The organism is Cryobacterium sp. Hh7, assembly GCF_004403155.1.
Taxonomy (GTDB): Bacteria; Actinomycetota; Actinomycetes; order Actinomycetales; family Microbacteriaceae; genus Cryobacterium; species Cryobacterium levicorallinum.
This window is the reverse complement of sequence record NZ_SOHG01000049.1, coordinates 1-41,680: the sequence shown is the minus strand read 5'-3', so window position 1 is coordinate 41,680 and position 41,680 is coordinate 1. Positions and strand designations below refer to the sequence as shown.

General features: G+C 62.3%; 37 protein-coding genes, 3 tRNA genes and 2 pseudogenes. 20 read left to right on the top strand and 22 right to left on the bottom strand.

Features of this window, described 5'->3' with window-relative positions; all coding sequences use genetic code 11:
- Positions 1-541 precede the first annotated feature (541 nt).
- The 8 genes from dnaN (at position 542) to E3T43_RS13850 (ending at position 8,961) form a co-directional block, all read left to right on the top strand.
- Entirely contained in the window at positions 542-1,690 is a 1,149-nt protein-coding gene (gene dnaN, locus E3T43_RS13885; RefSeq protein ID WP_134472866.1) for a DNA polymerase III subunit beta, read from the top strand.
- Between the two features lie 5 nt (positions 1,691-1,695).
- Positions 1,696-2,865 carry a DNA replication/repair protein RecF gene (recF, locus tag E3T43_RS13880; protein WP_134472865.1) on the top strand — a complete coding sequence of 390 codons (1,170 nt, stop codon included), beginning with the start codon at positions 1,696-1,698 and terminating at the stop codon, positions 2,863-2,865.
- Positions 2,858-3,397, top strand: coding sequence for a DUF721 domain-containing protein (locus E3T43_RS13875; RefSeq protein ID WP_134472864.1), 540 nt, complete (start codon positions 2,858-2,860; stop codon positions 3,395-3,397). The genes recF and E3T43_RS13875 overlap by 8 nt, the downstream gene beginning before the upstream one ends.
- A 121-nt stretch (positions 3,398-3,518) precedes the next feature.
- A complete protein-coding gene (gyrB, locus tag E3T43_RS13870) occupies positions 3,519-5,537 on the top strand; it encodes a DNA topoisomerase (ATP-hydrolyzing) subunit B (RefSeq protein WP_134472863.1) in 2,019 nt (672 codons plus the stop codon).
- 52 nt (positions 5,538-5,589) lie between these two features.
- Positions 5,590-8,217 (top strand): DNA gyrase subunit A, encoded by a 2,628-nt coding sequence (gyrA, locus tag E3T43_RS13865; RefSeq protein ID WP_241978997.1) that lies wholly within the window; start codon positions 5,590-5,592, stop codon positions 8,215-8,217.
- Positions 8,210-8,614, top strand: coding sequence for a DUF3566 domain-containing protein (locus tag E3T43_RS13860; protein WP_092448022.1), 405 nt, complete (start codon positions 8,210-8,212; stop codon positions 8,612-8,614). The genes gyrA and E3T43_RS13860 overlap by 8 nt, the downstream gene beginning before the upstream one ends.
- 149 nt (positions 8,615-8,763) lie before the next feature.
- Positions 8,764-8,837, top strand: a tRNA-Ile gene (locus E3T43_RS13855).
- 51 nt (positions 8,838-8,888) lie between these two features.
- A tRNA-Ala gene (locus E3T43_RS13850) sits at positions 8,889-8,961 on the top strand.
- 178 nt (positions 8,962-9,139) lie between these two features.
- Here the strand turns inward: E3T43_RS13850 and E3T43_RS13845 are convergent.
- Positions 9,140-9,667, bottom strand: coding sequence for a hypothetical protein (locus tag E3T43_RS13845; RefSeq protein WP_134472861.1), 528 nt, complete (start codon positions 9,665-9,667; stop codon positions 9,140-9,142).
- A 179-nt stretch (positions 9,668-9,846) separates the two neighbouring features.
- Here E3T43_RS13845 and E3T43_RS13840 point away from each other — a divergent pair, with 179 nt between their 5' ends.
- Positions 9,847-10,386: a peptidylprolyl isomerase gene (locus E3T43_RS13840; protein WP_092448024.1), complete on the top strand. Its 540-nt coding sequence runs from the start codon at positions 9,847-9,849 to the stop codon at positions 10,384-10,386.
- A gap of 162 nt (positions 10,387-10,548) precedes the next feature.
- Positions 10,549-11,250 carry a rhomboid family intramembrane serine protease gene (locus E3T43_RS13835; protein ID WP_370449971.1) on the top strand — a complete coding sequence of 234 codons (702 nt, stop codon included), beginning with the start codon at positions 10,549-10,551 and terminating at the stop codon, positions 11,248-11,250.
- 152 nt (positions 11,251-11,402) lie between these two features.
- On the opposite strand, the gene E3T43_RS13830 is transcribed toward E3T43_RS13835, so the two are convergent.
- On the bottom strand, positions 11,403-11,648 hold the full coding sequence (locus tag E3T43_RS13830) for a cell division protein CrgA (protein ID WP_092448026.1): 246 nt from the start codon (positions 11,646-11,648) through the stop codon (positions 11,403-11,405).
- Positions 11,649-11,728: 80 nt separating this feature from the next.
- On the opposite strand from E3T43_RS13830, the gene E3T43_RS13825 reads away from it, so the two are divergent.
- The 3 genes from E3T43_RS13825 to E3T43_RS13820 are packed head-to-tail and all read left to right on the top strand — an operon-like array spanning position 11,729 to position 13,392.
- On the top strand, positions 11,729-12,586 hold the full coding sequence (locus tag E3T43_RS13825) for a class E sortase (RefSeq protein WP_134472860.1): 858 nt from the start codon (positions 11,729-11,731) through the stop codon (positions 12,584-12,586).
- 9 nt (positions 12,587-12,595) lie between these two features.
- On the top strand, positions 12,596-12,757 hold the full coding sequence (locus tag E3T43_RS18830; RefSeq protein ID WP_166789471.1) for a hypothetical protein: 162 nt from the start codon (positions 12,596-12,598) through the stop codon (positions 12,755-12,757).
- Complete coding sequence (locus E3T43_RS13820) at positions 12,754-13,392, top strand: aminodeoxychorismate/anthranilate synthase component II (protein ID WP_134443462.1); 639 nt, start codon at positions 12,754-12,756, stop codon at positions 13,390-13,392. The genes E3T43_RS18830 and E3T43_RS13820 overlap by 4 nt, the downstream gene beginning before the upstream one ends.
- Before the next feature lie 54 nt (positions 13,393-13,446).
- On the opposite strand, the gene pknB is transcribed toward E3T43_RS13820, so the two are convergent.
- The 7 genes from pknB to E3T43_RS13785 form a co-directional block, all read right to left on the bottom strand.
- On the bottom strand, positions 13,447-15,141 hold the full coding sequence (pknB, locus tag E3T43_RS13815) for a Stk1 family PASTA domain-containing Ser/Thr kinase (RefSeq protein WP_134472859.1): 1,695 nt from the start codon (positions 15,139-15,141) through the stop codon (positions 13,447-13,449).
- Between the two features lie 77 nt (positions 15,142-15,218).
- Positions 15,219-16,931: a protein kinase gene (locus E3T43_RS13810; RefSeq protein ID WP_134472858.1), complete on the bottom strand. Its 1,713-nt coding sequence runs from the start codon at positions 16,929-16,931 to the stop codon at positions 15,219-15,221.
- Complete coding sequence (locus E3T43_RS13805; RefSeq protein WP_134472857.1) at positions 16,928-18,379, bottom strand: penicillin-binding protein 2; 1,452 nt, start codon at positions 18,377-18,379, stop codon at positions 16,928-16,930. Before E3T43_RS13805 ends, E3T43_RS13810 begins: the two co-directional genes overlap by 4 nt.
- Complete coding sequence (locus E3T43_RS13800; protein ID WP_370449970.1) at positions 18,380-19,774, bottom strand: FtsW/RodA/SpoVE family cell cycle protein; 1,395 nt, start codon at positions 19,772-19,774, stop codon at positions 18,380-18,382.
- Positions 19,758-20,993 (bottom strand): PP2C family serine/threonine-protein phosphatase, encoded by a 1,236-nt coding sequence (locus tag E3T43_RS13795; protein WP_134472856.1) that lies wholly within the window; start codon positions 20,991-20,993, stop codon positions 19,758-19,760. Before E3T43_RS13795 ends, E3T43_RS13800 begins: the two co-directional genes overlap by 17 nt.
- A 3-nt stretch (positions 20,994-20,996) precedes the next feature.
- On the bottom strand, positions 20,997-21,545 hold the full coding sequence (locus E3T43_RS13790) for an FHA domain-containing protein (protein WP_134472869.1): 549 nt from the start codon (positions 21,543-21,545) through the stop codon (positions 20,997-20,999).
- Between the two features lie 2 nt (positions 21,546-21,547).
- A complete protein-coding gene (locus E3T43_RS13785; RefSeq protein ID WP_134472855.1) occupies positions 21,548-22,297 on the bottom strand; it encodes a DUF3662 and FHA domain-containing protein in 750 nt (249 codons plus the stop codon).
- 407 nt (positions 22,298-22,704) lie between these two features.
- Here E3T43_RS13785 and E3T43_RS13780 point away from each other — a divergent pair.
- Positions 22,705-22,788, top strand: a tRNA-Leu gene (locus E3T43_RS13780).
- 224 nt (positions 22,789-23,012) lie between these two features.
- On the opposite strand, the gene E3T43_RS13775 is transcribed toward E3T43_RS13780, so the two are convergent.
- Both E3T43_RS13775 and E3T43_RS13770 read right to left on the bottom strand, forming a co-directional pair.
- Entirely contained in the window at positions 23,013-24,767 is a 1,755-nt protein-coding gene (locus E3T43_RS13775) for a hypothetical protein (protein WP_134472854.1), read from the bottom strand.
- Entirely contained in the window at positions 24,764-25,651 is an 888-nt protein-coding gene (locus E3T43_RS13770) for a site-specific integrase (protein ID WP_134472853.1), read from the bottom strand. Before E3T43_RS13770 ends, E3T43_RS13775 begins: the two co-directional genes overlap by 4 nt.
- Positions 25,652-25,765: 114 nt before the next feature.
- Between E3T43_RS13770 and E3T43_RS13765 the strand changes: the two genes are divergently transcribed.
- From E3T43_RS13765 to E3T43_RS19775, 3 genes are all read left to right on the top strand, one after another.
- The gene (locus E3T43_RS13765) at positions 25,766-26,053 is read left to right on the top strand and encodes a helix-turn-helix transcriptional regulator (RefSeq protein ID WP_134472852.1); all 288 of its coding nucleotides are present in this window, start codon (positions 25,766-25,768) and stop codon (positions 26,051-26,053) included.
- Positions 26,054-26,221: 168 nt separating this feature from the next.
- A complete protein-coding gene (locus E3T43_RS13760; protein ID WP_134472851.1) occupies positions 26,222-26,632 on the top strand; it encodes a hypothetical protein in 411 nt (136 codons plus the stop codon).
- An 81-nt stretch (positions 26,633-26,713) separates the two neighbouring features.
- Positions 26,714-26,998 carry a hypothetical protein gene (locus E3T43_RS19775; RefSeq protein ID WP_134472850.1) on the top strand — a complete coding sequence of 95 codons (285 nt, stop codon included), beginning with the start codon at positions 26,714-26,716 and terminating at the stop codon, positions 26,996-26,998.
- Positions 26,999-27,186: 188 nt separating this feature from the next.
- Here the strand turns inward: E3T43_RS19775 and E3T43_RS13750 are convergent, their stop codons facing one another.
- Positions 27,187-27,924 carry a potassium channel family protein gene (locus E3T43_RS13750; protein WP_134472849.1) on the bottom strand — a complete coding sequence of 246 codons (738 nt, stop codon included), beginning with the start codon at positions 27,922-27,924 and terminating at the stop codon, positions 27,187-27,189.
- 72 nt (positions 27,925-27,996) lie between these two features.
- Between E3T43_RS13750 and E3T43_RS13745 the strand changes: the two genes are divergently transcribed.
- Complete coding sequence (locus tag E3T43_RS13745; protein WP_134472848.1) at positions 27,997-28,479, top strand: hypothetical protein; 483 nt, start codon at positions 27,997-27,999, stop codon at positions 28,477-28,479.
- A 50-nt stretch (positions 28,480-28,529) separates the two neighbouring features.
- Here the strand turns inward: E3T43_RS13745 and E3T43_RS13740 are convergent, their stop codons facing one another.
- The 8 genes and pseudogenes from E3T43_RS13740 to E3T43_RS13705 all read right to left on the bottom strand — a co-directional run bounded on the left by E3T43_RS13740 (position 28,530) and on the right by E3T43_RS13705 (position 37,146).
- Positions 28,530-29,564 (bottom strand): glycine betaine ABC transporter substrate-binding protein, encoded by a 1,035-nt coding sequence (locus E3T43_RS13740; protein WP_134472847.1) that lies wholly within the window; start codon positions 29,562-29,564, stop codon positions 28,530-28,532.
- Positions 29,565-30,269 carry an ABC transporter permease gene (locus E3T43_RS13735; protein ID WP_134472868.1) on the bottom strand — a complete coding sequence of 235 codons (705 nt, stop codon included), beginning with the start codon at positions 30,267-30,269 and terminating at the stop codon, positions 29,565-29,567. It abuts the gene before it with no gap.
- Between the two features lie 119 nt (positions 30,270-30,388).
- On the bottom strand, positions 30,389-31,714 hold the full coding sequence (locus E3T43_RS13730) for an ATP-binding cassette domain-containing protein (protein ID WP_370449969.1): 1,326 nt from the start codon (positions 31,712-31,714) through the stop codon (positions 30,389-30,391).
- Positions 31,707-32,348 carry an ABC transporter permease gene (locus E3T43_RS13725; RefSeq protein ID WP_134472846.1) on the bottom strand — a complete coding sequence of 214 codons (642 nt, stop codon included), beginning with the start codon at positions 32,346-32,348 and terminating at the stop codon, positions 31,707-31,709. The genes E3T43_RS13730 and E3T43_RS13725 overlap by 8 nt, the downstream gene beginning before the upstream one ends.
- A gap of 368 nt (positions 32,349-32,716) precedes the next feature.
- Positions 32,717-33,409: an SUMF1/EgtB/PvdO family nonheme iron enzyme gene (locus E3T43_RS13720; protein WP_198414370.1), complete on the bottom strand. Its 693-nt coding sequence runs from the start codon at positions 33,407-33,409 to the stop codon at positions 32,717-32,719.
- A gap of 119 nt (positions 33,410-33,528) precedes the next feature.
- A complete protein-coding gene (locus tag E3T43_RS13715) occupies positions 33,529-35,226 on the bottom strand; it encodes a sulfatase-like hydrolase/transferase (RefSeq protein ID WP_134472845.1) in 1,698 nt (565 codons plus the stop codon).
- Positions 35,211-35,738 (bottom strand): annotated as a pseudogene (locus E3T43_RS13710) (transposase); the annotation flags it as partial. The pseudogene E3T43_RS13710 and the gene E3T43_RS13715, both read right to left, overlap by 16 nt.
- Before the next feature lie 268 nt (positions 35,739-36,006).
- Positions 36,007-37,146 carry a hypothetical protein gene (locus E3T43_RS13705; RefSeq protein ID WP_134472844.1) on the bottom strand — a complete coding sequence of 380 codons (1,140 nt, stop codon included), beginning with the start codon at positions 37,144-37,146 and terminating at the stop codon, positions 36,007-36,009.
- A 109-nt stretch (positions 37,147-37,255) separates the two neighbouring features.
- Here E3T43_RS13705 and E3T43_RS13700 point away from each other — a divergent pair, with 109 nt between their 5' ends.
- Positions 37,256-37,762: a DUF1643 domain-containing protein gene (locus tag E3T43_RS13700; RefSeq protein ID WP_134472843.1), complete on the top strand. Its 507-nt coding sequence runs from the start codon at positions 37,256-37,258 to the stop codon at positions 37,760-37,762.
- Between the two features lie 436 nt (positions 37,763-38,198).
- Positions 38,199-38,888 (top strand): restriction endonuclease, encoded by a 690-nt coding sequence (locus E3T43_RS13695; RefSeq protein ID WP_134472842.1) that lies wholly within the window; start codon positions 38,199-38,201, stop codon positions 38,886-38,888.
- 482 nt (positions 38,889-39,370) lie between these two features.
- Here E3T43_RS13695 and E3T43_RS13690 read toward each other — a convergent pair whose 3' ends face one another.
- A complete protein-coding gene (locus E3T43_RS13690; protein WP_241978991.1) occupies positions 39,371-40,867 on the bottom strand; it encodes an IS1182 family transposase in 1,497 nt (498 codons plus the stop codon).
- A gap of 130 nt (positions 40,868-40,997) precedes the next feature.
- A pseudogene (locus E3T43_RS13685) lies at positions 40,998-41,587 on the bottom strand (transposase); the annotation flags it as partial.
- Positions 41,588-41,680 lie beyond the last annotated feature (93 nt).

The following is a 41,680-nucleotide window of genomic DNA, read 5'->3' as shown; positions in this document are numbered from 1 at the left end:
CCAGGCATCGAGGCCCCAAGCTTGACCGCGCCCAAAACCCCGAAAGAGGATCGCGCCCAAATCAAGAATTCTTCAGAGGCCGACCGGTGGATTCAGGGTAAGCGGCAACGGTAAAATTTTCGGCCCCTCACGGCAAGCTCAGCTGAGTTTGACCCGGAGGGGCCGATTTTTTTTTTAAGTTTTCACACCTGTGGATAACCCTGTGGAATTAACTCACACAACCGGTCATCGCCTGTAGAAACTCGGGGCTTCCCTGTAGAAACTTGTAATTACCAAGAGTTGCGCTTGCGCAAACGAATGACAAACTTCCACAGGTCGCCCACAAGTTACAAACGTGTAGTTCTCAGTGCCTCAGCCGTTTTCACAGAGTTATCCACAGTTTCCACAACGGTTAAGAAGATTAACAAAAATTCTTTAACCAGATCTAGCCGACAACCTTGACTGCCGAAGCCACCGATGGGGCCCGGTACCGAACCGGACGGTGAAGCCAGCTAGCATTGAGGCCCACCCATCCGCTTTCGCAACGCTAAGGAATGACATCGTGAGATTTCAGGCAAATCGGGATGTCTTCAGCGAAGCAGTTTCCTTCGCCGTAAAACTTCTACCCCAGCGAACGACCCTGCCAATCCTCAGCGGTGTGCTCATCGAAGCCACGGCAACGGGCCTGATCCTGTCGTCCTTCGACTACGAAGTCTCCGCCCAGACCGAGATCACCGCCGAAGTAGAAGAAACGGGCAAAATACTCGTCTCCGGACGCCTTCTGGCCGAGATCGCCAGCCGACTGCCCAACGCGCCCGTACGTTTTTCCACGGAAAATTCCCGGATCAAGGTCAGTTGTGGTTCGGCGAGCTTCACCCTGCTGTCTATGCCGGTTGAGGAATATCCCAGCATTCCGCAGGTGAGCACCCAGTCCGGTCTCGTGCCCGCTGAAGAATTTGCGGCCGCAGTAGCCCAGGTGGCCGTCGCCGCATCCCGTGATGATGTCACGCCCGTCATCACGGGCGTGCAGCTGGAAATAACCGAAAACAGCCTGAGCCTCGTTGCCACCGACCGTTACCGTGTGGCCGTTCGCGAAATCGACTGGGACCACGGACGCAACACCACCGAGGGAACGATTACGGCCCTGGTGCCGGCGCGAACCCTGCAGGAAGTCGGCAAGACATTCGGCCACAGCGGAACCATTTCGGTGTCGATCACCAACAATGACGACCGAGAACTGATCGCCTTCACCGCCAACAAGAAAACCGTCACATCACTGCTGATCAAGGGCAACTTCCCTCCGGTGCGTCGGTTGTTCCCCGAAACGGTCGACAACTACGCGGTCATGAACACAGCCGACCTGATCGAGGCAACGCGCCGCGTCCAGCTCGTGCTTGAGCGTGAAGCAGCCCTTCGTTTCACCTTCGCCGCTGACGGAGTCACCCTGGAAGCGGTCGGTTCCGAACAGGCCCAGGCCTCGGAGACCATCGACGCGATTCTCTCCGGTACCGAGACGATCGTGTCGCTCAAGCCGCAGTTCCTCCTCGACGGACTCAGCGCAGTGCACTCGGAATTCGTGCGCATCTCATTCACGAAGACGGAAAACCCGAATAAGCCCGGTCCCGTTCTGATAACCAGCCAGACGTCGCGCGAGCAGGCCGGAGCGGACAGCTACAAGTATCTGCTCCAGCCCAACCTGCTGCTGCGCTAACGACGGTGCGGGTCACCCACCTTTCGCTCACCGACTTTCGCAACTACGCGACTGCCGAGGTTTCATTCAACGCCGGGCCTAACCTCATCGTCGGACGTAATGGTCAGGGAAAAACGAACCTGGTCGAAGCCCTCGGTTTTCTCAGTACGCTCGGCTCGCATCGGGTCTCGACCGATAAGGCCATGATTCGGGCCGGGCAGGACGCCGGAATCATTCGGGCGCGACTCGAATACAACGGTCGTGACATCTTGGCCGAGGTACAGCTCAACCGCACCGGACAGAATCGAGCGCAGGTCAATCGCTCGGTGATCAAGACCCGTGACCTGCCCCGCTATTTTTCCAGTGTCGTGTTCGCCCCGGAGGACCTGGCGCTCGTGCGCGGAGATCCCTCTGGTCGGCGTAAGTTTCTCGATCAACTTTTGGTGCTGCGGACCCCGCGGCTGGCCGCGGTTCTCAGCGATTACGACCGCGTGCTCAAGCAGCGCAATACCCTGCTCAAGTCAGCGCGCTCTTCCGGTCTCCGCGGAAATCAGCTGTCCACCCTTGATATCTGGGACGAACGACTCGTCGAGTTCGGCTCAGAAATTATCGACGAGCGGGCCCAACTCGTGCATCTGCTCGGAGATCCTTTGCGCGCGGCCTATCGGGCCGTTGTGAATGAAGACCATGGGCCTGCCTTGGTGGCAAGTTTGAGCATTCTCGGCGCCGATGAAGACGTCGACGGGGCTGCGCTCGGCGGCATCGGCTCGGCGGCCGGACCGGGTTCGGTGGGATCCTCCACCACTGAGATCTTTCGTACCGCCATGGTGGGACTGCGCAAGCGTGAACTTGAACGCGGTATCACCCTCGCTGGCCCGCACCGGGACGACCTCGTGTTCATGCTCAATGAGCTGCCGGCCAAGGGCTACGCGAGTCATGGGGAATCGTGGTCGTTCGCGCTGTCGCTGAAATTGGCATCCGCTCAGCTATTACGCCAGGATTCAGCGAGCGGGGATCCAGTGCTGATTCTCGACGACGTATTCGCAGAGCTGGATTTGGACCGCCGAGCCCGACTGGCCGCGGCGATCGGGTCCTTTGAGCAGGTTCTGATCACGGCCGCCGTACTGGAAGACGTTCCCCAGGCGCTGGTGGCGCACACCATCCACATTCACGCCGGCGCGGTCATCGATGGCTGACCAGAATGTTCCACGTGAAACACCAAAGAGCAGTGATTCACTGGAATCCAATGCCAGTGAAGCCAGCCAGGTTTACCTACGATTCAAGAGTATCTTCGGTGATCCGAACGCACGCCATACCCGCGGACGCAAGCGCATCGCCCCGGCCGCCGGCTCGAGTGTGCCCTTTGGAATTGGACGCGATCCGCGTGGCCTCGGCGACACCATCAACTCGCTCACCATGCAACTCGGCTGGAATTCACCACTGGCTCAATCGGAACTGCTTGCTTCCTGGATGCTGCTGGCCGGTGAAGAAACCGCCAACCATTCCACCCCGGCGGGCATCGATGACGGCGTACTCACGGTGCACTGCGAGTCGACTGCCTGGGCGACACAGCTACGTCTGATGCGGAACGTCATCATGGAACACATCGCGACCCGCTACCCAGATGCCGGTATCCAATCGATTCGTTTCCAGGGGCCCAACGCCCCATCCTGGAAAAAGGGTCCCAGATCAATTCCAGGGCGTGGTCCACGCGATACCTACGGGTGATCCAGCAAATAAGGTCACCCCCTTGAACAAAAGGCGTCAAACGGCGATTATGGCCGGTTGGTCTCGCCTCATTTGGTAGACTGAATGGTCGCCCGTGCGATGGTCAGGAGCCTATTTTCAGATGACAGTTGAACCGACGCCCGAACGCACGTCCCCAGATATATCCCCAATAGTGGCGGAGCGGGAGCCGGAGCACGAATACGGTGCAGACGATATCCAGGTCCTCGAGGGGCTGGAAGCCGTTCGAAAGCGACCCGGTATGTATATCGGATCCACCGGACCGCGCGGACTGCACCACCTGGTCTATGAGATCGTTGACAACTCCGTCGACGAAGCCCTGGCGGGTCACTGCGACACGATTGATATTCGCATTCTGGCCGACGGCGCCATTCGCGTCGAAGACAACGGTCGCGGAATCCCCGTCGACATTCACAAGGCAGAGGGCCGTTCGACCGTTGAGGTCGTCCTGACGGTGCTGCACGCCGGTGGAAAGTTCGGCGGCGGCGGGTATTCCGTTTCCGGTGGACTGCACGGTGTCGGCAGCTCCGTGGTGAACGCCCTGTCGAGCCGCCTCGAGGTAGAGGTTCGTCGCCAGGGATTCATTTGGCGCCAGAGTTTCGCCAACGGTGTCCCCAACGCTCCCCTGGAACAGGGCGAAGCGAACGACGAAACCGGCACCACCATTACCTTCTGGCCGAGCGCTGAGACCTTCGAGACGATCGATTTCGACTACGAAACGCTGCGCGCTCGTTTTCAGCAGATGGGTTTTTTGAACAAGGGCCTGCGTCTCACACTCACCGACGAGCGTGAAGCCCACCGCACTGACGACGGCACGGTCGTCACTAACACCTTCAAGTACGATCAGGGACTCGTCGACTACGTCGAGTACCTCAACCGTGCCAAAAAGGCTGACCTCGTCAACGAAGAGATCATCTCGTTCGAGTGGGAAGACCACGAACGCAAGATGGCGCTGGAAGTGGCCATGCAATGGACCACGGCCTACACCGAGAGCGTGCACACCTACGCGAATACGATCAACACCCACGAGGGCGGCACCCACGAAGAGGGTTTCCGCGCCGCGCTGACCACACTCGTGAACAAGTACGCCCGCGAAAAGGGCATCCTGAAAGAAAAGGATGACAACCTCACCGGCGATGACGTGCGTGAAGGACTGACCGCGGTCGTGTCGATCAAGCTCGCCGAACCGCAGTTCGAAGGCCAGACGAAGACTAAACTCGGCAACACCGAGGCGAAATCGTTCGTACAAAAGGTCGCCAACGATCAGCTCACCGACTGGTTCAACCGCAACCCGAACCCGGCCCGCGAAATTATTCGTAAGTCCTTGCAGGCATCGAACGCTCGTATGGCGGCCCGCAAAGCTCGGGAAACAGCCCGTCGCAAGGGACTGCTCGAGGGCGGCGGCATGCCGGGCAAGCTCAAGGATTGCCAGAGCAAGGACCCCTCCTTGTCCGAGATCTTCATCGTCGAGGGCGATTCGGCCGGCGGCTCCGCCGTTCAGGGGCGCAACCCGGAGTTTCAGGCGATCTTGCCTCTGCGCGGCAAGATCCTCAACGTCGAAAAGGCTCGCCTCGACCGTGCCCTCGGTAACGCAGAGGTTCAGGCCATGATCACGGCCTTCGGTGCTGGGATGGGCGAAGAATTCAACCCGGACAAGGTTCGTTATCACAAGATCGTGTTAATGGCCGACGCCGATGTCGACGGCCAGCACATCACGACCCTGCTGCTGACACTGCTGTTCCGATACATGCGTCCGCTGATCGACCTCGGCTACGTCTATCTGGCCCAGCCGCCGCTGTACCGGCTCAAGTGGACCAATTCGCCGCACGAATACGTGTACTCCGATGCCGAGCGCGACGCCCTCCTTGCCGATGGTGCGGCCTCGGGCAAGCGAATCCCGAAGGACAACGGCATTCAGCGCTACAAGGGCCTCGGCGAGATGGACTACAAGGAGCTGTGGGAAACCACGATGGCCCCCGAATCCCGCACCCTGCTGCAGGTCACCCTGGATGACGCGGCATCCGCCGACGAAATCTTCTCCACCCTGATGGGTGAAGACGTCGAATCCCGACGCAACTTCATCCAGAAAAACGCGAAGGACGTGCGTTTCCTTGACATCTGATGACACCACGGGCAACTCCGACTCGAATACGCCCGAAGTAGTGACGCCTGAACTGAGTGCAGCGAACGCGGCTGCGGCGGCGGCCCACCTCGTGCAGCACGGCAAGATCGACCAGGTCGACCTGCAGCTGGAAATGCAGCGCTCCTACCTCGACTACGCGATGAGTGTCATCGTCGGGCGTGCGTTGCCTGACGTGCGCGACGGTATGAAGCCGGTGCACCGTCGCGTGATCTACGCCATGTTCGACGGCGGCTACCGCCCGGACAAGGCTTTCTCCAAGTGCGCGCGCGTCGTCGGTGACGTGATGGGACAGTTCCACCCGCACGGTGACTCGTCGATCTACGACGCGCTCGTGCGTCTGGTTCAGCCGTGGAGTCTGCGGTATCCGCTCGCCCTGGGCCAGGGAAACTTCGGTTCCCCCGGCAATGACGGCGCAGCAGCCCCGCGGTACACCGAAACCAAGATGGCGCCGCTCGCCCTCGAAATGGTGCGGGACATCGACGAAGACACCGTCGATTTTCAGGACAACTACGATGGCCGCACGCTCGAGCCGACCGTGCTGCCGGCCCGCTTTCCGAACCTGCTGGTCAACGGCTCGGTCGGAATCGCCGTCGGTATGGCCACCAACATTCCGCCGCACAACCTGCGCGAGGTCGCCGCCGGCGCCCAGTGGTACCTTGACAACCCCGACGCCACCCGCGACGAGCTGCTCGAAGCGCTGATTTCGCGCATCAAGGGACCGGATTTTCCTACCGGCGCTCAAATTCTGGGCACCAAGGGCATTCAGGACGCCTACCGCACCGGGCGTGGTTCGATCACGATGCGTGCCGTGGTCAGCATCGAAGAGTTGCAGGGTCGCACCTGCCTCGTAATTACCGAGCTGCCCTACCAGGTGAACCCCGACAACCTCGCGATCAAGATCGCCGATTTGGTCAAGGACGCCAAAGTAGCCGGCATCGCGGACATTCGGGATGAGACGTCTGGTCGCACCGGCCAGCGCCTCGTCATCGTGCTCAAGCGCGACGCCGTCGCGAAGGTTGTGCTGAACAACCTTTACAAGCACACTCAGCTGCAGGAGAATTTCGGCGCCAATATGCTGGCCATCGTCGACGGCGTGCCGCGCACGCTCGCCCTCGACGGTTTCATCTCGGCCTGGGTCGCGCACCAGATCGAGGTCATCGTTCGGCGCACCCAATTCCGCTTGAACAAGGCCGAAGCGGATGCCCACATTCTGCGCGGCTATCTCAAGGCGCTGGACGCTCTCGATGAGGTTATCGCTCTCATTCGTCGATCGAATACGGTCGACGACGCTCGCGAAGGCCTGATGGCTCTGCTCGACGTGGACAAGCTTCAGGCCGACGCGATTCTCACCATGCAATTGCGCCGCCTGGCAGCCCTCGAGCGCCAGAAGATTATCGACCAGGCCGCCGAACTCGAAGTGCAGATCGCCGAATTCAAGTCGATCTTGGCCAGCCCCGAGCGTCAGCGCACGATCATCAGCGAAGAACTCGCCGAGATCACCGCGAAGTTCGGTGACGACCGCCGCACCGAAATCATGTTCGGTTTCGACGGCGATATGTCGATCGAGGATCTCATCCCCGAAGAGGAGATGGTGGTCACCGTCACCCGCGGTGGCTACATCAAGCGCACCCGGAGCGATAACTACCGCAACCAGCACCGAGGCGGCAAGGGCGTCAAGGGCGCCCAGCTGCGCGCCGACGACGTGGTCGAACACTTCTTCGTGACCACGACACACCACTGGCTGTTGTTCTTCACCAACACCGGTCGGGTCTACCGGGCCAAGGCCTACGAGGCCCAGGAATCCGGTCGCGATGCCAAGGGCCAGCACGTTGCCAACCTGCTCGCGCTGCAGCCGGGCGAGGAAATCGCACAGATTCTCGACATTCGTGACTACGGGGTTGCCCAATATCTGACCCTCGCCACCCGCGATGGACTGATCAAGAAGACCGCGCTTAGTGAATACGACACCAACCGCACTGGCGGCATCATCGCGATCAAGCTGCGTGAGGGCGACGAACTCGTCTCTGCCCTGCTGGTCGAAGATGATTCCGACCTGCTGCTGGTATCCCGCAAGGGCATGTCGATTCGCTTCACCGCCACCGACGAAGCGCTGCGCCCGATGGGCCGCAGCACGTCCGGCGTGATCGGAATGCACTTCCGCGGTGAGGATACCCTGCTGGACGCATCCGTTATCAATGATGACGGCTACGTCTTCGTCGTCACCGAGGGTGGCTACGCCAAGCGCACCGCGGCAGACCAGTATCGGCTGCAGAATCGTGGCGGCCTGGGCATTAAAGTGGCCAAGCTCAACGACGATCGCGGCGATCTGGTCGGCTCGTTGATCGTCAATCCCGAGGATGAGGTCCTTGTGGTACTTGCCAGTGGCAAGGTGGTACGCTCTGACGTCGCCGAGGTTCCGGCCAAGGGTCGGGACACAATGGGTGTTGTTTTCGCAAAGTTTGCGAATGAAGACAGAATCATTTCCATTGCGAAAAACATTGAACGTAATCTGGTCGCCACGGATGAAAACACCGATGAAACCACCGACGAAGAAGATGTGACGGATGCCGACCTACCAGCTGGTGCGGTCGACAGCAGTGCTGCAGACGGCGCTGTTCCTCACGCGGATTCAGGGAAAGTAGAGACACCGAATGAGTAGCGTCGCCGAAAAGCTCGCCAAGAAGTCCACTCGTAAGACCACAAGCAAGCAGGTTCGACTCAAACTGGTCTACGTCGACTTCTGGTCGAGCGTGAAACTGTCGTTCCTGGTGGCGGTGTGCCTGGCGATCGTCACCATCGTCGCTACCTTCCTCACCTACACCGTGCTCGTGCAGACCGAAGTGCTGACCAGTGTCGACGAGCTGTACGCCACCGTGGCGGGAGAATCGGCCGACCTGGCCGCCATTCTCTCGATCGGCAATGTTATGGGCTTCGCGGTCGTTGTGGCCGTGCTGAACCTGGTCGTGATCACCGCGCTCGGTGCCATCTATGCCGTTCTGTACAACCTGAGCGTCAAAATTACCGGCGGTCTGCTCGTCGGCTTCACCAACAACTAAGCTGCAGTCAAGGCTTTGTAGGCACGATCGAGGGCTGTTTCTCCGCGGAAATAGCCCTCACGCCCGAATTTGGGTAAATCCGCCGCACCGCGGCGTGACTCGATTTCTGGTTCCGGCCAGATTCCGATAGTCTTCAATCTGCCCAACAGGGGGATATAGCTCAGTTGGTTAGAGCGCTTCACTGATAATGAAGAGGTCCCAGGTTCAAATCCCGGTATCCCCACGCAGCACCAGATTCATCAGTTCTCACTCGCTATAAACGGGGTGAGAAAGCGGGGCCATAGCTCAATTGGTAGAGCGCCTGCTTTGCAAGCAGGAGGTCCGGGGTTCGATTCCCCGTGGCTCCACAATTCAAGGCTCGTCTTCGGACGGGCCTTTTCTTGTACTTCCGGGGATTTTCCCGTACCAGGGCAGGACATCCGCTGAGACGGCGTCGCGGCGGTCACTGCGGGCCGCTACGGCCGTTAACGCGGCAGGGCCCGCATCCACTGGATGCGGGCCCTGCAAGCGGGTGGTGCTGCGGCGCTAGTCTTCCTGCGACGTGGCCGGTTCAGCCTCGTCATCGGCGACCCAGAGCTCGTCGTCTGCGCGGAACGTCTGCCAGACGGCGTAGGCGACCCCTGCAGCGGCGACGACCGCCAGACCGAGGGCGAAGTATGTTCCCGCCCCCATGCCCTTAGGTTCGACCACGACGGGCTTCTGTAAGCGGATGCGGCCCAGCGCGGCCCGCACGCGGGCGTCGCGCGCGACGTCGCCGACCGACAAGACCGTGCCGATGGCGGTACCGATGCCGGGAAGGACATCGTTCACCACACGGCGTCGAACGCCGTCGGCGGCTTCCTGGGTGGCGTTCACGCCCGGGCGAACGTAGTGGTCGTAGCTCTCGCGAACGCGAGGAGCAACTTCTTCGCGGGCGAGGACGCTGGCCTGGTGACCGGCCTGGCGAGCAAGCACGTTAGCGCGCTCCAATACCTCTTGTTGGTGGCTCCATAGTTCGTCTGCGCTTTTGCGCAGCCGAGTGAGTTCCTTGCGGCGCTTGCGTGACAGGCTCATCTGGACCCTCCATCGATGTCGTGTGTGGCGAATGTGTGTCTATCTTGCCACTGAGTGCCCATCTTGCCACTGAAACCTTGGCGCGCAATCGATGTCTTGCCAGCGAATGCACTGGGAACGCACCGGAAGCACACGGGGTCGAGCAGGGTGGGCGACTGTTGCTGTGCAAGAATCGGTGTATGTCTAAGCACACCGCTGTCGCCACCCTGAACACCACACTCGGACCGATCAAGGTCAATCTCTTCGGTAATCACGCGCCGAAGACGGTCAAGAACTTCGTCGGCCTCGCGACCGGCGAGATCGAGTGGAAGCACCCCGCCACGGGCGTCGCCTCCACCACGCCGCTCTACGACGGCACCGTTTTTCACCGCATTATCAAGGACTTCATGATCCAGGCCGGCGACCCGCTCGGCCAGGGCACCGGCGGTCCCGGCTACCAGTTCGACGATGAAATCAGCCCCGACCTCGACTTCACCCAGCCCTACGTGCTCGCAATGGCGAACGCGGGAATCCAGGGTGGTCACGGAACCAACGGCTCGCAGTTCTTCATCACCGTCGTGCCGACCACCTGGCTCCAGGGCAAGCACACCATCTTCGGTGCCGTTGAAGACGAGGACAGCCGCGCAATCGTCGCGAAGCTCGCCACCGTCGCCACCGATGGTCGCGACCGCCCGCTGGAAGACGTCATCATCCAGAGCGTCTCCGTCGAATCCGTCTAACCCGTATTTCAGACCAAAATGAGTGATCTGCCGGCCTCGGCGGCGAATTTTTGCTACCGCCATCCGGGGCGGCAGAGCTTCATTCTGTGTCAGCGCTGCGGGCGCACCATCTGCGCCGAGTGCCAGACCCAGGCTGCCGTGGGCGTTATCTGCCCCGAATGCATGAAACTGCAGCGCAAGAACGCACCCCGCATCAAACCCGCCGTGCTCACCCGGCTGACCGGGAGCGGTCAGCCCACGGTGACCTACGCGCTCATCGCGATTACCGTCTTCGTCTTCATCCTGCAATGGATCCCCGGTCTTGGGATCACCCAACGATTCGCCTACGCGCCAGCCCTCACCCTCATTGAGCCGTGGCGAATGCTGACCAGTGTTTTTCTGCACTCGCAAGGTGGCCTGCCGTTTCACGTGCTGCTCAACATGTACGTGCTCTGGATCTTTGGTCCGATGCTCGAGGGGATGCTCGGCCGTGGTCGCTTCCTGGCGCTGTATCTGATCAGCGGTTTCGCCGGGTCGATCGGTGTTCTGGTGCTGGCTGCTCCCTACACCTACGTCGTCGGGGCATCAGGGGCCCTGTTCGGGCTCATGGGTGCCTTCCTGGTCATTCAGCGCGGTCTTGGCGGAAATTCGAAGCAACTGCTGGTTCTGCTCGGCATCAACGTGGTCGTGAGCTTCATTCCGGGGATCGCCTGGCAGGCGCACTTCGGCGGCATAATCGGCGGCGCACTCATCGGGTTCGTTCTCATGCGTACCCGGCGGCCGGCACAAAAGGGGCTGCAGATCGTCTTGATCGCGGGCGTCGCCGCTCTCCTCGTGGTGATCGGAGTCCTCAAAATTGTGAGCCTGCTCGCCCCGATCAGCTGACCACCCGGTGCACCGGGAAGTTATCCACAGGTCTATCCACATGGGGATAATTACACCGGTGTCATTACCCGCACTGCTGGATTCCGGTAGCCGGTCAGCATCCACTCAATGACCGTTGCGTGGGCGGTTCGTGACTCGGCGGTGCGGCCGAACTAGCGCCAGCGCGTGGTCATCAGAAAGCCGATGAATGCGATCCCGAAGCCGACCAGAATGTTCATGGCGCCGAGACCCGCGATGGGAAGCTGGCTGCCACTGACGTAAAACACGATGATCCAGGCCAGGCCGAGCAGCATAAAGCCGAACATGACCGGCTTGAACCAGACGGCGTTGGGCGCGTCCTCGTTCGAGCGGGCAACTTCGGTACGGGCGGGCTTGGTTCGAGAATTCTTACGTGCCATGCTGCGATCCTAGCGTCTCCGCCTGTTTTCGTGGCTTTGACGCGGGGGCCGCGCACAACTCTGGTCAGTAGACTCGCAGTATGTGTCCACAGGCAGGCGATCGCACCGCGCCGGTGCCCGATGGGTCGGAGTCGCCCGGCGCTGGCACCAAACGTCGGCACCGCTCAAGTACAGTCCCGTCCGCCAAGGTCACCGTATTGGGCGTGCTCGGTGAACTGCTGATCACGGCCAGCGCGCTCGTGCTGCTGTTTCTGGGCTGGCAGCTGTGGTGGAATGACATGATCATGGCCAATTCGCAGTCCTCGGCGGCGAGTGAGATTAGCCAGGACTGGATCGCCCAGGACACCTCGACGACGCTCCCCGAAGCGACGCTTGATCCGGCGGAACCGGACGCAGCCCGCGTAGCGGTGGACTACGGCGAGCCCGTCGTTGCCGCTGCACCCGGCAATGCCACGGCGTTCGCGGTTTTGTATGTACCGCGTTTCGGTGCCGACTACCACCGCAGCATTGCCGAAGGCACCGGCCATGACATCTTGAATAGCAACCGTTTGGGCATCGGACACTACGCTGGCACGCAGATGCCCGGCGAAGTTGGAAACTTCGCGATTGCCGCGCACCGCAGCGCCTTCGGCGGTGGCATGCACCTGATCAACGAGCTGCAACTCGGCGACGCCATCTACGTGCAGACGGCCGACGGCTATTACACCTACCGGTACCGCGATACCGAGTACGTGGCACCGTCGCAGGTGCAGGTACTGGCATCCGTTCCCAACTATCCGGACGGAACCCCGGTCGACCGCATCATCACGCTCACCAGTTGCAATCCGCTGTACTCCACCGCAGAACGTATCATCGCCTACGGCGTGCTTGAGTCGTGGCAGCCACTTTCGGCCGGCGCTCCCGCCGAGCTCGCACCGATCATCGCCGCTCAGGGCTAGGAGGCTCTCATGTACGCAGCACTGTGGCGTGTTCTACCCGGACCGATCTGGGTGCGCATCATTTTGGTCCTGATTCTGCTGGTGGCTCTACTGGCCGTGCTGGCCACCTGGGTGTATCCGTGGATCGATGGAATTCTGAGCAGCGAGGAAGCGACGGTAGACGGCCCATGACCCGAATTCTGGTTATCGATAATTATGACAGTTTCGTCTATACCCTCAACGGGTATCTGATGGAGCTCGGCGCGGAGACTGACGTTGTGCGCAACGATTCCTTCGAGCAGACCGATGCAGCCGCTCGGATTGCCGACTACGACGGCGTGCTCGTTTCGCCGGGCCCCGGGAAGCCCTCAGACGCCGGTGTGTCCATCGCCGTCGTCGAGGCCGCGCTGGCGGCCAACCTGCCCCTGTTCGGCGTCTGCCTCGGCCATCAGGCCATCGCCGAGGCCTTCGGGGCCACGGTGACCAATGCTGAAGAACTCATGCATGGCAAAACCTCGCTCATCACGCATGACGGCAGCGATTTCTATGAGGGTGTGCCGCAACCGTTCACAGCAACGCGGTACCATTCCCTCGCCGTCGTTGCGTCGACCGTGCCGAGTGACCTGATCGTCACGTCGCGCACGCCGGGCGGGGTCATCATGGGATTGCGGCACCTAACCGCCCCTATTTTGGGCGTGCAGTTTCACCCGGAGTCGGTCCTGACCGAGGGCGGCTACCGGATGCTGGGCAACTGGCTCGCCCTGGCCGGCCTGTCGTCTGCCCAGGAGACCGCGAAGGGCCTGCACCCGCTGTTGCGCCTGAGCTAACTTCGCGCTGGGCTGTGGGTGGGAACCGGGCCCGGTGCAGACAGGGCGGTGCGGCTAGGAGCGGGCGCAGTAGGTCAGCTCGATCTCGGAGCGCTGGGGGACGTCTCCGGGGGCCAGTGACTGGGCTTTGATTGGGGAGCCGGACTCCTGGTCACAGGTGTAATCAGGCTTGGAACTCGGCGTGAGTCCGTCGGCGCTGACCAGATCGATCGCGGCGAGCAGAGACTGGCCGGTGAGGTCTCCGAGGGTGACCAGGCCACTCGACACGATGTAGTTGATGGTATCGCCGGCGAATTCGGAAGACGCCGCGGGCGGATCGGTGCGCAGAACGATATCGGCCGCCACGGTCGGGGAGTTTTCGGTGGTGACCGACCCGGAAACGAAACCGAGCGCTTCGATCGCGGCCTGGGCATCCGTTATGGGCTGATTGGTGACATCGGGAACCTCTACGGGCACCGGACCGGTAGAGACGAAGACCTTGATCACGTCGGAGGGATTGACGATGGTATCGGCCGGAGGATCCGTGCGAATAACCTGGTCGGCCGGCACTGTCGTGCTCGACTCTTCGGCACGCGTGGCCGCGAGGTCGAGGTCGAGGAGAGTATTTTGGGCGTCGTCATAGGTTTGCCCGGTGAGTACGGGAATCTGGCGCGAACTGTCGGGCAGTTCCACCGAAGGCTGCAGATTGGCCACCCAGATCATGACCGCGACGACGATGACCACGACGCAGACGATTCCGGCCCAGACCCAGATCACCGGGGGGCGACGCTGGGTGCGCACCATCGTCTGGTCTTCGGACAATTGTTTGAGGGCCAGCGCCGAACCGGTGATCGCCGTGGGCGCAGCCCCGAACAGGCCGGCACCAACCTCGTCGCCGGCCCGGTGAACGGGAATCTGGCCGGATCCGGCGGTCTCGACATCATTGCGAAACTCGACGGCGCTTTGATAGCGGGCGAAGCGGTCCTTGGCCAGGGCGTGCAGCACGACCGAGTCCAGGGCCGGCGACACCTTGGGATTGAGCGCTGAGGGTTTCGCCGGCAGTTCGCTGACGTGTTGGTAGGCGACGGCTACGGGTGTGTCACCGCGGAACGGCGGCCGCCCGGTGAGCATCTCGAACAGCACCACGCCCGTGGAATACAGATCGGTGCGCGCATCGACGGACTCACCCTTGGCCTGCTCCGGCGAGAAATAGGCGGCGGTACCGAGGATGGCGGTGGTCTGCGCGACGGTCGTGGCCGAGTCGGAGATGGCACGGGCGATGCCGAAATCCATCACCTTGACCTGTCCGGACTTGGTGATCATGATGTTGCCGGGCTTGATGTCGCGGTGCACCACACCGGCACGATGCGAGTATTCCAGCGCGGTCAGGACCCCATCGATGATGCGTACGGCCTCGGTCGCCTCGATCGGGCCCTCACGAATGATGTCCTTGAGCAGCCGACCGTCGACGTGTTCCATGACGATGAACGGAACCTGGGAATCGTGTCCGGCATCGTCGGTGACGGTCTCCTCGCCGGCATCGAACACCCGCACGATGGTCGGGTGGGCCATGCGAGCTGCGGCCTGGGCCTCTTGCCGAAACCGGGTGCGAAAGGCCGGGTCGGAGGCCAGGCTCGACTTGAGGAGCTTGATGGCCACCGTGCGACCGAGCCGGGAATCGGTGCCTATATGTACGTCGGACATGCCGCCACGGCCGAGGAGCGCCCCGACACGATAGCGGCCCGCGATCAAACGGCCAGAGTCAGGCACGAGCGCACTCCCCCACAATAAAACGGATGCCCGGGTTAGGCACAGTGAGCGCTACTTTACCGCACGACATTGGGGAATTACTCCCCGACAGCGGGGTCGCCAGTTACGCTCACGTCTGCCGTGGGGGAAAACTCAGAGCTGACCTGGCCACAGAAATAGCGGAACTTGACCTTGAAATTCTCTGTTCCGGCGGTGATCGTGGCCGTCGTCGTTTCAGCGGTGGTGGGGTTGGCCGAGGTGATGATGGCGGCACCGCCCTCCGTTGCGATCTCATAGCCAGCCAAAGTCTGGCCGGCCGGGCAGGTCTGGGCGTTCCAGTTCACCGTGACAGTGCCCGCGGCAGCGACGGGCGAAGGCGTCGCCGTCGGGGCTGACGTCGGTGTGCTCGGCGTGGGGAACGCGCCGTAGACATTCAGGGTCACGGTCGTCCCGGCCGGAACCGGCCCCCGGGGGTTGACTCCGTACACCGTGTCAACTTCTTCCTCAGACCCGGCCGCATTTCCGGGTTGGACGTCAGCCACGAATCCCATCTCAACGAGCAGGGCGGCGGCATCGGCGCTGGGCTTACCCACGAAATCTTCCGGATTGACCGACGTGTTCGCATTGGTGGGCGACGGCGTTGGCGTTGGCGACGGGGTCGCCGATGGCGTAGCCGACGGGGTCGACGAGGGTGGCGCTGACGTGGTCTGGGCCGGTGCCGGGGTCTCGTTGTTCTGCGTGAACAGGGCGATGAGCGTTCCGGTGAGCACGATCACCAGCAGCGCGACCAGGGCGATGAGCGGCCAGGTCCACGGACTGCGCTTCTTTTTCTCCGCTTCGGCAGCGGCCGCGGAGGCCCGCGTGAGGGGCGCGCCGGTGGCCGGCAGAACGGTCGTGGCCTGGTCGGAGCCGGCACCGGGCATGAGCATGGTGGCGCTCGTGGCCGAGAGGCCGCCCAGAACGGACGGCACGGCAACCGCGGCTGCAGCGACGTCACCGCGACGCAAAGCGGATGCCGCGCGCGCCAGGTGGGCAGCAGACGCCGGCCGGTCGGCCGGGTTCTTGGCCAGGCAGGCGAAGACCAGATTGCGAACCGGCTCGGACACCGTCACCGGCAGGTCGGGCGCTATCTCGTTGATCTGAGCCATGGCAATCGCGACCTGCGACTCACCCGTGAACGGACGACGTCCGGCCAGTGACTCGTACGCGACGATGCCGATCGAGTAGATGTCGGTGGTCGGCGATGCGGGGTGGCCGCTCGCCTGTTCCGGTGAGAGGTACTGCACGGTGCCCATAACCTGGCCGGTCGCGGTGAGCGGAACCTGGTCGGCGATGCGGGCGATGCCGAAGTCGGTGATCTTGACCCGGCCCTCCGGCGTGATGAGCAGGTTTCCGGGCTTGATGTCGCGGTGCACGAGACCGGCGGCGTGGGCGGCGTGCAGCGCGGTCGAGGTCTGCGCGACAATGTCGAGCACCTTGTCGGTCGGCAGAACGTGCTCGCGCTCGAGAATGGTCGACAGAGCTTCGCCGGGCACTAGTTCCATGACCAGGAAGGCGCTGCCGTCTTCTTCGCCGTAGTCGAAGACATTCGCGATGCCTTCGTGGTTGACCAGGGCCGCGTGGCGGGCCTCAGCGCGAAAGCGCTCGAGGAAACCGGGGTCGCCGAGATACTCGTCCTTCAAAATCTTGATGGCGACGCTTCGACCGATTACGAGGTCTGTGGACTTCCACACCTCCCCCATGCCGCCAATCGCAATGCGCGACTGCAGCTCGTATCGTCCCCCGAAGGTGAGGCCTGCTATGGGTCTCATTTGTTAAGCACCGCCTCTAGTACTTTCTGTGCGACAGGTGCGGCAAGTTTGTTGCCGAACCCGGTTTGTCCTTCTCCTCCGCCGTCCTCGATCAGAACGGTGATGGCAAATTGTGGGTCGTCCGCCGGTGCGAAACCGGTGAACCAGAGTGTGAACGGATCGGTTGACCCGTTCTGCGCCGTGCCGGTTTTCCCCGCCACTTCGACCCCGTCTATTCTTGCATTGCTCGCGGCGCCATCCTGAACGCCGTTGATCATCATCGCGGTCAGTGTTGCGGCTGTTTTTTCGCTCATCACCCGCCCAAGTTCTGCCGGTTTGAAGGTTTGGATGGCGCTGAGATTGGGTGCGAGGATCTCCTGCACCAGGTTGGGCTGCATCACGACCCCCCCGTTGGCGATGGCGCCGCTGACCAGGGCCATTTGCAGCGGGTTCGCCCGCACGTCGTACTGACCGAAGGCTGACTGCGCGGTCTGCGGATCGTCGAGCCCGTCGGGGTACACGCTCTCGGTCACGCGCAGGGGAATGCTGAAGCTGCTGTTGAAGCCGAACTTCTCGGCGGTCTCCCGAATGGCCGTGTCGCCGAGCGCGACGCCCAATTCGGCGAACGGGATATTGCAGGACAAGCGCAGTGCTGTGGCGAGGGTGACCGTCTCACCGGCACCGCAGGTTGACCCGCTGGAGTTCTCAATCTTGCTCGTGGTGCCGGGCGCGGTGTACACGGCCGGGTTCGGAAAGGTGCTCTCCGGCGTGTAGTCGCCCGATTCGAGCGCGGCCGTGGTGACGACGAGTTTGAAGATCGACCCGGGCGGGTTGAGCGAATTGATCGCCCGGTTGATCAGCGGGTCGTTCTCGTCGGCCACCAGGGCGTCGTAGCTCGCAGTGACCTCGGCGTTGTTGTGCACCGTGAGCAGGTTCGGGTTGAAACCCGGTTTGGAGACCATCGCCAGGATGCGACCGGTGGCGGGCTCGGTGACGACGACGGATCCGGTGTAATCGCCGAGCGCGTACCACGCCGCTTGCTGGGCGTCCGGATCGATGGTCACCTCGACGGCAGCACCCTTCGGGTCCTGGCCGGTGACGAGGGCGCTGATCTTGTCGAAGAATTGGGAGTTTGACGTGCCGGTGAGCTCGCTATTGAGGGCGAACTCAAGCCCGGTCGGTTCGCCATTGATTGGAATATACCCGGTGATCGGAGCGTAGAGCTCGGGGTTGGTATAGGTGCGCAGAAACTTGAAATCATCGTCGGCGGGCATCGACTGTGCGATCGGCTCGCCTTTGACGAGGATGGCACCGCGCTCGACCTGGTAGCTGTCGTAGAGCGTGCGGGTGTTGCGTGGGTCGGCCGACAGGTTGTCGGCCTGGAAGGCCTGCACGACCGAGGTTGAGCCGAGAAGGGCGACGAACATCAGCATCACGACGATGCTGACGCGCTTGAGTTCGCGGTTCACTTAGACCACCAGCCTGGGTTGATTGCGCACGGTGTCGGAGAGCCGCAGCAAGAGGGCCGCGATGATCCAGTTGGCTACGAGCGATGAGCCGCCGGCGGCCAGGAACGGGGTGGTCAGACCGGTGAGGGGAATGACCCGGGTGACGCCGCCGATGACGATGAAGCACTGCAGCGCCACAACGAAGGCCAGGCCGACGGCGAGAAGCTTGCCGAAATCATCCTGGCCGGCGAAGCCGATGCGGAATCCGCGGGCCACGAATAGAAGGTACAGGGCGAGGATGGCGAAGATTCCGGCGAGCCCGAGCTCCTCGCCGAGGCTCGCAATGATGTAGTCACTCTGCGGTACCGGGGTGATTTCCGGGCGTCCCTGGCCCCAGCCGGTGCCGAGCAGACCGCCCTTGGCGAGTCCGAACAGACCCTGCACGAGCTGAAAGCTGCCCCCGCGGGCCTCGTACACCTCCGGGTTCAGGGCATCCAGCCAGTTGTTGAATCGGCCGTTGACGTATGCGAGGGTCTGGCTGGCCAGCAGAGCACCGCCGAGGAACAGGCCCATGCCGATGATGACCCAGCTGAGGCGACCGGTGGCCAGGTAGAGCATGACGAGGAACAGACCGAAGTAGAGCAGCGCGGTTCCGAGGTCGCGCTGGAAGATGATGACCGACATCGACAGGGCCCACACGACGAGAATCGGACCGAGGTCGCGCAAGCGCGGAAAGCGCGCGCCCAGAAACTTCTTACCGACCATGGAGAGACTGTCGCGGTTGCGCACGAGGTAGCCGGCAAAGAATACGGCGAGGGCGATCTTGGCGATCTCGCCCGGCTGGAACGTTCCGAAACTGCCAACACTGATCCAGACCCGAGCACCGCTGATTTCTTTGCCGAGGCCGGGTACGAGGGGCAGAAAGAGCAGGAGCACACCGACAAGGCCGGCGATGTAGGTGTACCGAAACAGCACCCGATGATTGCGAATGACCAGGAGCACGACGATGGCACTGAAGATCGCCAGGGCGCTCCACACCGTCTGGCGCACGGCGGCGCTCTCCCAGCCGCCCTTCTGATCGGCGATGTCGATGCGGTAGATCATGGCGATGCCGATGCCATTGAGCACCGTGGCGATCGGCAAAATGAAGGGATCGGCGTCGCGAGCGACAAATCGCAGCACCACGTGCAGGCTGATGACCAGAACCGAGAGGCCGGTTCCGAGCAGCACCAGGGTCGGGTCGAGATCGCCGAGAGCGCCAAGCTGCACGAGCACGACCGCGCTCGCGTTGATGAAGCAGGCGATCAGCAGCAGGAACAGTTCGAGGTTGCGCAGTTTCTGCGGCAGGTGCAGACGACGTACGGGCTCGGTCCCCTGACGCGCTTGCAGAGCGGATGCTTTACTCAACGACCGCACCCTTCAGCCGTTCGATGATGGCCTGCGCATCCGCGAGGGAGCCGGCGCTGATGGTCTGCTCGACCTGCTGGCGGTCGTAGACGCGCAAATCGGACAGGTTGATGTCGGTGGCCTCGTACACACTGGACAGCTTGATCGGGCCGATATCCTGCTGGACGCCCTGGTAGATCGCGACGGTCGAACCCTCGGAGCCGACGAAATAGCGGGTTTGGGTCCACTGGTAGCTCAGGATACTGGTGCCGACGATCGCGAGTACGAGCAGAATAACGCCGAACAGCCAGGTGGCCTTGCGGCGGCGCGCGCGGCGGGCATCCTCTTCGATCAGTTCGGAGAGGTAGTCCTGGGAATCGGGCTCGAAGTGCGTCTCGCGTACCGGGTGCAGCCGCAGGGCCGGGATGCGCAGCGCGCGGTTGCGGCCGGGTTCCTCACCGAAGGCGAGCGGATTGGCCGCCGAGCCGACGACGACGGGACTGTCTGTGCGCGTGCTGCCGTCGCCCGCGCCAATGTCGACGATGACGACGGTGACGTTGTCTGGGGCGCCGCCGTCGAGGCTCTCCTTCACGAGCAGGTCGGCGACATCCTGCGCGTTGGCGCCACTGGCCAGGGCGGAGGCTATGCCGGTGTGCGAGACGACACCGGTGAGACCATCGGAGCACAGCAGCCAGCGGTCGCCGTCGATCGTAGCCAGGATCGACGTGTCGATTTCGGGGCTCGCCTCGACGTCACCGAGCACACGCATGAGCACGGAGCGGCGTGGATGCACCATAGCTTCGGCCTCGGTGATGCGACCGCTGTCAACCAACCGCTGCACGAAGGTGTGGTCGATGGTGATCTGGGAGAGTTCGTTGTCGCGCAGCAGATAGATGCGCGAGTCGCCGATGTGGGCGATCGCGACCTCGTTCTCGAGCACCACGATGGCGCTGACGGTCGTGCCCATGCCGGTGAGTTCGGCATGCTCGAACACGGTTTCGGCCAGCTGGGCGTTGGCGCCGATCAGGGCGGCCTGCAGGGCGAATTCGGCGTCCTGGGCACTCGCATAGGGCCTGTCGGCCTCGATGATGCGTTTCGTGGCGATCGACGACGCGACGTCTCCGCCGGCGTGGCCGCCCATGCCGTCGGCGACCACGAACAGGGTGCGTCCGGCGTAACCGGAGTCCTGGTTATTGGAGCGAACCTTGCCGACGTGGGACGTGGCTGCGCTGTGACTTACCGTCGCCATGACTTACCGCCGAAGCTCGAAGCTGGTGGCGCCGATCTTCACGGTGGCGTTCAGGGGAATTTTGGTCGGCACGGTGACGCGGGTGCCGGCCAGGAAGGTGCCATTGGTGGAATCGAGGTCTTGCAGCATCCACTCGTCATGCCAGAGCATGAGTCGGGCGTGGTGGGTTGAGGTGTAATCATCGCGGATGACCAGGCTCGAGTCGGCCGAGCGGCCGATCGTGATGGTTTCGGTGCTGAGCGGAAACTCGGTGCCGGACTTTGGGCCGCTCGTGATGACGAGGCGCGTGGTGTTCTGGGCGGTGGCGAGTGCACCGTCGGCGGCCGGGCTGGCCCGCGCGATCGGGGCTGGTGCTGGGGTTGGTGCGGGGGCTGCAACGGGAGCGGCGGCGGGGAAGGCTGCGGCGGGGGCCGGCGCGGCGGCATCCGTTTTCAGGCGGCGTACGCGCTGGCCGAACAGGTCACTGCGCAGCGCGTAGACGATGCCGAAGATGAACATCCAGAGCAGGAGAAGGAAGCCGATGCGCAGCACCAGCAGGGTCAGTTCGCTCACGTTCATGCGTTCGGCCCCCAGAATCCGCCCATGTCGTGGCGTTCGGGGGCGGGGTCGGTCGGTGCGGCCGCGCGCGGAGTCTCGTGGGAGGCCTGCGCGAGCACGCGAAAGACGATGCGGGTGCGGCCGATGGTGACGATCGAATCGGGTTCGAGGATGGCCTGGCTGACCGGGGCACCGTTGAGCTGGGAACCGTTGGTGGAGCCGAGGTCCCGCACCTGGGCGCGGGCGCCGTCCCAGATAATCTCCACGTGACGGCGGGAGGTGCCGGTGTCGTCGATGGTGATGTCGGCGTCGGAGCCGCGACCGATCACGGTGCGGGCCTTGACCAGCGGATGCCGGGTACCGTTGATGTCGAGCACCGGGGTCCAGGCGACACTGGTCGCTACCGTGCTGGAGTCGATCTGCACCAGACCCTCGCTGAGGCTGCCGTCGTCTTGCAGGGTGATCACAATGCCGCCGGTGAACTGGTAGCGCTGCTCGGTGCCGTGTTTTTGCAGCAGGGCGGTGAGCTCATCGATAAGGGTCACGCCGAGCGCGCTCATGCGGGCGTAATCGGTGTGGGACATGCGAACGGTGAACCGATTGGGCGCGAGAATGCGATCCCGCGCGACAACCGCGGCTTTGGTGTCGAGCTCACGACGCAGCGCGGAGGTAATTTCCACCGGCTGCAAGCCCGATCGAAAGGTCTTGGCGAACGCTCCGTTGACGGCGCGCTCCAATCCCTTTTCAAAGTTATCCAGTATGCCCACAGGTCTCCCGATCCGGTCCGTTTGGCTATGAGCATGTTACTTGTCTCGGGTGACAACCCGCCTTGGAGGCGCAAACGGCACGAACAGTCATACTACCTGCGGAGGGTCCTGGACCGAATTCGTGGCCCATTATGGGCATTCCTTTGGACTTTTTTGGAGCGGATGTGGCGCGCGCGGGTGTGCGGATGCGGGCGTGCGGATGCGGTGGGGCTGGGCGGGCGGATCTCGTGGGTGCAGTCGAGCGGCGGCATCCGTTGGGAGTGCGCCCGATGTGGGTACTTGCTCCGGTAATTACCGTAGCGGCCACCGATATCGGGCGCGATCACGCTCAATTTGGCCCCCACGGCCCGGGCGGCGCGCCGTCGAATGGCGCTGACCCCCCTCACAGTGTTAGCATTCCTAAGTTCGCGCGAGTGGCGGAATTGGCAGACGCGCTGGCTTCAGGTGCCAGTGTTCGAAAGGACGTAGGGGTTCAAGTCCCCTCTCGCGCACTGCGGGTGTTTCAGGAAATTGAGTTGTGGTTTTCATGAAATCCAAGCGAACAGGCCGGTCGAGTAGAAATACTCGCCCGGCCCTCGGTTTTTAAGGGTGTTGGCGGGGCCGATCGGGCCTGTTGAGGCGGCGTTGACCTTTTAAATAGGAAATGGCCTGCGGGTGGGCAGGCTGAAGCTTTCGGTGCGCGGGTGGTTGGTGCTGGAGTGGGTGGCGGTTGTTGTTACTGCGGTGGTGCCAGGGCCGGTAGGGCGCTGTGTGCGCTCAGCGGTGTGCCGGTAGCTTCTTTGCGGCGGCGTTCACGGGAAAGCTTCTCGCCGAGGTCGAGTTCGGCGGCCTTCACGAAGAAGTCGTAGGTTTTGCGCAGGTTCGAGGAGACGGCAGCGAGTGTCGCGGCGAGGTAGTTAAAGGCGAAGCCGCGGCCGGAGCGTTTGCTGACGTTGGCGAGGTCTTCGAAGTTCTTACCCTTGAGCGTTTTGTTGGCGGACTCGACGAGGCTGCGCATACCGAAGTGCTCGCGGTGTTCTTTTGATTTGTAGGCGAACTTCTGCAGGTGTTTCACCGCGAGCCGGGGGTCTTGGTTTCGTTCGGACGGTGCACCGGCGTCGAGGGGGATGGTGACACTCACGGGTGTTGAGGGTTTGGCCACTCGTTTGCCACTGACACGGTCGATAGCCATATAGCTGCCGGGCGTGGGGTAGAGAAAACGTTGAAATCCGTCTTTGTCGGGACGGCCCTTGGGCTTCATCCGATAGGCGTTGCGGTTGTCGAGGTAGGCCTTGAAGGTCTTCTTGTCGATGAGGCGCCGGGGCTTTTTCGGGTTGGTGGGGTCGGGCTCACGGGTGTTGTAGTTCTTGGTGGCGTCGATGAGGTTTTGGGGCATCCAGGTGACGTACCAGTTGCCGTCGACGAGAATGAGGCCGCCCCACTGATTTTGCAGCCCGAGATCAGTCTTCTTGTAATCGATGACGAGTTCGCAGCCGCGCAGCCGCACGGGAATCTGAAAGTTGCGGGCTTTTTCTCCGTTGTAGGCACGGTCGACGATGACGAGGCCACTGGTGAAGCCGAGGCGTTGGTGGGAGTCGACGAGCTTTGCGCCGTGCCCGATGATTTCTCCCGGCCGGTGAAAACCGACGGCGGTGATGAGAGACGGGAACAGCATGTTCTGGCCAGGCTTGTCCCACACCATGACGCTGATTTCGAGTTCGTAACCGGCCTTATCGGTTTTAGCGCCCAGGCCGCCGTGGCTGCCTTCGCGCCGGTAGCGTCCGGAGTGCGAGTCGGCATTGCCGCGCCGCAGGGTCGGGTCGGTCGGGTTAGGTCGACCGGTTCCCGGAATCAGAGTCGCATCGGCGGCGATGTTGCCGGTGTATTTGGCCCAGATATCTGCGGGCAGCATGCGCACACTGGTGTGGAGGAGTTGTTCGCAGAGCCAGTCCAGGCGCTCAAGATTGCGTGCAGACTTGCGTACGGCCTTCGGCGTTGCTTGCTTCGCGAGTAATTTCGCGTAGGCGTTCGGCGTCAGTCGTTTGTTGCGGGGACCGGGGTAGGGGTCGATGAGAACCATCATACGATTCGCTGAGCGCCACAGGCGTTGGTACCAGTCATCGTGGTCGCCGGCGTGGTTTTGTATGCCGAGCAGGGCGAATTCTTCGGCGTGGAAGTGCACGTCGAGGGTTTCCGCGATGCGGTGGTAATTGATGCCGTAACCCAGCTGCACGTGCAGGAGAAAGAGTACGAGCACAGCGCGAAAAGGGATGGTTGGTTTGACACCGGCATTTGATTTCAAGCGCGCGTGACGCCAGTCGACAAGTTTGGTCACGACGCCGGAGTTGTCGACGATGCGGATGGCGTTGTTGAGGTAGGCGCGCGAGACGGGGCCGCGGGCGCGTTCGCGCTTGTAGTCCAGTCGGGTCATGCCGAACGTGGACTGCATCCGTTCTTCCAGCAGCGCGGCATCGGAGGTGAGAGCGTTCACTGGCTGACCGCGTCTCGAAGCTCAGCTCGGTAATGGGGAGTGTCCAGTGTTTGAACATATTCCAGATAGCGCGGGAGGTGTTCAAACTTCTCCACTCCGAGCGCGCGAGTGAGCTCCTTGATGCGGGTGCCGGCCCGAAGGTGGGTAACAATCCAGGTCGCACGCAGCCGGTCGCTGCGGGGGCGCTGACCCACTGTGTATTGACTGAAATTCGACAGCAGGTTGCTCGCCCGAACGGTATTCGTCGGACCCCAAAGCGGGAGGTCATGAGGTGACTGTTCCAGGATGGCGGCCATCCACTCTTCCCACGAGTGAAGCAAAGGCACCGTGCGCGGCGTCGTGCCATGGATGGTGAGAACGATGCCGAGTTCGTCGACAAGGACATCGTCGGGATAAATCGTGCTGACGTCGCTGGGCCTGAGCCCGGCGCCAGCGCACAATACGAGCATGAGCATTGCGCGCCGCCGCTTTTCACCGGTGACTTGGCCGAGTGCCCACATCGAGAACTCTGCAATCTCGCTGGCGCTGTAGGGTTCGGCGACGCGCTTACGAGCAAGCGGGGTCATTGTGTCGGGGTGTTCTTCGGGGGCGACGACTTCGGAAACGCGCATGAGTATGGCGCGGTAGTTGCGGCGCGTGCCCTCCGAACGTGCGGGACTCTCCTGGGTGCAGTACATGTCGATGGCTTGGCGGCTGAAGACGACGTCGGTCTGCATCGGCCACCCCTGGGCATTCACGCACCACAGCACGTAGGCGCTCGTGACCGTGAGGAGCATCGAGGCGGCGTAGGTGGTGTGCGGGGCGGCGAGGGAGCAGGCATCTTTGACGAACGATTCGATAGCTGGCCATTCGGCGGAGGCGCGCTGGGGTTTGTATTTGGTCATGGTCGCGCGCACCCCCTCACTCATCTGGCTGTAACTGCAGCCATTCAGTAAAGCACAGATGTCGTCATTCAGAGAACTGGCGAAGGAGCCTATGTGGGCGGATATGCTTTTGGCATGAGCCCGCGCCCAACTCGTGTCACCCCACACGAGCTGTGTGTCGAGTGGCCGACGACGCGGAGCGACGACCCTGTCGCTGAGATAGCGCGGCAATTCGTGCTGAACCTGCGGGACGCCATGGGCAGCCGCAGTATTCGCGAGATTGCCCGTGAGACCGGCGTTGACCGGGCGAGCATCGGCACCGTTCTCAACGGGATGTCCTGGCCGGACACGTCCACCCTCGCCAGGTTGGAGCTCGGCCTCAAAATCACGCTGTGGCCGACCTATTCTGATGGCCTGAACTGACGACTGATCGAAATATGTATTCACAGCCTGTTCTATGCGCACAGGTGCGGGCCTGGTGTCGAGCAAAAATAGGGAATCTCCCTAACTTTTGGCACAATTATGCTTTCTCGGAGCGGGTTATTACCATTCCCAGGTAGTAAATTCATCTCAAATTGCTAGCCTGCAAGTATGAAGTTTCAGACCGCGGCCGGTGGATTCAAATATGAGCCACGAAGCATGGTGGCCGTGCGGAAGCAGTTCGGGAGGTCATCCGCCCTGCTTCAACCCGCCCCGGGCATAGACGCATCTGATCCCCGGTTTCTGGCCGCCCAGTTGCAACACAGGGTTGCAAACGGCGTCCGTGAAGCCGTACTTGCTCAAGGCCTGGGCTTGGAAGCGTTCCTGGCGAAGCCAATGTCAGGCGGGGGGTTATCGGCAATGCCGCCCGGGATGAGCTATGACCGCATCGTTCGAATTAACCGGGGTGAGACGTTGATGCAGCTTGCCGATCTCATGAGCTGGGCGCAGCAGTTTGAGACAGTCCGTGAATTGCTGGCCGACGATCAATGCTGGCCGACAGATCCTGCGGAACCCGTCTAGGTTCTCAACCAGCCTGCTCGTCAGTTGGTCCAGCATTCTGCTCGTGCTCGTGCTCGTGCTCGTGCTCGTGCAAAGGCGGAAATGGCCCGGAGCGTACACGGAACCACGCTTAAAGCGGGCTGCACCGAATTCTACGACTGGTACAACGCTGAACATCGTCATTCGGGCATCGGAATGCATACCCCGTTCAACGTTCACCACGGCCGCGCATCCGCCGTTCAGCACGCCCGCGCCCGCGTCCTCACGACGGCATATACCGAGCACCCCGAGCGCTTCGTTCGGCAGCACCCGCAGCCTCCCACGTTCCCGACGACGACCTGGATCAACGAACCCGAAAAGGAAGGAAAGAACTCAATGACCGCCTAAAGAAACTGACTCATAAAGGTTGACATCTTCCGCTACCTACAAGGTCAGGGGTGCTTGTTCGGCGCAGATGGTTTCGGTGGCGGTTCCGGTCCTGCCAGGTACCATGTGTTCTCTGATCAGAATCTCGTAGACCGTGCTCTGTGCTAGTGCTGGTTCAGAACGGTGAGCGTTCCCTTTACAGGCAGAACTCAGCGATCGTTTACGGCTAATTTCGCGGTGCTGGCGCGCTCATTCAATGTGTGCTGGAGCTGAGCGAGTTGTTCTTCCAGGGCTCGGATCTCGCCGCGTGTCGCCGCTTGTTTATCCTCTTCCTGCTGTGAAACGCGCTCAACGATCCAGGAGGCGAGGGTCGCTGTCACGACGCCGAGGAGGGCTACGCCGCCGAGCATGAGCCCGCCGGCTATCAGGCGTCCTTGTGTTGTCACAGGAGCAAAATCGCCGTATCCGACCGTTGTCACGGTGACGAATGCCCACCAGAGAGCGTCACCGAAATTAGTGATGGTCGGGTCCGAGGTGGTCCGTTCGCTGTCGAGGACAGCGAGTGCGGCGACGAATACAAGCAGGGCCGTTGCACCGGCGACGTAGATGACGACGCGGCCTCGGAAGGCGGCACCGGCGGTGCGTTGGAGCACCGCCAGCAGGGTGACTAGGCGAAGTAGTCGGAGTGGCCGGAGAAGAGGAAGAACAACGATCAGAAGGTCGAAGACGTGTGTGTAGAACCATTTCCACCGGTTGGGTGCAAGAGTGAGGTTGACCAGATAGTCCAGTGCGAATATGGCCCAGGTGGCGGTAATTACTGTTTCGGTCGCGATGTAAGCAGCGCCGTGGAGGTCTCCGATGACTTCCCACGTGTAGGCGACGAGAAATATCACTGCGGCGACAGTGAGTGGCCATTCAGAGAGGTGTTGCCAGCGAGATTGGGTCATGCCTTGATGATGTCAGCCTTTGGGCCCCTGATCGCGAGTGACGTTCGTCAATCACGTCTTACGTCAGAGTGGGTGGTCGCCTGGTCGCTACAGCGCTATCGCGACCGGCTTTGTCTCTTCTTTCGGATGGCCGGTGATGTGTTCGCGGCGTGGCAGCACGATGATGAGGCGGGTAAGAACGCGATCATGGTTGCGCAGCAGAACGTGACAGTTACTGACCTGAACAGTCGGGCGCAGGCCTACCGGATGGGTGCTGGCTCTGTGCGGGGCGGGACGTCGTCGCTGCGTGATGGTCTGGCCGCGTATCGGGGCGACCGGATCGTGACCCGGGTCAACGATGCCACCCTCGGCACTGTGCTGCCTCGTCGGAGCACGCACGCGGGTCGTTTCTGGTTGGATGGCGTGACCCATGCCACGAGCCTGTTCGTCGTATCGTCATCGCTGTTGGCCTACGTGTCACCGTGTCGGGTCGGCACTTCGGGGACATTGAAGCTGGTCGCCCTGGGTTTGATGATGAGCTGCTCGAGCGCCCGCCCGCCTGTCGTGTCTCTGTGATGTTGGTCCGGACGATCGTGTTGTTTGCGGTATCCGTCGCCTGTGTCTGGTTAGCTGGTTGGGTCGGTGATGAAACCTTCCTTGATCATCCAGGCGTAGGCCACGTTGGCGGGTTCGGCGCCGTCGACGTCAACTTGACGGTTCATGCCGCGTAGAACTTCGTCGGTGAGCCGGGGCGATATTTTGGCGAAGATCTCTTCCAGGCCGGGGTGGGCCTCGAGCGTCTCGGTGAAGAAGATCGGCGCCACGTTGTATGCCGGGAAGAATGCGAGGTCGTCGGCCAGGACGGTGAGGTCGAGCGCGTCGAGGCGACCGTCAGTCGTGAAGACTTCGCCGAAGTTGCAGTCGCCGTTGTCGGTTGCGCTGTAGATGGCACCGGTGTCGTAGATGCCGATGTTGTTGGCGGGCACGCCGTTGGCGGTGCCACGTTCTAGTCCGTAGTGGGTGAGCATGGGGTTCATGCCGTCTGGCCGGGAGTTAAATTCGGAGTCGACGCAGAAGGTGCGATCTGCGACGGGTAACGCGGCAAGTTCGGACAGGGCTGTGATGTTGCCGAGGTCGGCGACTGCCTCACTGCGTACGGCGAGGGCGTAGGTGTTGTTCATTGGTGCTGGCGCGCCCCAGGTGACACCGTTTTTGATATCGAGGTCGTATACGGCTTGCCACATTTCGTTCTGGTCAGTGATCGCCTCGGTCTGGCCGAGGTAGGTCAGCCATGCGGTTCCGGTGTATTCCCAGAGTATGTCGGCCTGGCCAGAGAGAAGCAGTTCGCGGGTCGGCTGGCTGCCGGGCACGTTACTGAGGTCTGTGACGTCGAATCCGGCGGCGGTCCCGGCGAGGACGGCGATTTTGCCGAGCAGTAGGTGCTCGGTGAAGCTCCTGGACGTGACTGTGAGGTTGACGCCGTCGGCGCCGTCGAGCGGGGTGATCGACCCGGGTCCGACCGCGGGAATGTAGGAGGTCGCCGGCTGCAGTCCACAGCCGGTCAAGGTGACGGCGGACAGGGCGAGGATACCCGTGGCGAGGCCCCAGCGACCGAGGGGCCCGCGGGCGCGAGGGCGGGTGCGTGAAGAAGTGCGGTACATCTAGAGTCCCTTCGGGCGGGCGACGTGTTCGACCACACGGCCGATCCAGTCGATGAGGAGGGCGAGTAGCGCAACGAGCAGGGCCCCGGTGACGAGCACGGGGGTGAGGCTGAGATTGACGCCCGTGGTGATGAGGATGCCCAGTCCGCCGCCGTTGACGAATGTGGCCAGGGCTGCGGTGCCGACTAGCAGAACGAGGGCGGTACGCACACCTGACAGCATGACTGGCACGGCGAGGGGGAGCTCCACGCGAAAGAGCACGGCTGTGGAGCTCATGCCCATGCCACGTCCGGCTTCGATGAGGCGGGCGTCGACCTGTTGCAGGCCGACCATGGTGTTTCGCAGCACCGGGAGCACCGCGTAGAGCACGAGGCTGAGCGTCGCTGCCCAAAAGCCGAAGCCAACCCAAAATGCGAGGAGTACGACGACGCCGATTGCGGGGGCGGCTTGCCCGACGTTGGCGATCGCGAGCACCGGAGCGGTCAAAAGCCGCAGGGGTCGCCGGGTCAGGGCGATTCCCAGGGGAATTGCGATAACCAATACGATCGCCGCGGCGAGGAGGGTGAGTTGGATGTGCTCCACGGTGTAGACCCAGAGCGCGTCCGGGGCGAGGGTGGTGAGTTCGATCGGAGAGAGGTTAGCTGTCAGTAGCCAGATGACGAGCGCGAGGAACGCGAGCAGAATGCCGGCCAGCTGGTAAACCAGTCCACGCCAGGACTGCCATACCGCGCGGGCGTGACTGACGGGTACGGCCTGGTCGCCGGGTGTTTCGATAGCGGAGTCGCCGCCGGCACTGCCGGCTTCTGTAGTCACCGTGCGGGTACTCACTGCACGGCCCGCGCATCAGCATCACTGCTATTAGCATCACTGCTATCGGCCTCATTCAGTTCGGCGTCGGCGGCAGGCGCCTGCTCTTGGAACACACCGGTGTTCAGTCCGACGGGCGCTTGGTCCGACTCGAGCACGGCAGCGGTCTGTGACCGGGTAATGGCGTCCATGACGGTCTGTACATCGATGACGCCCTTGAACATGTCGCGGCGGCCGGTGACGAGCGCGGCTCCGGCGCTGGAGACGAGCATTGTGTCGAGTGCATCATTAAGCGTGGCACGGTAGCCGACGACCGGAAGTTTCGGGTCGGTAACGTTGCTAATGACCTCGAGGCGGCCAAGCTTGCGCCGGGAGAGCCACTGGATGGGACGGTGCCGCTCATCGACGATGACCGCGTGGCCGTGGCCAGCGTCGGCCACGCGCGCCAGGACATCCGCTGCCCGTTCGCCGGGGCTTCCCACGACGGCGTCGCCGAACCCGACCTCTGCCACCCGGGTTAGGGTGAGCTGTTTGAGGCCGGCGCCGGACCCGATGAAGTTTTCGACGAACTCATTGGCAGGGTCGCCGAGGATACGTTCTGGGGTGTCGTATTGTTCGAGCTGGGCGCTCTCGTTGAAGATGGCGATCCAGTCGCCGAGCTTGACGGCTTCGTCGAAGTCGTGGGTGACGCAGACGATGGTCTTCTGCAGTTCTTCCTGGATGTTGAGCAGTTCGTCCTGCAGGCGCAGGCGGGTGATCGGGTCGACGGCGCCGAAGGGCTCGTCCATGAGTAAAACGGGCGGGTCGGCCGCGAGGGCGCGCGCCACGCCGACGCGTTGCTGCTGACCGCCGGACAGTTCCTTGGGGTACCTGTTTCGGTAGAGTGCCGGGTCGAGGGAGACGAGCTCGAGGAGTTCGTCGACGCGGGCCGCGATGCGGGCTTTGTCCCAGCCGAGCATTTTCGGTACGATACCGATGTTGGTGGCCACCGTCATGTGGGGGAAGAGCCCTCCGGCCTGGATGACATAGCCGATGCCTCGGCGCAGGGTATCGCCGTTCATATTGGTCACGTCGTCACCGTCGACGACGATACGGCCTTCGGTCGGTTCGATGAGTCGGTTGATCATTTTCAAGGTGGTGGTCTTGCCGCAGCCTGAGGGGCCGACGAGCATGATGATCTTGCCGGCCGGGATCTCCATGGTCAGACCGTCGACGGCGGGGCGCGCCTGGCCGGGGAAACGCTTGGTGACGTGGTCCAGCAGGATGTTCGCACCGGTGATGCCGGTCGGGGAATCTTCGGTGCTGGTCGATTCTGCGCTGGTGGATGCAATGAGTTCAGACACGAATACCTCGGGGTGTGGTCAGGCGGCCAAGGCCGACGAGAAGGAGATCAAGAATAAGAGCGAGCACAACAACGCCGATGACGCCCGTCAGCACCGACTCGAGGGAGTTGGCGCCGCCGAGGCGGGAGAGGCCGGAGAAGATGAATCCGCCCAGGCCTGGGCCGAGGGAATATGCGGCGATCGCGGCGATTCCCATGACCATTTGGGCGGATACCCGAATGCCTGTGAGGATGATCGGCCACGCCATGGGCAGTTCTACCTGCAGGAGCGTGCGGAACCGGCTCATGCCGAGGCCGCGGGCGGATTCCACGATCGACGGTGCTATACCTGATAGGCCCACGACCGCGTTGCGCAGAATGGGGAGCGTAGCGAAGAACGCTACGACGATGACGGCCGGAACGACGCCGAAGCCGAGCGGCGCGATGAGCAGCCCGATGAACGCGAACGATGGGATGGTCAGGCCAATGGCCGACACCGAGTTGGCAACTCCGGTGAGCGCGGAACTTCGGTAAACGAGGGCGGCTAGCACGACGGCGATAACTGTCGCCAGAATCAGGCACTGTACGACGAGGCTGAAGTGCTGCCAGCTGCTGAACAGAATCTGCTCAAACTGATCCCCTAAAAAATCCCACACATCAAAACCTCTTCGCTTCGATCACACACCAAACCCACCGCCACAACCGAAGGCTGACGGGAGATGAAGGGACCAGTCTGGCACGACAACTCTCCCAGACGCGCAGCGAGACGTCACGGTTCCATCACCTGCTGCGCCCGTCAAGTTGTTGAGACAATCTGATGTGCTTTTCTTCTTCGCGGCTGCCGTTTGGTGGATGTCGCGGCCTGCGGTCACCCTGTGAGGTGCGTCGAGTGAGCGCCCGTAGTGCTTCGACGAACGACAACGTTGCAGGGCACCCGTTAGGAAATGACGCAGCGGAATCCGGTGTTGCCGGTTGTTGAATCTGGGCTGAGGCCTTGCCTGGCCGATACCCGGTAGCGTCGGCACTACGACTCGTGGCAGAGGAATGACCCGCCCTTGGCGACTCGGTTCTGGCCGGGCGTGAACCAGTCCGAGCACCATTCCCAGACGTTGCCGGTCATGTTGAAGAGTCCGTAGGCGTTGGGTTCGAATGATCGCGCTGGTGCGGTCGCGTACCATCCGTCCGCTTCGTTGTTGCTCGATGGAAAAGTTCCCTGCCAGACGTTCATGCGGTGCTGGCCGCCGGGTTCTCGGTCGGACCCCCACGGAAAATTCTGCTGCACGAGCCCGCCGCGGGCTGCATACTCCCACTCGACCTCGGTGGGCAGTCGGCCTTTGATCCACGTTGCGTATGCGTTGGCGTCATTCCAGTGCACGACCGGGTGCTCGGGGAGCGCGGTCAGGCGGCCGAGTGGTCCGCCTGGCAAGTTCCAGGTGGCGCCTTCAATTTGACGCCACCAAGGAGCCTGCACGGCTCCGCGCGTCGGCGGAAACACGTCGGGCAGCTCGCCGGCGAAGACGAACGACCAGCCGTACCGTTCGGCGTCGGTGCGATACCCGGTTGCGGCGATGAAGGCACCGAACTGGGTGTTGGTGACCGTTGTGGTCTCGATGCGGAACGCGCCGACCGTCACAGTGCGCGCCGGCCCCTCACCATCGTCGGGGTAGGCGAGCGGGTCATCGCTGCCCATTGAAAATGCGCCGCCGGGCAGGTTCACGGCGTCACCCAACGTGCCCCGTCCGGCCTCGTTCTCGGTGAGGGGAGGCCCGGTTCTGGCCCCCGCAGACCTGTCGCCTGCTGGCAGTCTCTCTGCGTTAGGGCTGCAGCAGTGCCCGCTCACTGGTGGGCCAGGACGTGCCGTGTTATGTCCTCTTCGGTGCCAGTTACGGCATCCTCGAGCACGTCGATACGGACGAAATTTATCTCTCCGGTGAAGCCGTTGTCGAGCGGTAGGTAGTCCTCGGTCACCGGGGTGCCAAGGTCGACGCCGATGTTAAGTGTCTCGTCGAAGGAGAAGTAGTACGCCGTGGTGCGGTCGATGCGTCCGGAGCCGATGATGGTGTTCCCGTCGAGCAGGGTGATCGTTGCACCCCGACCGAGGCCGCCCCCGTCATAGTCAAAGTGCATCTGCAGTTCGTGGGCGCCGGCGGCGAGTGTCGTCATGGAGCGAACGGTGAATCGGTAGGTGCCGTAGCAGTTGTACGCGTAGGTGAGCACGCCATCCAGGCAATACAGAGACCAGCCGCCGAAACGACCGCCCTGGGCGATGAGGACCCCGGACACGGTGTCGGCCAGGTCGCTGGGCATCACGATACTCGCGGTGATCGTGTGCGAACGATTCTTGGTGTTCATCGTGGTTTCTTCGGTGAAGCGGCCCATCCCGGCCGTGTACGTCATCGAGTCCTTGCCAGCGAGCAGGTCGATGCGTCCGGCGAGGAACGGGTTCTCCCGCTCCGTGACTCGGTCGTCGAGTGGGAACACTTCGTATTTGGTGGCCTCGGTCACGAAAATTGCCTGGAGCTCTGCGAGTTTTTCGGGCAGCGCGGCCGCGAGGTCGTGAGCCTGAGTCCAATCGATGGATGTGTCGTACAGCTCCCAGACGTCGTCCTCGAAAGCGGGCAGACCGTCGGGCAGCATCAGCCACGGGGTGCCGTGCCGCGTGACGGCCATCCAGCCCTCGTGGTAAATGCCTCGGTTGCCGCACATTTCGAAGTACTGGGTGGTGTGTTGGTCGGGCGCCTCGGCGTCGGCGAAGGTGTAGAGCATCGAGGTGCCCTCGATCGGGCTCTGCGTGATCCCGTTGACACTCTCTGGTGCTGGCAGCCCGGTCGCTTCGAGGATCGTCGGCAGGATGTCGATGATGTGGTGGAATTGGTGCCGCACCGTGCCGGCGGCCGTGTCCTTGATCTTGTCGCCCCAACGCAGGATCATACCGTCACGGGTGCCGCCGAAGTGGCTCGCGACCTGCTTGGTCCACTGGTACGGGGCGTTCATGGCCAACGCCCAGCCGACCGGGTAGATCAAGTAGGTCGTCGCATCGCCGAAAGAGTCGAGCTTTTTGGCCATATCGGCGGTGTTGTCGGGGATGCCGTGCCCGACGAGGTGCTCGTGCAGAGTGCCTTCGATTCCGCCCTCACCCGAGGCGCCGTTGTCGCCGAGCAGGTACACGATAAGGGTGTTATCGAGTTCGCCAAGGCGTTCGAGTTCGTCGATGAGGCGGCTGACCTGGGCATCGGTGTGCTCGGCGAAGCCGGCGTAGGTCTCCATGAACCGGGCCGCCACGGCGCGAGCCTCATCGTCGAGATCGTCCCAGGACGGCACGCCCTCGGCCCACGGGCCGAGCTCGGCGTCGGCGGGAACGAGGCCGAGACGCTTCTGGCGTTCGAGGGTCTGCGTGCGTTGCACGTCCCATCCGCCGTCGAACTGGCCACGGTACTTCTCGATCCATTCCGGGGCCACGTGGTGCGGGACGTGGGTCGCACCAAACGCGAGATAGGTATAAAAAGGGGCAGTTTCTAGGGGCGGGACTGCCACGTTTGCATCTCCTCGATCATCTTGTCCGTGATGCGGGAGATGGTCTCTTTGGAGACCTGCGCACCGTAGATCTGGTTGAAGTGTGCGCTGATCTCCCCGGTCGTGAGGCCGCGGGCATACAACGACAGCACAATCTCCTCGACCCCGGTCAAACGGCGTTGTCGTTTCGGCACGATCACCGGAGTGGACGTGGCGTCCCGGTCACGAGGCACTTGGATGGTCACCGGCCCCGTCGAGGGGCTGATCACCGTTTTGGGCCGGGTCCCGTTGCGCACGTTGGATTCGTCACGCTCGTCCGGGGCACGGTTCTTCTCATGATCGGGATGCTCAGTCATTTCCTCGTTCAGAGCCGTCTCCAGGAACGTTTTCGTGAACTGGCCCAGCAGCCCTTCAGGACCGTCCAGAGCCAAGCCCTGCTCCTTGGCCAGGCGCACCCATTCCTTCGCGGCCACCGCCTCACGGCTGGACTCAGATTTCGTTTTCTCAGTCACAGCATCAAGTGTCGTCATCACGGCACCTTTCCCGCCAGACCCACGTCCAGCGCGTCAGGCCGGAAACACCGTTTAAGAGACAGTCCCAGGCCCGTGGCACGGCAACGTCATTGACGGCGTCGATTACAGCGGCGAGGCCGCGGCGCCGGCGGTGTACCCGGAGCCGCTCGCCCCGGGCCGGGTCCCGGGACGCGAACGGTATCCCCGAGGACCTCACCATGAACCTTGTTGTGACTGTTTGCACGGCTGGCTGCGGACCTAAACCCCCGACGAACTTACAACATGACCACTAGCGGGTGTGGGCGATGATCGCCTCGGCGATCGCCACCGTGTCACTGTTCGACTCGACCTGGTAGGCCGACTGGCCGAGTGAGAAGATCATGATGCAGAACGGCCCGATGTCGGAGCAGATCTGCACGGCGTGCTCACCCTCGACCGCGCCCTTCAGCGCAATCGTCGGCAGGGCCTGGCTGTCTGGTGTGGAGACCATCGTGTCGACGAGTCCGGCCAGGTCGTAGCCGACCATGACCGAGGTGCCCGGGATGCCGGCGGCCATCAAGTCGACCGGGACGCCGTCGGCCCGCACGCCGCAGCGGAATACCCCGGCCCGCTGCGCCACGTAGTTCTCGAAGGAGGTCGAGCCGCTTGCTACGGGCCAGACTTCGTATTCGAACGAGTCGACGCCGAGCGCCGTGGCGATGCCCTGCGACCCGAGCGCGCCGGTGCAGTCGGATTCGCGTTCGACCAGCTCGACCGCCGGCCAAACCAACTGGCCGGGCTGAGCATCCGTCAGAGCGGTGAAAACGGATGCCGCGAGCGGCTGCATCTGCGCCAGGATCGCGTCGGGCGTCAGCCCGGAATAATATCCACCGTCGAGGCCATACCAGCGCGTGCTCAGCACGATTTCGACCCAGTCATCGCCGACCGGTGCGCTGATGAAGCAGCCGGAGTCGTAGCTGCACCCGGTCGCCGCTTCTATGCCTACGATGGTCATCGGGGTGCTGGAGGGGCCGTCGCCGAGCGAGAAGCCGTCGCCCACCACGTAGGGCGTCCAGGAGTCTGCGCCGCCGGGAACGACCTTGACGCTGACGTAAGCCCAGTCGGAACCAACGGAGTCGTACATCGGGTTGGTGAGTGCGGGGCCGACCCGCCAAGAGCAGGACAGACCCCCCAAGGCTGGCACGGCGTATTCGGTGAGGGCATAAGCCGGCTGGATCGCGGCAATCGGGGTCGGCGCGGTTCCGTCGGCGGTGACGAAAACGGGCGCGACGACATCAAGAGCTGCAATGTCGTCGCAGGTGTAGATGCTCGCTGCCACTGGTGTTGGTGCGACTGACCCTGACGGTTCTACCGGGGAGCCCACGGTGCATCCGCTGAGGACCACGATGGCGAGCAAAACGGTCGGCGTGATCAGGCTGCGGCGTAACATGCGCTCAGCCTAGCAGCGGGCATTTGCCTCTTGACCTGTGCTTTCCTTGGCAACAGCACAGGCGAGTACGACCTTTTCCCTGCCACGGGACACTATGGGATGATGATGTGTGACCGAAGTCGATAGCCGAGCCGAACTCTCGGAGGATCGAACGTATCGTTATCGTCTCTCCAGAGTTTGGTCTGACGGACCGCGCGCGACGTTCGTGATGCTGAACCCGTCTACCGCAGATGAGTACTCGGATGATCCGACGCTTCGCCGGTGTATCGGATTCGCGCGGCACTGGGGCCTCGGCGGGCTCAACGTCGTGAACGTTTACGCGTTCCGGGCAACGAAGCCGGCCGACTTGTGGACGGCAGCGGATCCTATCGGTCCCGAGAACAACCGCTACCTGGAAGACGCTGCCGCGAACGATGAGGTACTTGTCGCCGCATGGGGAGCGCACGCGAAGCAAGAGCGCGTCCAAGAGGTGCTTTCGATTCCCGGATTTGACAGGCTCACCTGCTTGCGGACAACGAAGCGAGGGTATCCGAGTCATCCGCTCTACCTGCCCAAAGAACTATTACCGGTGCCCTGGCCTACCTGGGGGCAAGGTCTGCAACGGAGCCTGGCGTAGCAGGCTGCCAAAGTGGTGACGCACTCGGATTCCGCAATGTCACCAACTACGTCGCTCGCTCCTCGAAGCCGGAGGATTCAGACCCCACCTACACCCTGGAATGCGATGAGTCTTCAGCCAAGACTGAATGACCAAGCCCTTAGCGGACGTTTTCGTTCCATTACTACTCAGACCCCTACGGTGAAACGCCAGAAAGGACAAAAAGTCCCAGCGGACAGTACCGCAAAGCGGCTCCACTTTGCTCGTGACGGCATCGCCGTCTTGCTTTCGCACGTGATATCACTGTGATATCCCAACTCGGGGGAGCGCGAGGGACAGCCCCTCGCCGGCCGTGCCGTCGCAGTGCATCCGCGGTCAAAGTTATTCCGAGGATTCGAGGGCATCGTGTCCCCTAGACTGCCGTCAGGCCTGCCTCTCGGGCTGATCTGGGGGAACAATGACCAATCCTGAACCAACGAATAGCGTTTCAGTCTTTACATGGCGGATGGCGGAAATTCTCGCCGTGGAGCACATGCGGATTATCGGTTTCATCGACGCGCAGCCGACAATCGCGGGCGCTGATGGTGGTTTGGACGCCATCAGCCTTGACGCTGTCGCGCAGGTCAAGCATCATACGCAGCCAGTCGGGGCGCCCGACGTGCAGCGCCTCCGTGGTGCAGCACACGGCAACCATCACGCGCTTTTCTATTCCAGTTCCGGATACACTGCTGCGGCGATCATCTTTGCTGATACCGCGGACGTCGCATTATTTCAATTCGACGCGATGAATACCGTCACCCCTGCCAACGCGCACGGTAGTGCTCTCGCAGCAAACCACCGTTCCTTGATGTGGGATCGCAAAGCTGCGTATGTCGATCGTCTCGGCACTGTCAATCAAATCATGCTGGACGCTTTCGAGGCATTGAAGGAATTGGCAGTGAGAGACATGCCTGCAGCGCTCCTGATCGATCTTGAGGGCCTGGGGCAGAGGCAAGCTGGTGTCATCGCGGTTGTCAACGAGGTTAACGCCCTCGACCTGGCGACGGTAACCCTGGAAGAGCTCCGCGACTATGCCGAGAAGGTAGACACCCACCTTATGCATTTTCGTGCATGTACCGGGGCAGAATTATTGCTAGACGTGCCATAGCGGACCCCCCTTGCGCGCCACGAGCTGGTAAGCGCCGTCGATGTCGGCGTGGCAAAATCCTGTTGCAGATCGTGTTCGAAGCAGGCTACGACGACTGACGAGTCCCGGTTCGATGCACTGCGAAAGACTCGCGCCACGGGCTTAGTTATCGACATCGGCTATGGAGCTAACGCGACGGACGCTGAGCAGGGTTTGCTTTCACAAGGTGATCCACGACGTGGATGAGCACGACACTCTCGGCACGGCGTGGGACGCTGTTCGCTCGTCAGCGTAGAAAATGGTTGCTAGGAGCGTGGGTCAGTAATGACTATTCGGATTTGATGCCAGGAAATGTGGGTCGAGTGTTGACCCGCTGCTGACGCGGTTCTCGAGCGCGGTGGTCGTGGAAGTGTTGATGCGCCGACTGAAAATAGGTCCAGCGCCGAGTTGACGACGTGTAGTCGAGGGCAGGACCACCCGCCAGGGCAGTCCTGCCCTGCTCTTTAGGTTGCCGGGCGGGCCATCAGCGCGGCCGGCTTGGCGAGGAGCGCCTTGGTGTGCATGGTGTGTAGCTTCATCAGGTTGTGGCAGGCCGCGATCAGGTCCCACTCGTGCGCTGCTTGCTCCAACCCGCGTAGCAGCACGAATTTGCCTTGTCGAGTGTGAATCTGGCCGAACACGGGCTCCACGATCGCTTTGCGCCGCGCGTAAACGGCGCGGCCCTTCTTCGTTTTGAGTTTCCGAGCCATGCGCTCCCGCAGCGTGGCATTGGCGGGGATCCGGCCCCGGGGAACCTCGGGAACTCGTTCGCCGTGCTTGACGCGGCCGGTCGCGATGAAGAACTCGGTCCGGCCGTCGCCGGCCGTTTCCATGGTCTTGGCGTAGTCCAGATTTGCTGCTGAACAATACCCGGCATCCGCCAGGATCTGCCCGGGCAGAACTCCCATCGTGCTCTGAAGTTTCTCGATCATCGGCACGACCTGTTCAACATCGACGCCAATATTCGTCAGCGTCGTCGCGACGATGATCTGATGGTCTGCATCAACTATGGCCTGTGCGTTGTAGGCGTAATGAAACGACCCTTCGGCGGTCTTCATGATCCGCGCGTCAGGGTCGGTGAAGTTGCGTTGAGCCTTCGGGCTCACGACCGCATTCTTCGCCGCGTCATCACCCTTCTGCGCAGCAGCGTCGTCATCATCGCCCTTGTCCCGGGCCTTCTTCTCGGCCTCTTTCCGAGCCCGGACGGCCGCGTCGGCCTCCAACGCCGCGCGCGCTTGGGCCAGTTTCACCCAGCGTGACTGGCGCCGAGCGAGCTCCGGCGGCAACTCATCACCGCGTTTGTCTTTCCCGAACCGAGCATCCTCAGCGTCATCAATCGCGTCGGCGTCAGCCAGCAGGGCAGACACTTCATCGGCGAGGACTTTCTGCTTCTCCGTCAACCGGGCGTAGCTCATCGCCTTCCGCCGGGACGCATTGGCACGCACCTTCGTGCCGTCCAACGCGACCTGCCCGAGCGAGACCATTCCGGCAGCGCGGCACAGCTCCAACGCCTGCAAGAACACGTTCCCCAGGCTGGAGAGGTGCCGTTTCCGGAACCGGGCAATGGAACGAAAATCCGGTGCCTGCTGCGCGGCCAACCACCGAAACGCGACCACGTCCACGCAGACCCGCTCCAACTCCCGCGACGACCGAACCCCGACGCAATACCCATACAGCAGCACCCGGACCATCAGTCGAGGGTCATACGGCGGCTGGCCCTTCGACTTGGCGTAGGACGCGTAGAACTTCTTCAGATCCAGCTGCGTTTCAACGATGTCAGCGATGAAACGAGACAGGTGATTCTGCGGCAACCACTCATCCAACGACGGCGGCACCAACATCACCGCCGCCGGCTCGAAAGCCCGAAAACGTTTCTTCACGCCAGCGCCAGCCTCGACCCCGACATCCACAACCACGTGCTCGAGTTCCGTCGCGGGAAACAGACCATCAGAATCGCTCATAAGCAATTTTCCCAGACCACCACACCAAGCCCGGGAAATCAACCGGCGTTTTAAACTTTGGTACTACTGACCCACGCTCCTAGCGTTTCTAACGGGTGTGTCTCAGTAACGGTGTTTCCGGCGTTTTTCATTAGTAGGATTCTGCGTTCGGCCAGCGGTCGTGGAAGGTGATGGCGAAGGCGTTGAGAGCGGGCTTCCACCTCATTGTCCATCGAGCTCGGCCCTCACCGGTGGGATCGAGACTTCGCGTGACCAGATACAAGCATTTTAGAGCGGCCTGCTCCGTGGGGAAATGTCCTCGAGCACGCACCGCCCGCCGGTACCGGGCATTGAGTGACTCGATCGCATTCGTGGAGCAGATCACTTGGCGGATCTCGGGGTCGTAGGACAGGAACGGGGTGAACTCTTCCTATGCCGACTCCCATAACCGGATGATCGCACCGTATTTCTTTCCCCAGATCTCGGTCAGATCATCCAGCGCTGCCCGTGCGGCGTCGACGGTCGGAGCGGTGTAGATCGGTTTCACCGCTCGTTTCATCGCATCCCAATCCTTCTTTGAGGACAGCGTGAACGTGTTCCGAATGAGGTGAATGATGCACGTCTGCACCGTGTCAACGGCCACACGTTCCCGACGACGTCGGGCAGCCCCTTCAAACCGTCACAGACCAGGAAGAACGTGCCGGTCACACCACGGTTCTTGATGTCGGTCAGGACTGTTAACGCCAACTGAAAATGGGGCCATTTCTGCCAACTGAAAACAGGGCCACTTTCGTGTGGTTCTAGTGTGCCGTAGTTGCGGCGGGTTCGTGTTTC

Excerpts from the sequence above, each read along its gene's own strand:
- E3T43_RS13875 (WP_134472864.1), top strand. The coding sequence starts at position 2,858 with ATGGCTGACCAGAATGTTCCACGTGAAACACCAAAGAGCAGTGATTCA.
- gyrB (WP_134472863.1), top strand. The coding sequence starts at position 3,519 with ATGACAGTTGAACCGACGCCCGAACGCACGTCCCCAGATATATCCCCA.
- E3T43_RS13860 (WP_092448022.1), top strand. The coding sequence starts at position 8,210 with ATGAGTAGCGTCGCCGAAAAGCTCGCCAAGAAGTCCACTCGTAAGACC.
- E3T43_RS13845 (WP_134472861.1), bottom strand. The coding sequence starts at position 9,667 with ATGAGCCTGTCACGCAAGCGCCGCAAGGAACTCACTCGGCTGCGCAAA.
- E3T43_RS13840 (WP_092448024.1), top strand. The coding sequence starts at position 9,847 with ATGTCTAAGCACACCGCTGTCGCCACCCTGAACACCACACTCGGACCG.
- E3T43_RS13835 (WP_370449971.1), top strand. The coding sequence starts at position 10,549 with ATGAAACTGCAGCGCAAGAACGCACCCCGCATCAAACCCGCCGTGCTC.
- E3T43_RS13830 (WP_092448026.1), bottom strand. The coding sequence starts at position 11,648 with ATGGCACGTAAGAATTCTCGAACCAAGCCCGCCCGTACCGAAGTTGCC.
- E3T43_RS13825 (WP_134472860.1), top strand. The coding sequence starts at position 11,729 with ATGTGTCCACAGGCAGGCGATCGCACCGCGCCGGTGCCCGATGGGTCG.
- E3T43_RS18830 (WP_166789471.1), top strand. The coding sequence starts at position 12,596 with ATGTACGCAGCACTGTGGCGTGTTCTACCCGGACCGATCTGGGTGCGC.
- E3T43_RS13820 (WP_134443462.1), top strand. The coding sequence starts at position 12,754 with ATGACCCGAATTCTGGTTATCGATAATTATGACAGTTTCGTCTATACC.
- E3T43_RS13810 (WP_134472858.1), bottom strand. The coding sequence starts at position 16,931 with ATGAGACCCATAGCAGGCCTCACCTTCGGGGGACGATACGAGCTGCAG.
- E3T43_RS13795 (WP_134472856.1), bottom strand. The coding sequence starts at position 20,993 with ATGGCGACGGTAAGTCACAGCGCAGCCACGTCCCACGTCGGCAAGGTT.
- E3T43_RS13770 (WP_134472853.1), bottom strand. The coding sequence starts at position 25,651 with ATGACCAAATACAAACCCCAGCGCGCCTCCGCCGAATGGCCAGCTATC.
- E3T43_RS13765 (WP_134472852.1), top strand. The coding sequence starts at position 25,766 with ATGAGCCCGCGCCCAACTCGTGTCACCCCACACGAGCTGTGTGTCGAG.
- E3T43_RS13760 (WP_134472851.1), top strand. The coding sequence starts at position 26,222 with ATGAAGTTTCAGACCGCGGCCGGTGGATTCAAATATGAGCCACGAAGC.
- E3T43_RS19775 (WP_134472850.1), top strand. The coding sequence starts at position 26,714 with ATGGCCCGGAGCGTACACGGAACCACGCTTAAAGCGGGCTGCACCGAA.
- E3T43_RS13750 (WP_134472849.1), bottom strand. The coding sequence starts at position 27,924 with ATGACCCAATCTCGCTGGCAACACCTCTCTGAATGGCCACTCACTGTC.
- E3T43_RS13740 (WP_134472847.1), bottom strand. The coding sequence starts at position 29,564 with ATGTACCGCACTTCTTCACGCACCCGCCCTCGCGCCCGCGGGCCCCTC.
- E3T43_RS13705 (WP_134472844.1), bottom strand. The coding sequence starts at position 37,146 with ATGTTACGCCGCAGCCTGATCACGCCGACCGTTTTGCTCGCCATCGTG.
- E3T43_RS13695 (WP_134472842.1), top strand. The coding sequence starts at position 38,199 with ATGACCAATCCTGAACCAACGAATAGCGTTTCAGTCTTTACATGGCGG.
- E3T43_RS13690 (WP_241978991.1), bottom strand. The coding sequence starts at position 40,867 with ATGAGCGATTCTGATGGTCTGTTTCCCGCGACGGAACTCGAGCACGTG.